Below are 57,671 nucleotides of genomic sequence, written 5' to 3' on the forward strand. Positions count from 1 at the left end.
AGCCCGCACAGAGGAAGCCAGCCACGCGGATTTAGCCTGGGCAACCATGCACGCACTTTATAACGAACCACTGGCAGGAGCTTCCGCCAGTACCAGCAACATCGTGGAGATTTTTTAATGGCTAACCGCAAAAACCGCAGCAAGGCACCGCGCGGCAAGACCGCCGCCGATACGGCCAACATGGTCAGTAATGCACATGCGGAGGCGTTTACGTTTGGCGATCCGATCCCCGTGATGGACCGCCGGGAGTTATTTGATTACCTGGAGTGCGTGCAGGTGGACCGCTGGTACGAACCACCGATCAGCATGGATGGCCTGGCGCGAACTTACCGCGCCGCCGTACATCACTCCAGCGCCATTCAGGTAAAACGCAATATTCTTACCAGTACCTACATCCCTCACCGCTGGCTGTCTAAACAAGCCTTTTCCCGGTTCGCCCAGGACTTTCTGGTATTTGGTAACGCGTATCTTGAAAAACGCTTGAACCGGTTAGGCCAGATCATGGAGCTGCACGCTTCGCTTGCGAAATACACCCGCCGCGGCATTGACCAGGACACCTACTGGTTTGCACAGTATGGTCACAACTCACAGCCATATCAGTTCGATGAGGGAAGCGTGTTCCATCTGATGGAACCTGATGTTAACCAGGAGCTATACGGAATGCCGGAATACCTCTCTGCCATTCCTTCCGCACTGCTGAATGAATCGGCCACACTGTTTCGCCGTAAGTATTACCTCAACGGTAGCCATGCTGGTTTTATCATGTACATGAGCGACCCCGCCGCCGATCAGAAAGACGTGGACAACATACGCGAAGCACTTAAAAAATCGAAAGGACCAGGCAACTTCCGCAACCTGTTTATGTACAGCCCGAACGGTAAGAAAGACGGTATCCAGATCATCCCGCTGTCAGAAGTCGCAGCGAAAGATGAGTTTCTTAACATCAAAAACGTGAGCCGTGATGACATGCTGGCAGCTCACCGCGTACCGCCGCAGCTGATGGGGATTCTTCCAACGAATACCGGCGGGTTCGGCGATGTTGAAAAAGCAGCACGTGTTTTTGTACGAAATGAACTCATCCCCCTCCAAAAGCGCCTCGAAGAGATCAACGAATGGTTGGGTAATGATGTGATCAGATTCAGTCCGTACGCTCTGGAGGCTGATTAGCAGGCTTAAAAAAGCTCGGCTTGCCCGGGCTTGATGCAAAACGCACTTTGGAATTAAGCAGCTTTCTGCTTCTCTTCGAGTCTGCCTTGCAGCACATTACCTTCAACCTTGCATTCCTGCATCATATGTGGGGCCGCCTGAAGTAGTTCTTCCATTATGTTTTTGTACGTAACGAGCTGATGCCTCTACAAAAACAACTCGCGGGGCACAATGATTGGTTAGGGAGAAAAAATTATGCGTTTTGAATGATACGAACTAACTCTTTGATTTTTATGAAAAAATAGAGGCGGCGGTATGAATACCGCCAACTATTAAATTTCCCGTTCCAGAATATGAGAAACTATTGTCTCAGTTAAATATTTAACCATACCCTCGTTAGCACAGACAGAACCGTTCTTTGATATCTCAAATTCACAACGATGCCCTAAAACATATCCTGCAGCCCTAACCTTATCAAGAGTATATGCTTTATCCCCAATAATATCCTTCACATCATCAAATGCATTTTTCTTAGATGTAACCTCTACAGTTGCCTTAGAGTTATCATTAACTATCAAATTGCTAACCTTAACCTTCTTGATGCTAATAAGGTCTAAATCATATCTTTCACGCAGCGAACCCAAATACTCAGACAGTTTAATATCAACGATACCAAACCCTATTTTATAACCAGAATCCGCACTAAGCCGCTCTGTCAAGGACTTTATTGATTTTGGAGGATTGTAAACTGATAATAAATATAGCCTACCTATGAGCTTTGATATAGAGAACTGAATTGACTCATAAGTAATGAACTCTTGTTCATTTTCGTTACCCAACGGATCTACTGAGGTCTGTTTATTCAATTTAGCTTCAGTATACGTAGCTGATAGTGCTTCAGACGAAAGTTCAAAATCAGAATAACCATAGCCAAGCTCTTCAGAGTACTTGTTACTCTTTATATAAAAAGCAATCTCACTTAACGTAAGATTAGATTTCAATCTATTCCATTTAACTCTGATCAGATTTTCCATCTTTCTTCCCCTGAGCCTGTTTATTTAATTCAATTATAATGGAACGGGCTGCCTTTTCAATCATACGACTAAAAAATAACTTCTGACCATCTTTCAATTGAACCGTTGACTTATTATACTCACCGCCCCCTTTGTATTTTTTAATACCTTTTGCTATATATGAAAATCCTTTGAAGTTTTGAGCATCATTAAACTGCGCTTCAAACTCAAAAATATTTGGATCAGCACCTTTCTCCTTAACCCGCCATTTGATTTTACATATATAAAAACCACGTTCATAAAGTGAGTTGATTTCTTCAGATTTGAGTACTCCTTCCCCTTTCAACGATGCCTTACTAACATGTACTCCTAAATCAATTTCGCCGCTTTCCTCTTCAATCTCTTCTGGTTTTGGGTGATAAACGTAAGCATCTGTTACATCATCAAGCTCATAGCCCTCAAGCCCGTTTATTAATTTCGTAAAGAAATCAGTTCTGGACTGAGGAGAATCAATATTCTCTAGACTTATTTCTTGGATATCTAGAGTAGCGTCCGAAATTGGTTTCCCTTCCTCGATTGCTCTTTCCTTTGATAATCTTTCAACGATAGCAAGTAACTGACTCTCATAAACCTCAGTTTGCTCATTATCTGGGCGACGAATCACATATCCAGCATCTGTTGGTTCGACTTCAATGACAGCTTGTTTTTTAACGACTTGTTTGAAATCACTTTTTGAAAAATTGGTTGACATATAAGTTATATGTATATTTATTATACCACTTTTATCAGCAACTACATGGCACAGGTCTTTTTGGTCTGATAGTTCTTTTTTCAGCGAATCCGCCGCTTTTAGTAAAATTGTTTTTTCAGGCATATTAGAAACTAGTCTCGAAGTAGAACGTTCCCTCCGAGGCTCACTTCCTAATATCTCTGCTATTTTTTGATGATCATAGTAATCATGAGTAAACTTTGAGAAGTTTTTAGCTAATAATTTTCTATCAGTGTTTTTTGAAATGATTATACCTCTTGAAAGAAAAAGCTCTCTCATCTCATTTTGAGTTACTTGTGACTGGTTAAGAGCATCACATAAAACCTTATCCGTCACACTATAAATATTGCTCATATTAATAATCCCATGATGTTGATTCAGTACTATAAAACTCTTTAACTGTAGGAACTAAATATATATCCATAGAAAGCAACTTTTCCTTTGCACTATCATCATAATTCCAATCAAATGCATATTTCTGAAGTGCTCGCTTGAAATGCGATCTTATTGAATCGTTCCGATCCTTTGTCGCGATACGTATTCTTATGTTGTTCTTTCCATTCAGAATCTGGTAGTTAGTTAAAAGATCAAAGAGGTAATAAAATTCCATATCCGTGGAGCCCGGACGATTATAATACACAACATACCCAGCGGGATAAACTTCAACTTCTTTCTGTAGCTCGCGGTCATACGAGTAAACTGCATCATGTTTAATAATTAAAAATGGAGCAGTCAAAGATTCTATCGTTGCAGGTAAATAATCATCGGTAACAATTACCTTATGATACGTAAGTTGAGGGTAATAAAAACCATACTCCTCTCTCGGAAATTGATTATCTCTGATTAATTCATTCATGTCTGCGATTATAGATAACATATAGCTAATCGACTTAGGCTCAATTATATGGATTTGTTGCCCATCAGAAACCTTTATATTATCTAATTTAACTGCTTTCGGCTTTCTTTTTCTTCCCGCAGGTTTAGGAGGATCGAAGAAATCATAAAAGTCATGATCAAAATCATTGTCATGGTTATAAACAAACAATAGCCCTCTAACCTCACTATCCCCAACGCATATATTATATTTATCTCGCCACTCTGGACTATATTGAGCACAGGAAATTGTATATCCAAGCGATGTGAGCGCTTTTTCTATCATGTCAGGATTGATAGAACCCTTAGAGTAACTTTTTAAGTCAGTATTCAATAAAATAGTTTTATTTAAATAAGGGTCTTTATAGCTAAAAACCACATCGACAGGGTGTGTATGAGCCTGCTTTTTATCGAGTGGTTTATGGTTTTCTTCGTCAATACATCCAAAGTCCTGATCACACGGCCCTGATATGCTCCATTTAAAGCGCTCGAAAATCTTCGACGATACTATCTTTGCTAACTCTTCTATCGGTCCGTTCTCAGCCACAACACATCTCCTTAACTTAACCTTTCTCGGCAAAATCCTATGGACAAGATAAGTAAATCATTATTGCTTTGCAAGAATGTAGGTGCATTATGCCATTATGCTTAGTGGTGAAATATGACATCAAGCGCGCGCTCGTAGCCCCGCCACGCCTGCCCGCTTTATGGAGCGGTTTTCATGCAGGTGCATGACATAAGCAAAAGCCCGCCAGAACTGGCGGGCCTGCATCAAAACGATCCTCAAACGATCATGCGATCTCATGCGGCATAGTCATGCACTGACGAGAGAAGTGGATGCGCTCATCTAAATCACGGTTTTAAAACGCAGATGAATTGAAAAGGTTTAAGGTCTGCTATGAGCGAAGAGCAGATGTTTGCATTTTCGCTCATACATCGATAAATGAAATATGGCTTACGGATTACATAAAAAGAGCCCGGTGTAATCGAACAATATAATCTGCAGTCGGATTGGATTGCTTATCGCCCATTCGCTCCTGAATTGCCTGAACAGCAATATCCCGACGCGCAGGCAGCCGTGTTTTTTCCGTTGCGGCGATCGCTGACATCATTTCATCAAATGTGAGGTCAGTACAGTAGCAAGGTGCACCCGGTTGTTGACGCCATGACTCCTCAACTGTACCTGCATCGAAGGCGTCAAACCCCGTATCACTGACAAGACGCATAATCAATTTTTTGTGCTCTACGATATTCCCTGCCACCGGAATTGAAATACGTCCTGCTGTACCCTCTGCTTTACCTTTTGTAGCGAGAGAATCTGAACCTATTGCATTCCAGGCCTTCACCAGTGGACGGTTCAGGAGATGCGCTACCCACGCGCTTTCGACCTGACCATCTGAGAACCCATCGATGATTCCGTCGCGATGTGGGTAATAGTTCGACGTGTCAGCAACGATAACATGACTGGGTAATGTCCGGATCAGAGGCGCGATATCCGCAACCTTTGCCATAGGTATGGACAGGATGACAACCTGTGCATCCTGTACTGCACTGGCTGCATCGGCTGCTTCAGCGCCCGTTTCAAGCACGTCGGGGGCTATCGTTTCAGGCCCACGTGAATTTGCAACCTTAACGGAGTGACCGGCAGAGGCGAGACTGCGAGCAAGCGTTTTACCGATATGGCCGGTTCCCAGAACAGCAATCCGGTACTTTTCATAATTAATCATAACATCCCCTTTTTGGCTCAGGCCGTTACTGCACGGTTACGTTTAACGATGGCATCATGAGTGAGTTGTTCGCCTGCAGACATAAACTCCTTGATCAACGCATCTCTGTTTAGTGGAGCGCGAGTTTTATCCGCTGCCTTAAGGGCTGCTTCAAGCTCTCCGGTTTTTAGCTCAGTACAGTAGGCTGGCGTGCCGGGCTGTTGCCGCCATGATTCGCTAAGCGTACCGGCATCAACTGCATCGAAACCGGTCTGACTGACCAGTTCAAGTGCAACAGATTTTGCTACCGTACTGTCGCCGGCAACCGGAATAGCGATACGTGAGGGTGAACCGGCAACCAGCCCTTTATCTTTAAGCGTCTCGGCCAGAACAGCGTTCCAGGCTTTGACAAGAGGGCGTTTGACTATTTCACTGGCGTACACGCTTTCAGGTTTGCCTTCACGGATCTCTTCAATGTCCCCGTCGCGGAAGGGATAGTAGTTAGACGTATCAATGACGATCACGCTCTCCGGAACATCACGCAAGAGTTCAGCCAGTTCAGCATGCTTATCAAAGGGCGTAGAGAGGATGATGACATCCACATCTCGTACGGCTTCCTGACGCTCAACCGCCAGTGCCCCAGCTCTTCGCGCAATCTCTGCAATTGTTTCCGGTCCCCTTGAGTTAGCCAGTTTGACCTCATGGCCCTGCACAGAGAGCTTATGTGCCAGAGTCGCACCAATGTTTCCAGCGCCAATAATGCCTATTTTCATACCAGTACCTTTTGTCTGAGTGGAGGATGATCAGTTATCAGCGGGATGGGCAAAGTTATTGAGGGTATCTCGTAACTCCTCGAGCTTCGCATCCGATAACTGACAGGCTGATTTGATTTTTTCGGTTACGTGCCACAGCTCGCTTTGCAAAGCGAGCCCGTCATCCGTAAGAGTAATGAGGACTCGCCTTTCGTCAGCGCGATCCCGCATGCGAACTATGCGTCCGGCAGCCTCAAGCCGTTTGAGAAGGGGGGTAATGGTGCCGGTATCCATGCCGAGCTTATTCCCGATATCACCCACGGTGCGTGGGGTTCCGTTAAACAACTCCAGCATGACCAGATACTGGGGAAAGGTTAGCCCCAGCGGGTCCAGCAACGGCTTATGTAACCGGTTCATGCGGCTCGCCGCACCATAGAGGGCAAACGAAAGTTGTGTCCCTATTTCCTGTCGTGACTGCATGCTCATATGCCAATCCGTTATCTTGTAGATGATTATATAGTGCACTAGATAAAACCATATAACAAACTTTTAATCAGTTAAAGAGTGATGAATGAGTAATTCGTGCGGTATGACAATGACAACAAAGCAGGCTGAGAAGTCTCCAGACTGACGGGTACTATCGTTCCAGGCTATTCAAACAGGTCCGCTTCTGGCACAAAGCGGACGACCATTTTCAAGTGGCCGTCGCCCCTAACGCCTCGTTTCACTCGTTGTTCAACCTTACCCCCATCAGAATGAATTCTTTCGGGGGCAACGTTTCAGTGTAACCAGCTGTCGTCTTCCCAGACCTGCTGCAGAATTTCCATTACACGTTCTTTATCTTCAGCCTGTCTTATCCCGCTAAGTTCAATACCGTTGGCGCTGCCCTTGCGGATTCGGATAGCTGTTTTTGGGTAGAGGGGGCGCAAATATCGGTAAAGCTCGGATTCAAGTGCTTCTAACAGCGCCTGACTAATTTTCTGCTCTTTATCGATCATTATTTCTATGCGCATAGATTCCCCCTAACTGGTAGCGTCCATTGTGCGGCTGTACTCATGGTTACGTATTTTTGCCATCAGCTCGTCAGTCAGCTCAGAAACCCACTGAATTGCCAACCGCTTTTCTTCGTCGCTGCAATCGCTTGCCGCCACCAGTTTTAAGAAAAAATCAATGCGCTGAAGTTTCAATGACTCCAAAAGATAATCCTGCATTTTCCCTCCTTTTACGGCCACCTACACAATCTAACTGTATGTATATACACTGTTTATATATACAGTATAGTACCAATTTCTAAATGTAAAACGCTTTTTGGCCTTCAATAAGAAAGACCTGATATGAGTCAAAAACAGAAAAAAATTCCGATGTGTCAGTAATACTGACGCCATTTGTCATCCTCACGCAGCCGCCCGTTCTGGTAAAAGATGCGCAGCCCTCCCCCAGACGGAAGGCTGCCGCCGCGTAGGAGTAAATTCACCTCATACTCGCTGCCATTGAAGCCTCTGGAATGCAGCTCATACTCCAGTTGCAGGCGCTGCTGCTCAGAAATATCCTGCTTGTAAGCCTTTCTTCGCTTCGGTTTTACCAGCCTGAGCCGGGCAACCAACTCCCGCCTCTCCTTTTTTCCCATTCCATGCAGGTAATCCTGCAGCGCCTTTTCCTCCATGTAAGTAATATCCGGTACTTCACCCCCTGTCTGGTTCAAATTTTCAACAGGGGGACAGTTATTGCCACGAGTCCAAGGGGCGCAAGCGCCCTGGTCGGCTCTCGCCTCCTGAAGGTCAACGGCTTTACGAACCATTTTCCACTTCACTGCATGAGTGCAGATCCGACCCTCAATGATCGGGGACCAGATGCCATAAATACGAACACCGTGATCGCCGTAGGCGCTCGGCTCGTCGTTCAGCTCATAGGCAGTTCTGACCAGGTGATGCTTGCGGGAAACAAGAACGCCGCCCTGCTTCATGATGTAGGTGGCAAAACAGCCAGCATCAGCTGCGGCCAGCACAGCATCCAGACGCGGGTTTTCCAGTACCGGCGCGCCAGCCTTCTTGTCACCCTGCACCCTGGCAGCCTGTCCGGCCAGAAGGCGCAGCTCGCGGTACGCCTGGCGGCCAGGGATACCAAAGAAGCGAAATTGCTGGACACGGTGCAGCGAAGCCCAAGCGTTTACGTTCTCAGCGTTATCGCGCAGTGATCTGCCCGTTTCTTTACTGATTTCCTGCGCCAGCCCGCGCCCGTCGATGTTTTTACTGATGTATTTAGCGATATAGCTGGTCGGGGTGCCCTTGCGCGGGTTGATAAGCTCAGACTTGAATCGCGGCCCGGTATTTGCGCCCAGCTCCTCCCGATCCTCACGAATGGCGAATTTACGCAGCAGCGCGGTGATGGCTTTGTGGTCTTTTTTGCGCATGAAGCACAGCAGGTGCCAGTGCACGGTGCCGTCATGGTGTGGTTCAGCAACGCGGACGCCATACCAGCGCAGCCCGGCTTTGTGCATCGCCTTACGGAAGGCGGCGAACATATTCACCAGGTAATCACTGCTCTGCCGGACCGTGGCACTGGTCCATTTCGGGTTTGGCCTGCCGTTGTTAAGCGTTGCGTGAAAGCGTGACGGGCAGGTGATGGTATAGAACACGGCGCATTCACCACGCATTTCCGCGATCAGCTCCAACCCCTTAACGCAGGCCATCATTTCGTTGCGCCGGTGCGCCGGATTGCTGCTGCTAGCGTTTACCACTTCCTCCAGATCCAGCGTGTCACCTTCGGCGTTAACCAGCTCATGCGAGCGGAAAAACTCCAGGGATTTGCGGCGCTGTTCGCGTTTGTGGATCACGGCCTCATAGCTGACATATGGGGAGGCCTTTTTGTTGACCAGGCAGACGGCGCGCAACTGCTCCTCCCGCCATTCACAGCGCATCTGCCACAGCTTGCGATACCACCAGTCCGCGCAAAGCATACGGGCAAGCGAGCCCGGAATAAGCTCGTAGGGGACCGGGTTACGGCGGTGCTTTTTACGGCGCAGTTGCTCGAAAGCAGGCGGGATAACATCGAGGCGCATGGCCTCAGCGGCCACCCCTTCCCATGACCGGCGGATCTCTTCCGGCGTAACGTCTTCATCCGTAAACAGTTCACCGCAGGCAGCATCCAGACACATGCTCATGTGCGCCGCCACCAGGGTAGATAACCGCTTAACCTGCTCCTGGTTCATTTCGGGTAGGACCAGTAAGCCCTCCAGCCCGTCATGGCTCGCCATAAAACGGAATGAAGCAGAAATCTGGCTGGTACGCACGCGCTCCAGGCGTTCAAGGCACGGCCTGATGGTTTCACGCAGATAGCGGGAATATGCCTTCGGTTTGCCCAGGCCCTCGAAATATTTAATCCGCTCAAGCAGCGGCTTACTGATATGCGCTGGCTGGGTGCTCACATCTGCAACGATGACCAGATCGCGATTAAATTTCTGCTGTTCGCGGGCCATTTTGGCGCGGCTTATCAGCTGGTCCTGCTCCATTTCTCGCTGAACAGGATCACGGGATTCATTGTAGAAATAGCGTTCCCAGACCTCATTACTCAGGGCCTCGCGACGCAGCTGCTCCTGCTCGTTATCTGCAGCATAGAGAGAAATCAGGTTTGAAAGCGCAGACTCCGGCGCTACTTCCGCCGGTTCCAGATAGGGGTTAATTGCCTTTTTAGGCGCGGTCCAGGGATACGCCCCGGCAGCTTTACCTCCACTACCGGGGACTTCTGATACAAGAGGCGCGACGGGACGGCCTGAGCTGATATCCGTCACTCGCAAACTCCTGCGTAAACGCTGCTGCAAACCGCGCTGTCATTTGCACTCGCCAGTAAATCAAACTGCGCGCCGCCTCGTGTCGTCAGAGCCCAGTCGCGATAGGTTTCAATGCCGTAAGCATCAACAGTGATGACCTCAATACGCTTTTCAGCCCTGCGGGGATCATGTGTGGAGGGAAAGAAAGTCGAATTACCGCGGCGCGAACAGTCCGCAACCATTCTTTCCCACTCTGCAACCCGGCGAACCTCTTCTGGCCAGCGCTGGAAAATTTCAGCAAGTTCAGATTTACGGGCGTGGATGCAGGGCATACAACCGACACGACTGCAGCCCTGCAGATATAACGGGTTAGGCTTGATGCCATGACGCTTTGCAATGGCAAAAACATCCTCATGCAGCCAGTTAAGGATCGGACGATAGACATGCAGGCCCGGCGTATCGTCTGCATCTTCCTCCCAGTCCGGCAGCAATGCGCGTGCAGGTGATTCCTGCGCCCTGACCCCCTGCCAGCTGATAACCTCGTCATACTCTTCCAGGGCAGGAACGATAACCTGAGTCCTGACAGGTTCATGCTTGAGGTCAAAGGTGCAGAAACGGGCTTTTGTTGAGGGGAACCGGCCTTTCCACATGCACAAATCCAGAAAAGGGATGCCAGTGGGTTTCAGTATTTCCAGGGCACGGTGTACACGTTCTGCCGCTTCATCCGGAGACATGCCGCATTCCTGAACCAGAGAAACAGGCCATTTCTCTGCAATGAATTTCCGTTTGCCTTCGATTTGGCGTGTGAAAGCAGCTTTAACACGGATAACCTTGCCCAGCTTTAATTCGAGATAGTCCAGATATTCCATCGTCTGGGGGTGCTCATGGCCCGTATCAGCGAAGACAGAAATATGAGGAACATCGTTTTCAATGGCCCGAAGCCACTGGGCAAGGCTATCCTTTCCGCCTGAAATACTGATGGTATTGATGGTGCTGGAAGCAAAGCAGCGCGGATCGATAGAATTCATACGCGCACCACTCAAAGGGTGATGTTTGATATTCATACAGCACCACCGTTGTAGTGTTTGCCTTTAAGCTCTGCGATTTCCTGACAGGTGACGCAGCACTGCGCCCCCGGAATGGCACGACGGCGCGCTGAAGGGATCGGTGCATCGCATTCGATGCAGAGCACACGTGAAACGCCCGGGGCTCTATTGCGGGCAGTGTGGATGTGGCGCTGGCGTTCTTCTTCAACGCGCTGTTGTACGAGGTCCATAGAGTCAGCCATTAGTGGAGCTCCTGAGATTCGTTTTCGTAGCGGGTTGCTTCGCTGCGCAGTAGTTCAGCTGCTTCAACACCGTTTAACCCTTTGTTGGTGATGTGGGTTGCCAGCGCCTCAAGGCGGATTGAAACTGCGAGCGCGCGGCCTTTGCGCTCCTCACGCTTGGCAATATCGATCACCGCCATAAGCGAATCGGTTTCGGCTACAAACATTTTTCGTAATTCTTTCTGCATTGTTCTCTCTCCTGAATTTGGGCAAAAGAATGCCCGGCGGGTTTACGCCATTAATTTCTGTTGTGGGTTAATTCGGCATGGTTAGCCGTTTGGGAAATAAGCTCACCACTGCACGAAAATGATTCATTGCTTTAACCAGTTCCCGCTTTTCGTCAGTAGTCAGATCACTAATATTGACGCCGTGACGTTCTGCCGGAATTTTTGCCATAAAGAATATGGCAGCCAGTGCGCGCTCATTTTGTTTATGGTTTATATCGCGACGGTCACGCATATCTTTAATGAACCTTTCAAGCTCTGGCTCAATATTCAGACCAAACACACTCGCCCTTAATTCAGCTATATGGTTCAGTCCTTCAAGCCGTTGACCCGGGCTTAGTGGAACAGTCGCAAAAGTACCTTCAATAGCCATGGTTTCACCTGTTTGGTAGTGGTCAGCCCTGCCAGTAGTTCTCCCTGAGAGCGGGACGGGTGCCAGCGCTTGCCATCTTTCCCGATAATCCAGCCATGGCCGCAGTGCATACCCTGGCTTTGTTTAACCAAAAGCGATGCGAATGAGGGTTCTTTATTAAGCATGAGCACCTCAGATCAGACCAAAAGACGCGCTGAGGCCCGTCACTGTATCAACAGTACTTGCCATTGCCGGGTTGTACTGCAGGCGCGCATGCATGGAAACAGCTGTAAGTGCCATTAAGCGAGTGACAGAATTGATGCTTTCGATAACTTGCCGACGTTCCGTTGTTGTCTGGTGTTCGCCAGAAACAGCGCTTGCTGCAACACGACCAATCTCTGCTGTAGCATTCAACACGTAATGAGGCATTTTCTCGCTGGCAACTTCGTTCAGCGGCACGCATGGCAAGCAATGGATTTGCGCCAGAAACCCATCAACCAGCGTGGAGTCCTCGGTGATATCCGTCAGCAGCCAAATTTCCGGCGCCGTGAGTTGATGCGGTTGCTCCGGGTTCAGTTTGTTGCGCAGCGTCTGGACGTTCATGCCTGCGCGGTCGGCCAGCTTCACCATATTGTGACGCAGTGCGAAAGCGCGGCATGCTTCATCAAAGTGTGGATGTTTGGAAATCTTATAATCAAACATGCGAGCCTCTTGGAAAGTTCTCATAATTGAACTTACTGACCAACAACAACGCGGAAGTTGGAATGACCTAGGGACTCACGAACCTGATCGGTTTTGTACATCAAGTAACGAAGACATACGCGCCCCTTATTTTTCTCCTTTTTGACCATGTACTTAGCCAATTGGCCATGGTGGATTTTTTGATAAACAGAGCCGCGAGAAATGCCTTCCCATTCCGCGAACTCTGCAGGTGTAGCCATCTCTTTTGGTACTCGAATTGAAATATCTGTGCTCATAGTGCAGTATCTCTTAGTTTGTTTTCGTTTCATCTCGTTTTATGTGGTTTGGTTTTGCTTTTCAAACCATGAGAGGATATTAAGATCACTTTTTATATGCGTCAAGAGGTTTGATTATGAGTTTAATCAAGGCAGGGAATGACAGTGGTGGACGTGATGCAATCAACAGGCTTATTAAGGCTTACAATTTCAGCTCACGTCAGCAGCTCTGCGAACATTTGGACGTATCTAAAAGCACTATGGCTAACAGATACTTAAGAGATAGCTTTCCCGCTGAGTGGGTAATACAATGCGCCCTAGAAACAGGAATTTCCCTTCTATGGCTGGCTACCGGCCAGGGGGATATGTATGCAAGTGAGAACGAAGAAAAGAATCTCAAAAACGAAACCCCCGTCACGGTAAGACCACTTTCTAAAATCGTTGCTCCCAGTATCAAACATGCTGAGCTGAAGAACGGCGAGCTGCAGCCGTGTGATGAAATCCTTCTCGATAGCAGACTGCTGGATAGTGAATCTTCCAACTCTCTTTTTGTAAAAACAGCTAGTGATAGTTTCGTTGTGGATACGTCAGTGAAACAAATCAGCAATGGTTATTGGCTGGTAGACATCGACGGCGTTAAAAGTTTCGTTAAGATAGCCCGTATTCCTGGCAATAAAATTGTGGTTCATCAGGATGAAGCATCCTTTGAGTGCGCTGTAGATGATGTAGAGGTAGTTGGCCGCGCAGTAAAAGTCATTAAGAGCATCTAACCATGACGATTAGAAAGCAGCCGAACGGAAAATGGTTGTGCGAATGTTACCCAAACGGGCGTGATGGCAAGCGCGTGCGCAAGCAATTTGCGACGAAGGGAGAGGCTGTAGCATTCGAAAACTTCACCATGGATGAAGTGAACAAAAAGCCGTGGCTGGGTGAAAAGGAAGATCGGCGGCATTTGTCAGAATTGATTGAGCAGTGGCACTCCCTTTATGGCCAGACGCTCGCAGACCCCAAGCGCCTCATGGCCAAATTGAACATTATTTGTAATGGACTGGGAGATCCCATCGCTTCTGAGTTAACAGCCGGTGATTTTACCAAATATCGTGAAGCACGATTAAAAGGTGAGGTGCGTAACGAAGACGGAGCGCTGATGTCGCCAGTAAAGCCCCGCACGGTAAACTTGGAACAGCGTAATTTATCATCTGTTTTTGGCACCCTGAAAAAGCTAGGCCACTGGTCACCGCCTAACCCACTTTCCGGGCTACCAACATTCAAAATCGCAGAGGGGGAACTGGCGTTCTTGGCCCGGGACGAAATCAAACGCCTGCTTGATGCCTGCGCTGATTCTCAAAGCCCCAGTCTGTTGATGATCGTAAAAGTATGTCTAGCCACTGGCGCGCGATGGAGTGAAGCAGAAAACCTGCAAGGCCATCAGTTATCTAAATACCGCGTCACCTATACGAAAACCAAAGGCAAGAAAAACCGAACAGTACCGATATCGCAGGATCTGTACGAAGAACTCCCCAAAAACAGAGGGAAGCTATTCACACCATGCAGAAAAGCTTTTGAGCGTGCAGTAAAAAGAGCCGGTATTGACTTACCTGAGGGCCAGTGCACACATGTGCTGCGCCATACGTTCGCCAGTCACTTTATGATGAACGGCGGAAACATATTGGTACTGCGTGATATTCTAGGCCATGCCGATATTAAAATGACGATGATTTACGCGCATTTTGCCCCAGAGCATTTAGAAGATGCAGTAACCAAAAATCCCTTAACCAATTTAGAGTTATGAAATGGACACAACCTCAGAACGAAAAGAAATATTTGCAATGCTGGATAGGTATGAGCTACTTAGCCCTCCATATGAGTCAGGTTCAAATTTAATAGCAGATTTCGAAGAAAGAGTTAAATGTTATTTAGAAGCAATTGACACAATAGCAACCATACATCCAAATAGTCTCATAATCAAAGAGGTGAGAAAGAGAAAGGTTACTATTACTTCATTTGCTGAAAAAATTGTTGAAACTCTCACTCTGTACTTACAAGGAAACATAAGAGAAGCGTACTCTACGTTTGACTATGCTTTAACGCGAACAAAAATGAATAAACATGTATTCAACATGACAAGGCCACTTTCTAAAATATGCAATAGTGAAACCCCGTTATTTAGGGTTAGAAGAAGTGATAACGTCTTAAAGGAACGTAAGGAATTATTCCACATACCTTTCGAAAACAGACATCTTGTTGGGGCAATGCGTTTCTCTGTCTCAGGTTTACCTTGTTTGTACCTTGGCTCTTCAATATTTGTTTGTTGGCAAGAAATGGGAAAACCTGACTTTGATAAACTATATATTTCTTCCTTCAAAACAGATGACGAATCCCCTGACTTAAAGATTTTAGACCTAGGTTATAGCTTAACTTCAGCAGTTCGCACAACTCCAATGGATTACTCTTTCCTTTGGGAAGAAGAGGATCTTGAATTCGAAGAAGAAGACGAGATTGAAAATAACTCGAATACTCCGCTTTTAAATAAAATCATATCCAAATTAATTGCTTGGCCTTTGGTTTTAGCTTGTAACTATTCAAAGACACATATCAACGCAAACTTTCACAAAGAATATATTATACCAAACTTATTAATGCAGTGGATTAGTAGCAATAGAAACAAAAATATATCCGGAATATCTTATCGTTCTACTAAGATTCTAAATCAAAAAAACAAAGGCATAGGATTAAACATCATAATCCCACCAAAAATGGAAAAAATCCCACCCGATTTTGCTGGTCATTGCCCTATATTAAAAGATACGTTCACTATGACAAATCCTGTTTCATGGACAGTATTTAGTACATTAGAAATTCAACCAAACGGATTTAAAGGTAGTAGATCAAACATCCCAAGCCCGAATTTACATTCAAAAATCGAAAACTTTGATGAGTCCTTGGTTGAACTGTATGAGGGCTCTACATTCAAGAAGGTTGAGCTGTTAGTGGATCAGATGATGGATTACAAACGCATGAGCTAATGGCGGCACTTTGGCGGCAGGACATTAAAAACGCATAAAACGGACAAACACCAAATAATACTAAAGCGCTGTTTTTAAACGCAATATACTGTTTTCATTATAGTAAAAATGGTATGTAGGAATTTCGGACGGGGGTTCAAATCCCCCCAGCTCCACCAAAATCCTTCGAAGATGATTCCAGAGTCATCCGTAGAAGTCCTGAAAGCCCGCACGGTGCAAGCCCTGCGGGTTTTTTTGTGTCTGTAATCGTCCGAGACGATCCGCCTGAATCCAGTAAAAATTGGTACACGTTTAGGTACACGCTATACTGTGGTCCATGAAACGTGTACCAATTATGGAAGGGATCCAGATATGGCGCGCATCACACGCCCCCTCACTAACAACGAAATTCTTAAAGCTAAGCCCCGCGAAAAAGACTTTACCCTTCACGATGGGGACGGCCTGTTCTTACTCGTCAAAACCTCTGGTAAAAAACTTTGGCGTTTTCGCTATCAGCGTCCAAACAGTACGAGCCGGACAAATCTCAGCCTTGGCGCATATCCTGCCCTTACGCTTGCAGCGGCACGTCAGATACGCGATCAGCATTTGTCCCTATTGGCACGAGGTATAGATCCTCAGCAGCAACAAGAAATGGTTTCAGAACAGCGCCAAATAGAGCTGGACAGCATTTTCTCTATTGTTGCTACCAATTGGTTCCAGCTAAAGAGCAAGACCGTCACACCGGATTATGCAAAAGACATTTGGCGCTCCTTAGATAAGGATGTGTTCCCTGCTATTGGCGAGATACCAGTTCAGGAGATCAAAGCTAGAACGATAATTGAAGCACTCGAGCCAATCAAAGCACGCGGTGCACTGGAGACAGTACGTCGTTTGGTACAGCGTATTAACGAAATTATGATTTACGCTGTAAATATAGGCTTGCTTGATGCAAATCCTTCATCAGGGGTAGGAATGGCATTTGAGCGGCCGAAAAGCAAAATATGCCTACGCTTCGACCAGAAGAATTGCCCAAGCTGATGCGTTCTATAGGCATGTCAAATCTGTCTGTTCCAACTCGCTGCCTTATTGAATGGCAACTCCTGACGCTTGTGCGCCCTTCTGAGGCCTCTGGTGCTCGTTGGGCAGAAATCGATCTAGATGCAAAGCTTTGGACTATTCCAGCCGAACGGATGAAGGCGAAACGTGAGCACATAGTTCCTCTCTCAACTCAGGCATTAGAGATTCTCGAAGTGATGAAACCTATTAGTGCCAATCGAGAGCACGTTTTTCCGAGCAGGAATGACCCAAAGCAACCAATGAATAGCCAGACGGCTAATGCTGCTTTAAAAAGGATCGGTTATGGAGGTAAGCTAGTGGCTCATGGGTTAAGATCCATAGCTAGTACTGCTATGAATGAAGCTTGCTTTAATTCTGATGTCATTGAAGCTGCATTGGCTCATACCGACAAGAACGAGGTAAGAAGAGCTTACAATCGTTCAACTTACCTTTCCCAGAGAAGAGATCTCATGGAATGGTGGGGCAAGGTTGTTCTTAATAACATTTAGCTTTGTAGAGGAAACATGGACGCACAGCAAAAGCAACAAATCAATAATGCTTTCAACTCAATACTTCGAGCAGACTATATTACCTTAGAAAAAATATCTGAGCTTGATCAATTAGAGGGCTACTTCATTGATTCATTTGGAATATTGAACAACCTTCTTCATAAACAAGATAGTTTTATATCTGGCAGGCGAGGCACGGGGAAAACAACAAATTTACTTCGTGGTTACTATGAATGCCTTAAAACAATAATACCTAAACCTAAATCTGAATCCTTACTCGGAAACGTAAAAACCCTACCTATATATATAGATCTTAGTACTTGCAATGATATATTCGACTCTGAGAACGAACTTTCCTTACTCGAAATTCATTTTATTAGACAAATTATTTCCGCTCTTAAAAACCAGCTTTCTTTAATGTTTGACGACAATTTTCTAAGTAACTTCAGAAAACAGCATCAAACTTTAAATGAACTTGACTATATAGAGAAAGTACTTGTTCAGGGAATAACATTAAGTAAATCAAAGGTTATTGACAGCTCCTTAGCAATTAAAAAAACCGGCTCACATGAACTTTCCGGCGAACTAAGCCCAACCAGCGCAAAAATATCAGCAAAAGTAGGTGGCGCTACTGAAAACAATGAAAGCATTAAATTCACAACAGTAAAAGGATTAAATGCCCAGGACTTCCTCAATAAAATAAATGAAATTAAGACAAAAGCTGGCATTGATGCTATCTATGTTTTTATAGATGAATATTCTGACCTAAGCCTAGATTCACAATTGAAATTCAGTGCGCTTTTGAAATTATTTCTTGGTTCAAAAGTAGGTATGTTCTTTAAACTTGGTGTAATTACAGACCGTTTTAACTTTGGAGAAAAAGTTATCATTGGGAGGGATATTTTCCCTATACCTCTTGATTTTAACGAATATTCTGAGCGATTTAATGGTGCTATAGCAGCCATGAATAAAATGCAAATCTTCGTTACTGAACTGATACAAAAGAGAATTGAAAAATTCTGTTCTTCAATGACAATAGGTTCAATATTCAAAGGTGACACAACCGAAATAATGACTCGTTTAACACGAGAAACCATCGGCGTATCAAGGACACTTGGAATAATTTTACAAAACGCTTTTTCCCAAGCTCAAACCAATTCAACTGATTATCGAATTGGTCTCGCAGAAATAAACTATGGCATCACCTGTGCAAGAAAAACATATCAAAAACAATTCATTGGTGGTGTAAAGCAAAAACTCATACCTGGATTCTACATGGATCTATGGAATAAAATATTAGAAAAAGCAATTACAGAAAAAAACAAATTTCCTAACAGAGCCGCCAGCCACTTAATGATAGACCCCACTAGAAAAGAGTACTTAAATATTTTATGCGAGAACTTTTTGCTACATTTCATTTCCGAAAACATCGCTTCAAAACATGGTGGTAGTTATAACCTCTACTCTCTTGACTATGATGTCTGCACTGAGTACAACATTAAGTACGCAAATAAAAAAGATGATTACACACCAATAAGATTTATTTACGACCCGGTCTTATCTGGCTTTGATGCCTATTTTCTAAAAACCAAGCAAAAAAGTTACAGATGTTCTGCCTGTAATAAAATTTATGATGAGAATGATGTTATAAGATCAAAAGTCAAACGCTGCTTTGATGATGACACAGTTCTAATCGAGATTATTCATCAAGATGCACCGATGACCGAAGGAAATTTCGCTGAAGTAGAGATTAAAATCTTAGGATTAATATCTCAATTAAGTGAGCATGAAGCTATGACAGCAAGAGATATTGCAGACTCTGTAGGCTGTACGGTGCAGAAGGTTGCAATTTGGGGGAGCCGAGTCCTTGAAAAATCGGGAAAAATAAATATTAACAAAACCCACAAACCTCACAAATACTATTCAAGTGATCTTGAGCATTAATTCACAAACTGATGCAGGGGTCACGCCCTGCATTAACTTCTAAAACTTTTTTATTAACATAGATGCACACTATTACACCTCAAAAAACTCCCACTAAAAAAATTAATATTAATTCAACTCCGCGGCTCTGCGCGCAATGCTCTCCCCGCCACGCCTGCCCGCTTAAAGGGTCGCTTTTAATGCAGGTGCATGACCCGTCTCAGGGCGCGCCTGTGCTGGCGCTGGCGGGGGATTCAGTGCTGGTAAAACACATGCAAAACCACGCATCCTATGATGCATGGCTTTTTTACGGAAAAATGGCGGGATTTTCGGGAATTTTTGAGCGGCCTACTGTGAGGCCAGTTCCGCGCGTTTTCGGACATAATTCTTGTTTTGTGCAGGCGTGAATTTTTCACGATTATCATCCCGCGAAGCCGCGTCAGGCCTGAATCCGATGGCCGTTAAAATGTCATTATCCCGTGCGCAATAATTAATTTTTTCACCTGCGGCCAGCCACACCGCCAGCGCTTCACGCAGGTAATCGACGGAGTGCTGCATTACGCAGTGCGTGACTGCGGGATTCTGGCTGTTATATCCCATTAATTCAGGCGCAAGCGCGGCGGCCAGCTCTGCGCCGTGCGCCTGCATAAAATTCCTTAGCCGGTCACGGATACTGATGCGCTGCATGTTTCATGTGAGTGAACATATCGAACGGCCCCCTGATTAATTTCCCACCTTTTCATGTTGATAACATCGCGCAGGCTTTACAGACTCCGGCCGCAGCTGTCATCAATGGTGGCAATGAGTGCGTGGTGTTCCTGCTCGGCTTAACTAACACACCCAAATCTTCAATCGGTGATTACCAGAGTCATCCGATGAAGTCCTAAGAGCCCGCACGGCGCAAGCCTTGTGGGCTTTTTTGTACCTGCAATTTGTCCCGTGAAGTCCGAAGACAACTTATTAAATCCAAACCTTTTAGGCCCAATAAGCCCTGTCGTAAAACACCCCAATCTCCAATGCTTCCTTCTCCCCCATCGCGCAAAAAGACAAATCCTGCGATCCCCATAAACGCCCCCGCCTCACTCCATCCTTAATATCCAGATTGGTGTTAATCAAGATCCAAACTAAACAGTCGACTCAGAGCGGTCTTGCCGCTGCGGGTTACGGTCACTTCGCGATAGCCCTGCGTATGGGTGATCCACTTTTTCTGCAGCAACAGTGTCATGAGTGCCTGCCCCGCATCGCCGCCCAGATGAAAACGTCTTTCGCTCCAGTCGAGGCACGGGCAGCAAGGCTTGCGGCGCTGACGCGGAGCAAGCACTGCGCCAATACGATGAAAATGCGCTTTCCCGGCGGGCGTCAGCGCATTGCCGTCAGCCTCAATCCAGCGGTCATGGAGCATAAAATCATAGATATTTACCGCCAGTTCGCCGGCCAAATGGTCATAACAGGTTCGGGCGTAACGCAAAACGACCGGCGTAGTCGGGGTGAAAGCAGTCTGGCTGCGCATGGAAACGCTCATGAGGTTCTCCAGCAGCCCGGCGATGTGAAGGCCCGCCAGACTGTAATAGCGGTGGCGTCCCTGCGTCAGGCAAATCACCAGCCCGTTGCTGAGAAGCCGGGCAAGATGTCCGCTGGTAGTGGAGGCAGCGATGCCCGCCACCGCACTGAGTTCAGTGGCTGTCCACGCGCGCCCGTCCATCAGGGCGCACAAAATACTGACCCGTGACGGGTCAGAGATGGCGGAAGCGACCAGTGACATGGATTGTTCAAGAGACGCATCCGGTTCACTGTCGTGTTCGTTGTGAAGAACTTTCATGCAGCGTGTATTGCCCATTTTTGGGTGACCTCAGCCGCCCGGATATCGTCATCCGTGAGCAGAATAAGCCGGTTATCGTGATCGCTATACTGTACCAGAATGCGAATGCCATTCTGTGCCAAAGTATCCGCGATTTCTCCCAGCTCGCCCGGCTGCTTCTGGGGTAATTTCCTTATCAGCGGACGCGACAACTTTCTCACGTCAAAGCCTGCGTCAGTCAGAACCTTGCGGGCTTTCTCGCCGTCTTCTATGAGAAAATGCGCGTGCCCGCCGTCCGGAGTGGTAAATACCCCACCCCCTTCCAGCCCGACACCGTTAAGACCGAGCACGCGTCCGAAGGAAGCCAGCGAATACGAAGTATTATCGAGCACAATGTGAATGTCATACATGTTGTTGCGCTCCTTTGCTCGAAGATGTCTCAGACGAGTAATCACGAAATACCCGGGCCAAGCGTATTCTGTAGTATGAAAAAATCGACTGTTTGCCCTCTTTCTGGGCTGCCAGATGCATCATATTCTGCTTCCATCCGGCGACCGCCTCCTCATCTTCCCACCATGATAACGAGAGAATTTTTCCGGGCGTGCTCAGGCTCTGGAACCGTTCAATGGAGATGAATCCCGGAGTGTCCGACAACAACGGCTTCAGTTCTGCTGCCAGTTCAAGATAGCGCTCACGCGCTTCGGGGAGTGCGTCTGCCTCAAAAAGTACTGCGATCATCTTGCTGCCCTCTCATGAATTTCACTCAGCATATTGCCGGTAAAAAGGGGATGCTTCGGCCTACGCCGAAGTATCCCGGTGATGCGCAGGCAGGATCATGAATTTGTCTCATGTTTGGTGAATTTAAATCACTGTTTTTCACTCAATGACTCAGGCATAAAAGATACATCGCGATGTATCCATAAAAATTCGAAGACTACTGAAATATCATTAATTTTCAGCAGCCAGGACACCTGATAAAAATGAAAAAAGACATTACATTCACGCTTAAGACAATTCGTTTTGACGAAAATTATAACCCTTCAAAAAATACGCGTATTACCACTAACTTTGCCAATCTGGCCAGGGGTGAGAAACGTCAGGAAAACCTGCGCAATACCCTGGCGATGATCGATAACCGCTTTAATTCTCTGGCACAATGGGACAACCCCACAAGTGACCGCTACACCGTTGAGCTGGACATCATTACGGCTCAGCTGAATATCAAGGGCGAGGGAGTGTCCGACGCCTTCCCGGTGATTGAAATTTTAAAAACCAGTATCCTTGATAAAAAAACCAATCAGCGCTTTGAAGGCATTTTAGGAAATAATTTTTCCTCGTATGTGCGCGATTATGATTTCAGCGTGGTATTGCCAGAACATAATAAAGACAAAGCAGGATTTAGCCTGCCGGATAACTTTGGCGTATTACACGGTGATATATTTAAACGTTTTATTAGTTCAGATACTTACAAAGCGCACTTCAGTAAAACACCGGTTATTTGCCTGAGTGTGTCGAGCAAAAACACCTATTATCGCACCGGTACTCAGCACCCGGTTTTGGGCATCGAATATCAGCAGGATGCCCCTTCCCTGACGGATGACTACTTCGCCAAAATGGGATTGCGCGCCCGCTACTTCATGCCTGAAAACAGCGTTGCGCCATTGGCATTTTACTTCAGTGGCGATTTACTCAACGATTACACCGATCTTGAGCTGATCAGCACCATCAGTACGATGGAGACTTTCCAGAAGATTTATCGCCCTGAAATTTACAATGCTAATTCCCGGGCGGGAAAACAGTATCAGCCAAGTTTGAATTTCCAGGATTATTCATTAACCCGCATTGTTTATGACCGGGAAGAGCGTAGCCAACTGGCTATTGAGCAAGGGAAATTTACCGAAGAACAATTTATTAAACCTTATCAAAACGTTCTTAAACAATGGTCTGCTGAACCCGTTATCTGATTTATCCATAAAAATATAAGGTCACCTGTGATGAAAAAATTATTACCCACATCGACTGCGGGCAGTTTGCCTAAGCCCTCCTGGATTGCGCAGCCAGAGACACTCTGGTCGCCGTGGAAGCTGGAAGGTCAGGAATTGGTTGACGGCAAACTCGATGCCCTGCGTTTATGTCTGGAAGATCAGCAGCAGGCAGGTATTGATATCGTCAGTGACGGCGAGCAAACGCGCCAGCACTTCGTCACGACATTTATCGAGCATCTCGAGGGCGTGGATTTTGAGAAGCGTGAGATCGTGAAAATTCGCAACCGCTATGATGCGAGTGTGCCGACCGTCGTGGGCCCGGTGAGCCGCAAGAAATCCGTTTTCGTTGAAGATGCGAAGTTCCTGCGCAAGCAAACCACCCAACCGATCAAATGGGCCCTGCCGGGACCGATGACCATGATCGACACGCTGTATGACAATCACTATAAAAGCCGCGAAAAGCTCGCCTGGGAATTCGCTAAAATTCTCAATGAAGAAGCGAAAGAATTAGAAGCGGTGGGCATCGATATTATCCAGTTTGATGAGCCGGCCTTTAACGTATTTTTCGATGAAGTGAACGACTGGGGTATCGCCACATTAGAAAGAGCCATTGAAGGGCTGAAGTGTGAAACAGCTGTCCATATCTGCTACGGCTACGGCATTAAAGCCAACACAGACTGGAAAAAAACGCTGGGCACTGAGTGGAGACAGTACGAAGAGATTTTCCCGAAACTGCAAAAATCGAATATCGATATTATTTCTCTGGAGTGCCATCACTCACATGTTCCGATGGAGCTGATGGAGCTTATTCGCGGCAAAAAGGTGATGGTCGGTGCCATCGACGTGGCCACCAATACAATTGAGACACCGGAAGAAGTCGCTGCTACGCTTCGAAAAGCGCTGCAGTATGTTGATGCCGACAAACTTTATCCGTGCACCAACTGCGGCATGATCCCGCTGCCGCGTGGCGTCGCACGAGGCAAGCTGGACGCATTAAGCGCCGGTGCAGAAATCGTGCGCAGAGAATTGCAGGCGAAATAACGTCGCCGGAGAGCACAAAGCATAAGAAAACCCTCTCTCTATTCTCTGATTCTCTCGGCGTCAGCCTTCCACGATAATGGTGAGGCCTGACGCTCTGTTCTGAGAAGACGTAAACAGGTCTCAAGGGCAGTTGAACCGATATTCATCACTCCACTGCCTTATTGATTTGAGCAGCCCTTATCAATCCTTCGCAATGCACATTCCAGCCTGATCGCAGGAGCGAGCGTAAGCCTTTATAGCGCAACGCCCCTGATGATGAAGGCATGAAATTGTGAGCAACGAAAACGGTATTTCCAACCCCCTTGATCCACTTACAGTTTTTTCCTAGAGCCATGCCGCTTCGCTCGTGCCATTCTTAATCACGCTCATAACATGAATAACGTGAATTGAGGATATTATGAAAAAGACAATTATTGCATTATCTGCACTTCTGCTGGCTTCACCAGTTTTTGCCGCAACCACACACGCAACCGACGACACCGTTGCCGCCGCGAAAGCGAACGCCAATGACGCGAAACAAAAACTGCATGAAGAGCAGAACAAAGGTGAAGAGCTGAAGCTCAAATCCAAACACGCCGCTGAAGGTAAAAGCGAAAGCTTCGGCAGCAAAGTGAGTGAAGACTCCCAGAAAGCCTGGCATAAAACCAAAGAAGGCACCGAGAAGGGCTGGGATGCCACTAAAGAAGGGACGGAGAAAGGCTGGAACAAAACTAAAGAAGGCGCTTCGTCGCTGGAAAAGAAAGTCACTGAATAAGTTTTCTCCCCCCTATAAAGGCCGCCCTCGCGGCCTTTTTTATTTCTGATTCCTGCGAATAAATCTCCCTCCCTGCGCGTTTACACCTTGCCCGCCTACTGGAGATCGCCTCATGATTCGCTCTGTCACCCTGCTCATGGTTATGCTGCTGTGCCCTGCCCTCTACGCAATGCCGGTTTCTTATGCCATTAACAGCGAAAAAACGCCCATCACCCTGTCGTGGCATGCCTTTGGCGGCATCCTTTCCTGGGCGAATCTCAATGGCGTGACGGGAAACGTCACGCTGGACCCGACCAATGAATTTGCCGATCGCATTGATGTGACCATTCCCGTCGCCACGCTGGTGGCCTCTAACCGTCTGCTCACCTGGCAGCTCAAGAGCGATATGTTTTTCGATGCCGCGCGCTACCCTACGATCAGGTTCAGCAGCACCCGGGTGGTGGCGCTGGGTGATGGCCATTACAGAGTGTTTGGCTCGCTAAAGGTCAAAGATATTCAGCGCCCGGTGATCCTGGAAGCGACTCTGGACGAAAACAAAGCGGCAGAGGCAATCTCCCTTAATGCCACCACCGCCATCTCACGCTCCGCCTATCACATGGATAAATTCGCGATGGTGGTAGATGACCGCATCGCGATAAAAATTGCGATCGACGCCCACGCGTCATAAAAGTCTTAACTGCAGCTGGCGTGCGCTGGCGGTGAGCGCCTTCGACGGGGTGCGGCCAATCAGCACATACTGATAGTCACTGTCGTTCCACCAGGCAATATTCATGCTGTGCCGCTGCTCGTTTTTGATATCCGTGACAACGGCCTTCTCAAGGGGCGAAATGCACAGCGCCAGCGGGCCGAAATCCGCGTGCAGCCAGACGATCTGCGCGATAGCGGTGCTGTCGTAGCGCAGCATCCGCACCATCTTCAGCTCGGCGCCCGCAAGTGCCAGTTGCTGCTCATTCACTTTCAGGCCGATATCCTGAGCGGTTCGCTGGATCCCCTGGGCAATCACCGACGGCGAGCTGTCCACATCCAGCAGGGTTTCAGCGCTGTAAAGCGACATATACTGAGCCTCAAGATCGCGAATCTGCTCGTTCTCACTCATTATCACCGCCATAGGGCGCGCCAGATACCCCAGCCCGGAACCGATCGCCAGGAAACTCAGTGATGCGGCAATCAGCGCACGTCGGCTGACGCCTGCGCGCGCGCCTGCAAGATAGTTATCGAGCCGCTGCTGCATCTGCACTTCGGGTGCCTCTTTCAGCAACGGGGCAAACGCCTGCTGATAGTCCTGATGGCTGTTTTTCAGCGTCTCCATGCGCTGTGCCAGGGAGGTATCCACACACAGTTGTGCTTCAAAAACACGGGCGTCGGCGCTCTCCATCTCACCATCCAGCCAGGCGATAATCGCATCGTCGTGATAAGGGGGCGTAAAACGTAACGAGTTCATGAGCGTTTCTCCTTCGCCACCGGACGGACATCCACCGTTTTGGCGAGCCGCGCCCGCGCCGTTGCCAGTCGGCTCATGATGGTGCCGATGGGAACCGACAGCGTATCCGCCGCCTCCTGGTAGGTAAATCCTTCGACATAGACTAAAAACAGCGTGTTGCGCTGGGCTTCCGGGAGGTCATTCACCCGCTGCATGATTTGCTGATAATGCAGACGATCGTCATCCTGCCCGTGAGTATCCGGGGCGATCAGATCTTCGCCTGGGACAAACCCCTGCCCCTGGCGGACGTGGCGCGCGCGCAGTTCGGAGATCCAGATCGAGTGTAAAATCGAGAACAGCCAACGGTCGATCCGCGTGCCCGGCGTATATTGCGCGCTCCTTTCGAGCGCGCGGACGCAGGTCGACTGAACCAACTCTTCAGCCAGATCCCGGTTGCGCGACAGCACCAGTCCGTAGCGCCAGAGACGCGTCAGATGTGCCGCCAGCTGTTGGCGAACGTCACTGGTTGTGATTTTCTACCCCTCCCGCAGAGATCAGGACTCCGGATGCCCGTCGATTGCCGCCTGCAGATCGCGGTACTCTTCGCAATCCTGGCCGCAGATCCCGGCAATGACTTTTAGCTGCTCTTTCGCCAGATCCGGGCGACCTTTTACCATCCATGCTTCCCCCAGATACTCCCGCGCTTTGGCATAGTTGGGCTGCAGGGCGAGCGATCGCTGGTAATAGCCAATGCCTTCATCCGTGCGCCCCAGTTTGCGGGTCGCATAGCCACGGTAGTTCCACGCCTCGGCCGTGTTGGCGTTTTTTAACGTATCCAGCAGGTTCAATGCCGCCTGATACTCGCCTTTTTTCGCGAGGTGGTACGCATAATTGGTTTTGTCCTCATCGCTGAGGCTGCTGGTTTTCTCCGGGACACACTTCTTGCTCACACTGTCGTAGACCTGCCCTGAGGGGCAGTCCGGCGTTTTGCTTTCAGTATCAGTATTGCCCATGGCAAAGCCCTGCGGGGTCTGTAACAAAAATAACAGTACCGGGATAGCCAGAGGACGGGTGAAGGTACGGACTGAGGATGCGTTCATTTTGTACTCCTGGTGAAGGTGGGCAGGTCAACAAGGAGTAAACGCCCGAGCGCCCGATTCTATTCGCAGAAAATGCAGTTGAAATGACAGCCGAAATCATACTTATGGCCTATGCCATTCGTAATCAGTGAACGGTAGATTCAGATAATAATTAACGCAGGCTTAATTCCTGTCTCTAATAGCACACTCTTCACCGCCCGCCATTTTTATTTTTAATTCGGTCGCAAACATAATATATCGTATAAATAATTTCTTAACCCCACCTGAATTAACAATTAAGCCCACCTTAATTAAATACCCATTTACATTCAAAAATATCAAATATATTCAAATAAATGCTTTGGTATTATATTTAACAAATGACAGGCGAAAAACGACAAAGCCTTATGCCGCAAGGCTCAGCACCCTCGCGCAAGCTGTACAAACCGGCAGAAAACTATTCAATTCAGAAGGGGTTAACTTGTCCATAATTGGCGCTTCATTTGCATATTCCGTTATTTATAGCTATATCATTTTCAGACCATTCAAATAATATCTTTATAAATCACAGGGCTTTATATAACACAAAAAACGCCGAATACAAGTTAACCCAAAGCAAATAAATCGATTCATCTGATGTTGCCACTAATTGCTGGCGGGCATCGGCCGCTCTGAAGATAACAACGGTGAGCACTATTTTAAAAATAGCGACTCCGCCGGGGGCGCTCTGTACCCGCAGAAAGATGATGGCTTCGTCTTGCACGCCATATCAATAAAAATCTGTTGGGAGTCATCAATATGAGCCAAATCTCTGTCATTTCGAAACTTACTGGCGTGGAAACCACCACCGAAGGCACTCAGGTTACTCTGGATCACTCCTCTATTGTGAAGCTCCACGTTGGGCGAGGTGACATTTCACACTACACGCGCAGTGGCGAAGACCTGATCGTGACCCTGAATTCGGGCGAAACCATCACCCTCAAAAACTTCTACGTCGGAGACGCTCAGGGCGCCAGCCAGCTGGTGCTGGAAGAGGGCAACGGCGCGCTGTGGTGGATTGAAGATCCCACCGCCGCCACAGAACACTATGAAGCGATTTCTTCGATTGATGCGCTGATGGCCTCCTCCGGTGATACGGGCGGCGCGGCGATCTGGCCGTGGGTGCTCGGTGGCGTCGCTGTCGCAGGTGGGATCGCGCTTGCCGCTGGCGGCGGTGGCGGTGGCGGAGGTGGTGGCGGAGACGATGATAACGGCAACGGCAACCCAGGCAATCCGGGGAACCCGTCTGACCCGGATACCACGCCGCCTGACGCGCCGACCAATCTGCAGTTCTCGGCAGACGGCAATATCGTCACCGGGACGGCAGAACCGAACAGCACCATCACCCTGAAAGATGCGAACGGAAATCTGGTCGGCACCGGCAAAACTGGCAGCGACGGTAAATTCACTATTGAACTGGGCACCCCGCTCAACAACGGCGAGCAGATTACCGCCACCGCGACCGACTCCTCCGGCAACGTCAGTAAAGAGGCCCATGCCACCGCCCCGGATCTGGTCACGCCCGACGCACCGGATATTTTAATCGTTAACGACGATGTCGGCAGCGAAACCGGCCCGCTGGATAACGGGCAGCGAACCGATGATGCGCGCCCTACCCTGAGCGGTATCGGCGAAGCCGGAACCACCATCACTGTCTTCGATAACGGCACCAAAATCGGCACCACCAAAGTAGATGCCAACGGCAACTGGAGTTTCACGCCGCCTAACGCGCTGGCTAACGGCAGCCACACCCTGACCACCACCGCGACCGATGCGGCAGGCCACACCAGCCCGCCTTCTGCGGGGATCACCATTGTGGTGGATACGGTCGCGCCAACGGCACCTGTGATCTCCAGCGTCACGGATGACGTCAATCCTGTCACCGGGCCGGTGAACAATGGCGGCAGCACCAACGATCAGCGCCCGCAGCTCACGGGTACCGCCGAAGCGAATTCAACGGTCACGATCTACGATAACGGCATTGCGATTGGCACCGTCACCGCTGCCGCAAACGGCAGCTGGAGCTTTACCCCGTCGGTCAATCTGAGTGAAGGCAGCCATGTGCTGACGGTGCGCGCCACGGATGTGGCGGGTAATACCGGCCCCGCCTCACCGGGCTTTACGATTAATGTCGATGTGACCGCGCCCGCCGCGCCATCGGCCTTTGTGGTGAACGATGAAGTCGGCTCCATACGCGGTGCGGTTACAGCAGGCCAGACAACCGACGCCAGCCAGCCGAGGCTCACGGGCCGTGGCGATCCGGGCAGCACGATTATTATTTACGATAACGGCGTGGAAGTGGGCAGAGTCACCGTCGGCCCGAACGGGCTGTGGAGCGTAGCGCCTGACGGCCCGCTGGCGGAAGGCCCCCACTCCGTCACCGTGCGTGAAATTGACGCCGCCGGTAACCAGAGCGGATTGTCTCAGCAGATTAACTTTATCGTCGACACGATCGCGCCAGGCCAGCCGACCGTCACCCTCAATCCTGCCGGGAACCAGGTCACCGGTACGGCTGAACCGAACAGCACGATCACCATCAGCAACGGCACCGGCGTGATCGGCACCGGCGTTGCGGATGGCAACGGCAACTACACCATCACCCTGAATACCGTACAAAATAACGGGCAAACCCTCTCGGTCGTCGCTTCCGACGCCGCCGGGAATGCCAGTATCCCGGGCACGGTCACCGCCAGTGACAGCATCGCACCTAACCCGCCAACAGGGCTGACGGTCTCAGGTGACGGGACCAGCGTTAGCGGAAACGCCGAGCCAAACAGCACCGTCACCATCAAAGACACCGGCGGCGGCGTGATTGGCACCGGCACCACCGATGCTAACGGCCATTTCACCGTGCCGGTCTCCCCGCCGCAAACCAATGGCGAAGTGCTGGATGTGATCGCAAGCGACGCCGCGGGCAATGACAGCCAGCCAGGGCACGCCGACGCGCCGGATACAACCGATCCGCTGGCCCCAACGAATCTGGTGGTTTCTGACGATGGCACGACCGTCACCGGCCAGGCCGAACCGGGCAGTACGGTGAGCATTAAAGGGCCGGATGGCGTGGAAATCGGCAGCGGCAAAACGGGCGATAACGGCGATTTTTCCGTTATCCTTTCGCCGCCGCAAGTTAACGGCGAAAAGCTGACGGCTGACGCCACGGACCTTGCCAACAACACCGGCCCCACGGCTCCGGTAACGGCACCGGATACCACCCCGGCGCAAACGCCGGAGATCACCTCGGTCTACGATGACGCCGTTAATGTGGTGGGTGATGTCGCCAACGGCGGCCTGACTAACGACCCGACGCCGACCATTCGCGGCACCGGAGAGCCGGGCACCACGCTCTATCTGTTCAGCGGTTCCGATCAAATCGGCACCCTCGTCATTCCCCAAAGCGGTAACTGGGAATTTACGCCATCGGTGCACCTGCGCGAGGGCGGCCACGTCCTGACGGCCACCGCGATCGACGACGCCGGAAATGCCAGCGGCACGTCGAACAGCTGGAGCATTACGGTTGATAGCGTGATCCCTGCCGCACCGGTGATCACCTCCGTCGTTGACGATGTCCCGGGCAGAACCGGGCCGCTGGATACGGGTGAAATCACAAACGACTCCCGTCCGACGCTCAACGGTACGGGCGAACCGGGCGCCACCATCAGCATTCGTCTGGACGGCGTGCAGATCGGCACCGCGCTGGTCAGCAACGGCGGGGCATGGACCTTTACCCCGACGCTGGCGCTCCCTCAGGGCGGGCCGCATACGCTGACCGCCGTCGCGATCGATCAGGCCGGGAACGTCGGCACGGTTTCAAACGGTTTCCAGATCATCGTAGACACTACGCCACCACCGGCGCCGTCGATCGGTACGGTCACCGATAACTCTGGCGCTGTCACCGGCCCGCTCACCAGCGGTACACCGACGGACGAAACCCTTCCTGCGATGACGGGGACCGCCCCGCCGGATACGATTATTACCGTTTACGACGGCACAACTCTGCTCGGCACTGCCACGCTTGACGGTAACGGTGGCTGGAGCTTTACCCCCACCACTCCGCTCACCAACGGCACTCACTCCCTGACGGTGGTCGCGACCGACTCCGCAGGCAACGCCACCGCCTCACCGCCGTTTAGTTTGGTGGTGGATACCGTGGCCCCTGCGACGCCAGATTCTCCGGACGTCACCGTGAACCCGGACGGCCTGCCGACCGGCACACCGCTCAATCCGGGCGAAGCCACCCGCGACACCACGCCGACCTTAAGCGGCACCGGTACGCCGGGCGATACGGTCACGATCTACATTGATGGCGTCAAACAGCCCGATGTGGTCACCGTTCAGCAGGACGGAACATGGAGTTGGACGCCGACTCAGGCGCTGCCAAACGGCTCTTACGATGTCGCCCTGACGGTCACCAATCAAGACGGCGCGGGCAACGAAAGTGCGCCATCCCAGCCGGTCACCATCGTGATTGATACGGACCCGCCTGCCACGCCAACCGCACCGGTCGTCACCGATAACGTCAGCCAAATCACCGGGCCGGTCGATAACGGCGACAGCACCAACGATTCGCGTCCGGTGCTGAGCGGCACCGGTGTGGCGAACGACGTGATTATTATTTACGACAGCGTCGGCGGTGCGCCGAAGCAGGAGGTCGGGCGCGTCACCGTTGGCGCGGACGGCAGCTGGAGCTGGCGGCCAGACACCCCGCTGACGCAAACCACCCATGCCTTCACCACCACCGCCACGGACGAAGCGGGGAATATCTCGGGCGTCTCCCCGGTGGTGACCATTACCGTGGATACCACGCCTCCGTTGACGCCGGCGATCACCGCAGGCACCGTCGCGAGCGGCGGTTCGACGTCAGACACCACGCCGACCATCAGCGGAACGGGCACCAGCGGCGACACGGTGATTATCTATAACAACGGGGTCGAAGTTGACCGCGTCAACGTCACCAACGGCACCTGGACCTGGACCAGCCCAACCGTCGCTGACGGCGCGCTGAACCTGACTGTCTCCTCCGTCGATGCGGCGGGTAACGTCAGCGGCACCAGCCCGGTGTACACCATCACGGTGGATACGATCGCCCCGACGACGCCGCAGATTGATACGATCTCCAGCAGCACGCTGGCGAACGGCGTGCTGTACACCAATGACAACACGCCAACCATCAGCGGGAAAACCGAGGTCGGGAGTACCATCACCGTCTCTGTTGACGGGGGGGCGCCGCTACAGGCCACCGTGGATGCTAACGGCAACTGGACGCTGACGCTGCCAGACGGCTCGGCGCTGAGCGATGCGCCTCATACCATTATCGTCACGGCCACCGACGCCGCCGGGAACGCCACCCCGAGCGCGCCGGTTACCGTAACCGTTGATACGGATGCGCCAGACGCGCCGGTCGTCAGCAGTCTCGCAATCGAAGGGACACCGTTGACCGGGACCGCAGAAGCCGGTTCCACGGTAATCGTTAAAGGGGAAAATGGCGTTGAACTGGGTCGCGGGGTGGCCGATGCGGGCGGCAATTACTCCATTGCCCTGTCACCGGCGCAGACCAACGAAACCACGCTCACCGTCACGGCCAGCGATGCGGCAGGCAACGTCAGCGGCCCAACGGATTATCAAGTCACAGACACTCCGGAGCTGCCAGCCGTCCCGACCATCACCTCAATCATTGATGACAACGGCACGAATGGCACCGTCGAAGTGAAAGGGGCAAGTTCCAACGACACCACGCCAGTCCTGAGCGGGACCGCCCCACCGAACAGCATTGTGACCATCTACCTTGACGGGGGTCTGGTGCCATACGCCGTTGTCACCGCCAGCCCAACCGGCGAGTGGACGGCCAGCTCGCTGATCCCGCTCGGCGAGGGGCCACACAGCTTTACCGCCACCACCACCGAGGGCGGTTTGACGAGCGGTCTCTCCCCGGCGGCTACCGTCACCATCGATCTCACCGCGCCTGGTACACCGGTGCTCGGCGCAGTGACCGATGATGTCGGTCCTGGTACCGGGCCGCTGACCAGCGGTCAAACCACCAACGACAGTCGCCCAACCCTGAGCGGCACCGCAACGGCGGGCGACACCATTACCATCTACAACAACGGTACCGCCATTGGCACCGTTGTTGTCGGCTCGACGGGCACCTGGAGCTTCACGCCAGGCGGTGCGCTGGGAGAAGGCAACCACGCCCTGACCATTTCCGCCACCGATCCGGCGGGGAATGAAAGCGCACAATCACCGGCATTCAACATCGTGGTCGATACGGTCTCCACCACGCCGGTCATTGTCGGGGCAGACGATAATGTCGGCACCGTGACCGGGAATGTCCAAACCGGTGGCACCACCAACGACACCACGCCGACCCTTTCGGGCACGGCAGAAGCCAACAGCAGCGTGGCGATTTTCGAAGGCAGCACCCAGATTGGCACCGCCACCGCTAACAATCTGGGGAACTGGACCTTCACCCCCACCACGCCGCTCACCGAAGGCTCACACACCTTTACGGTGGTCGCGACCGATCCACAAGGGAACGTCAGCACCAGCTCCAATAGCTATAACGTGATTGTCGATCTGACCCCACCAGCAGTGCCGGTGCTCAGCGCCGTCGCCGATGATATTCCGGGCGGCGTGGTCGGGAATCTGACCGCAGGACAGGTCACTAACGACGCCACGCCAACCTTCACCGGGACGGGCGTCACGGGCAGCACCGTTCATATCCTGAATAACGGCGTAGAAATTGGCACCGCAGAGGTCATTAACGGTTCGTGGACCTTTATGCCGCCAAACGGGCTGACGGATGGCCTGTACAACATCAGGGTCAATGCCACCGATGCAGCGGGTAACGTCTCCGCTAACTCGCCGGTCTTCTCCTTCACCGTCGACACCACGCCGCCAGACGCGCCGGTGCTCACCACGGTGCAGGATGACGTCGGGCCGGTCACCGGCACGATTCCTGAAAATGGCACCACCAATGACAACCGTCCAACCTTCAACGGTACCGGCGAAGTCGGGGCGACCGTCACCCTGCTCAACGATGGACAACCCTTCGGCACCGCAGTGGTGAACGCCCAGGGGAACTGGACCTTCACGCCAACCGCACCGATGGCTGACGGGCCACACACCATCACCCTCAGCACCACCGACGCGGCGGGCAATACCAGCACCACCTCCACCACCTTCGATCTGACGGTGGATACCCAGCCGCCAGCGGCACCGACCATTATTAACGCCACCGATGACGTCGGCAGCGTGCTGAACCCGGTTCTGTCCGGACAGACCACCGACGACACCCGGCCTCAGCTGAACGGCTCGGCGGCGAACAACGCCACGATCATCATCTATGAAAACGGCGTGCAGGTCGGCACCGTGCAGGCTAACGGCTCGGGCGAATGGAGCTTCACCCCGCCGAACCCGCTGAGCAACGGCAGCCACACCTGGACCGCCACCGCGACCGACGCGGCGGGCAACGTCAGCGTGGCCTCGCCGGGCTTCACGGTGATCGTCGATACGGTTGCACCGCTGGCACCGGTTATCACTCAGGCGCTTGACGATGCAGGAACCGTCACTGGCCCGCTCGGCAGCGGCCAGACCACCGACGACACGCTCCCGCGCCTGATCGGGACCAGCGAGCCGAACGCCAGCATCAATATCCTCGAAAATGGTCTGGTGATCGCCACCACCACGGCGGACGCCAGCGGGAACTGGGCGGTGACGCTCACCACCGCACTTGGCGCGGGACCGCATGCCTTTATTGCCCAGGCGACCGACGCAGCGGGCAACAACAGCGATCCGTCGGCAACCTTTACCCTGAATGTCGACCTCACGCCGCCGGCCGTTCCGGTACTGGTTTCCGTGGTGGATGACGTCGGAACCGTGACGAATCTGACCAGCGGCCAGCTCACCAACGATGCACAGCCGACGCTCACCGGGACAGCCGAAGCGGGATCGACGGTGAAAATCTTTGATAACGGCGTGCTGATTGGCACCGTCACAGCCACCGGAGGTGCGTGGTCCTTTACGCCGTCACCGGCGCTGGGCGACGGGCTGCATCCGCTGACCATCACCGCCACCGACGCCGCGGGTAACGCCAGTGGCCCGACAACGGCCTTTGTGGTCAATGTCGATGCCACTGCGCCAACGGCGCCAGTGATCGCCTCGGTCGTGGATGATGTCGGTACTGTCACCGGGCCGGTGATTAACGGCAACCCGACCAACGACACCCAGCCGACGCTGAGCGGGACCAGTGAGCCTAACGCGGTGGTGCGGATTTATGACGGCACGACGCTGGTCGGCACCGTCACCGCGGACACCAACGGCAACTGGACTCTGCCACAGACCACCACCACGCTGACCAACGGGCAGCACAACTTTACCGCGACCGCCACCGACGCGGCGGGCAATACCAGCGCACCATCGTCCATCACCTCGATTGTGGTGGATACGGTTGCTCCGGGGCTGCCGGGCACGCTGGCCGTAATCAGTAACGGCACCCACGTCACCGGTCTGGCGGAAGCAGGCAGCACTGTCACCATTACCAGCAGCACCGGAACAGTGCTCGGCACGGCGACAGCGGACGGCAGCGGGGCTTTCAACGTCACCATTTCACCGGCGCAGACCAACGGCGAAACGCTGCTGGCCTTTGCCACGGATAAGGCCGGGAACGCAGGCAATACCCAGAGCGTCACCGCGCCATTCACCAACCTGCCGAATGCGCCGCTGATCACCACCGTCAACGACAACGTGGGGACCATTACCGGTAATCTGACCAACGGCAAAGCCACGGATGACACGACGCCAACCCTGAGCGGGACGGCGCAGCCGAACTCCACCATCACGCTGTATAACAACGGCGTGGCGATGGGCACCACGACCACGGATATCAACGGTAACTGGACCTTCACTACGCCTGCACTGAGCGAAGGTTCTCACGCGTTTACCGCCACGGCGACCAACGTCATCGGCGGCACCGGGCCGGTCTCGATCCCGACCACCGTTATCGTTGATACCGTCGCACCGAATGCGCCGAACGGAACCTTTAACGCCGACGGCAGCGTGCTGACGGGCAGCGCAGAAGCGGGCAGCACCGTGACGATTCGCCTGGCGGATGGCACCCTGGTGACCACCACGGCGAACGCCGGAGGCACCTACAGCTACACCTTCCTCAATAAACAGACGGAAGGCCAGACCCTGCAAATCACCGCCACCGATGCGGCAGGCAACACCTCGACGCCAGGCTCTGCGCTGGCGCCGGTTGTGCCGCTGTCGGCAAGTTCTAACGTCGAGGAGCTGGCGCTCACCTCCGACGCCACGGTGACCAACGCCCAGTACAGCGATTACGGATTCCTGCTGGTCGGGGCGCTCGGTAACGTGCTTACCCTGCTCGGCAACGATACGGCGCAGGTCGGCTTTACCGTGGGTGCGGGCGGGAATGCGGATATTTCGATTAACGCCGATGCCACAGGCGTGGTGCTGTCGCTGCTCAACACCCTGGAAGTGGTGGTGCAGCGCTGGGATGCGGTCAACGGCACCTGGACCACGGTGGTGGATACCGGTCTGCCGCAGTTCGCCAACCTGCTGACGCTGGGCGCCAACGGCGTCACCCTTAACATGACCGGGCTGACCGAGGGCCAGTACCGCGTACTCAGCTACAACACCAACCTGCTGGCGACCGGGTCGTACACCAGTCTTGACGTGGATGTCACCGAAACCAGCGCCGGGACGGTAACGGGTGTGACCACCCAGTCCGGTAACGTCATTCTGGACAATGACCCGACCACCGGCAGCGACAACGCCCCGGCAGGCACTCGCATCACCGCCGTCACCGATTCCCAGGGCCACACGGTGAACGTGACGGCGGATGGTACGGTGATCCAGGGCCAGTACGGTACGCTGACGATTAACCTCAACGGGAGCTACACCTACACCCTGACCAACACCAGCGCCGCGATTCTGGGCCGGACCGAGAGCTTCACCTACACCATCGGGCATAACGGTTCCACCGCCTCGGCGCAGCTGGTGATCTCCCTCGGGGCCAACACCGTCACCAACAGCGTCACGGCGGTCGATGACGCCGCGAGTTTCACCTTCGACACCAGCGTTCACGCCATCAACAACGGCACGTCGTCCCAGGGCGGCTTCACCGTGGTGGGCGTCAATCTGGGCAACACGCTGAGCCTCAATCTGCTCGATGATTTGAGCAATCCGATCATCTATAACGTGGCGGAAGGCACCACCCGCACCATGACCATCCAGGCCTCCGTCGGCGGCGTGGCGCTGGCTTCGGTGTTCGATCTTTACGTCTATAAATTCAACGACGCGACGCAAACCTTCGAGCAGATGCGCGTTCAGCCAGGCTGGCTGCGCGCGCCGCTGCTGGGCGGTACGTCGGGCACCCTGACGCTCAACCTGCCGGCCGGGGAGTACCTGTTCCTGCTGAACACCGCAGCCGGGATCACGGCGCTGACGGCCTACACCCTTAACGTACTGGAAGACCATGTCTACACCGTTTCGAGCGTCGGCGGCAGCACCACCGGCGACGTGCTGGCGGATGATATTATTCCGGCGGGTACCCACGTCACGGCGGTGAACGGCGTGGCGGTCAACGGTACGGGCGTCACCACCATTCAGGGGGAATATGGCACCCTGACCATCAATGCGGACGGTAAATACACCTATACCCTGAACAGCGGCGTCGGGGCCGATCACATCAAGACGCCGGACACCTTCGTCTATACGGTGACCGCGCCAAACGGCGATAAAGACACGGCGTCCCTCAACATCACCCCAACTCCACGGGCGATGGATGCGGTCAACGACGTGAGCGCGGTGATGGATGTGACGTCGGTGCACCATACGGCGGCCTACTCGGACACCACCGTCGGCAACGCCACCTGGACGGCTGCTCTGCTGGCGGCAACCCAGGGCAGCGGCAGCGGTACCTTCGTGGTCGACGCCAACACCGCCCTGCATAACGTGGTGCTGCACTTTAACGTCGCCTCGCTGCTCTCGCTCGGCGGCCTGACGGTGGACTGGGTGCTGTCGAACGGTGCCACCACCGTGCGCAGCGGTTCGTTCAACGGCGGATTACTGCTGGGCGGCACCGCAACCATCAACCTGAACGGGCTGGATCTGGAGGCGGGCACCTACACCCTCTCCTACACCGGGAAGATGGGCGCGCTGGCGGTGGGGCAAATCACCATCACCCCGGACGTGGTGGGGACCACCTACTCGCTCAATCAGTTCGATTCCACCAGCGGGCACACCGTTAACGGCAACATCTTTGACGGCACCGATTCGCAGGGGGCAATGGATCAGCTGCACTCGGTGGATACCCGTCTGAGCATCACCGGTTACAACGGCGTGACCACCACCCTCGACCCGTACACCACCAGCGCCGCGAATGTGACCATTCAGGGACACTACGGCACGCTCTCCATCGGCGCTGACGGTCATTACACCTACACGCTTAATACCGGCGTGTCGCTCTCCAGCATCACCTCGAAGGAGGTCTTCAACTACACCCTGACGGACACGGCAGGGAAAACGGACAGCGCGTCGCTGACCATCAACATGGCGCCGCAGTTCATCAGCTCTGAGCATAACGACGTGATCAATGGGACGGCTTACGGCGATACCCTGATTTATCAGGTGCTGAACAACACCGTGGGTAACGCCACGGCGGGCAACAGCACCGGGGATCACTGGACCAACTTCTCCATCAGCCAGGGGGACAAAATTGATATCGGCGATCTGCTGGTGGGCTGGAACGGACAGGCATCCACGCTTGGCAACTACGTGCATGTCACCACCAGCGGTAACAACACTGTGATCTCCATCGATCGTGACGGTACGGGGAGCACCTACACTAATACGACGCTGGTCACTCTGGACAACGTACAGAGTAGCTACGACGAACTGGTTAATCAGCACCACAACATCATTACCTGATAGCACAACACAACTGACCCGGGCGTTCAGCGCCCGGGCATCAAGAATAAAAAGTACAAATTTATTAGGGACATGACATGGGAAAGAAGATGCCTTACTGGTGGCTCTCGTGCTGCCTGATATCTGTGCCCGTTCTCGCGGCTAACCCTGCGGGCGTAATCAACACCGGCCTGCTGAGTGAAGAACAGGAGCTGCCGTCCCTGAATGGCCGCGTTGCGCCCGTCGCCAACAAAGCCGCTCCGGGTACGCTGCTGCTGGGCGATGCCGTAAACCGCGCCGTCAGCTGGCATCCGACCATCAGCGAAGCGGTCGGTAAACTCTACGAACAATCAGAACAGGTCGACGTCGCCAAATCGAAATACTATCCGCAGGTCAACGCGGGAATGGACGGCGGCTATACCCACGACGGCAGCGATAACGGCTTTACCCCGTCGCTGGTGCTCTCCGTTTCACAAATGCTTTACGACTTTGGCAAAGTGGCAAGCCAGGTGCGAGCCGAAAGCGCGGGCGTGGCGCAGCAGCAGGCCAACGTGCTGGTGAGCATTGATACCATCGCCCACGACACCGCCCTGGCAATGGTGCAGGTGCAGACCTGGCAGCAAATGGTGGAAACCGCCAAAGAGCAGTTGGATGCGCTGTCGTCCATCGGCTCGCTGGCGCGTCAGCGCAACGACGAAGGGGCAAGTTCCCTTTCGGACGTGGTGCAGACCGATGCCCGCATCGAAGGCGCGCGGGCGCAGCTCATGCAGTATCAGGCCAGCCTCGACAGCTCCCGCGCCACGCTGATGAGCTTTCTCGGCTGGAACAGCCTGAACACCATCAGCAACGATTTCCCGGCAAAACTGGCCCGCAGCTGCGACGTCGCCGAGCCGGACGACCGTCTGGTGCCCGCCGTGCTCTCCGCGTGGGCGCAGGCCAACGTCGCGCAGGCCAATCTCGACTATGCTAACGCGCAAATGACGCCGACCGTCTCGCTGGAGCCGGAAGTGCGCCACTACCTCAACGACCGCTATGCGGGCAACGATTCGCTGGATCGTACCCAGTATTCCGCGTGGGTAAAAGTGCAGATGCCGCTCTATCAGGGCGGTGGTCTTACCGCCCGGCGTAACGCCGCCGGACATGCCGTCGAAGCCGCGCAGTCGACCATTCAACGCACCCGCCTCGACGTGCGCCAGAAGCTGCTTGAATCACGCAGCCAGGTGATGAGCCTGCTGAGCACCCTGCAAATCCAGGCCCGGCAGGAGGCGCTCAGCGTCCGCACCCGCGAACTCTATCAACAGCAATATCTCGATCTCGGCTCACGGCCGCTGCTCGACGTGCTTAACGCCGAGCAGGAGGTGTATCAGGCGCGTTTCACCCAGCAGCAAACCGCCGGACAGCTCCACCAGCTGGAGCTGAGCTGCCTGTACAACACGGGCCTTTTGCGTCATTCGTTCGATCTTGAGAACCGCACCATTCAGACTGTGGAGATCCAGCCATGAAGCAAACCGATAATCCGCAGATCGAAAGTATTCCCGAAGAGACGCTGGAGCACTGGGCGCAGGCGTTTGGCTACGTCGCCAGCCGCTATCGCGTGGCCTGCTCCCCAGGCGCACTGGTCGCCGGGGCGCCATGGCTGAAGGGCAAACCCATGGTACCGGCGCTGACTCAACTGGCGCGCGAAGCAGGACTTTCCTTTCAGCTGCTGACCGCCACGGAGCAGTCCATCAACAGCTGGAAACTGCCGGTAGTGGTGGAGCTTAACGAGGGAAAAATCGGCGTCATTGAACATTTCGACGGCGACGACACCCTTGATATCAACTTTATCGACACCACACCGCACAACAACCGCGTGTCGATGACCGCTCTGCTGCCCGCCATACGTCACGTGGTCGCCCTGCGCCCGCTGGCGGCGCTAAAAGACAGCCGCGTGGATGCCTATATTTCCAAATACCGCCCCGACTGGCTCTACCGGCTGGTGATGCGCGACATGCGTCCCTATACCTGGGTGATGCTGGCGGCGCTGTTCATCAACGTGCTCTCCCTCTCCGGGATCGTGTTTTCAATGCAGGTTTACGACCGGGTGATCCCCGCCCAGTCCTATCCGACGCTTTACGTGCTGACCATCGGCGTGCTGATCGCCACCCTGTTTGGCTTTGTGCTGCGTGTCGCGCGCGGCCACATCATGGATCTGCTGGGAAAACGCGCCGATCTGCGGGTGTCGGATCGGGTGTTTGGCCACGCCCTGCGCCTGCGTAACAGCGCGATCCCGCGCTCAACCGGGAGCTTTATTTCGCAGCTGCGCGAGCTGGAGCAGATCCGCGAGATGGTCACCTCCTCCACCATTTCCACCATCGTCGATCTGCCGTTTTTCTTCCTGTTCGTGGTGGTGCTGGCGATCATCGCGCCGCAATTAGCCTGGATCGCCCCCGTCGCTGCCGTGCTGATGGTGCTGCCCGGCCTGCTGCTGCAGAAAAAACTCGCGGCGCTGGCGAAGCAGTCAGCCCATGAATCGACCCTGCGCAACGCGGTGCTGGTCGAGAGCGTACAGGGGCTGGAGGACATCAAGCTGATGCAGGCGGAAAACCGCTTTTTACAGCAGTGGAACAGCTATATCCAGATCACCGCCGAGTCCGGCCTGCGCACCCGCGAGCTGACGCAAAACCTGATCAGCTGGGGGATGACCATTCAAAGCCTGGTGTACGCCGGGGTGATCGTGGTCGGCGCGCCGATGGTGATCGACGGCACCTTAACCACCGGTTCGGTGGTGGCGGCCTCGATGCTGGCGTCGCGGATGATCGCCCCGATGGCGACCCTGTGCGGCGTGCTGGCGCGCTGGCAGCAGGTGAAAGCCGCCAAAGAGGGGCTGGACAGCATCATGCAGCTGCCGACGGAAAACCAGCGCGAAGAGACGCCGATCCGCCAGGACGTGCTGCGCGGGCACTACCTGTTCGATCAGGCGCAGTTTCGCTATCACCCGGAAGATCCGCGTATGGCCCTGCGCATTAACCGCCTGGAGATCAAACCCGGCGAGAAAGTGGCGATCCTCGGGCGTAACGGCGCAGGGAAATCCACCCTGTTACAGGCGCTGTCGGGCGGAATGGATCTGGCAGGCGGCGAGCTGCGGCTCGACAACCTTAGCCTGCCGCATCTGGACGTCGCGGACCTGCGGCGCAACGTCGGCTTTATGACCCAGAACGCACGGCTGTTCTACGGCACTCTGCGGGAGAACATCACGCTTGGGATGCCGCGCGCCACGGATGAAGAGATCTTCGCCGTGCTGGAGATGTGCGGCGCGGCGAGCTTTGTGCAAAAGCTGCCGAAAGGTCTCGACTATCCGATCATGGAGAACGGCGTGGGACTGTCTGGCGGGCAGCGTCAGTCGATTTTGCTGGCGCGCATGTTCCTGCGCGATCCCAATATCGTGCTGCTCGATGAACCGACCGCATCGCTGGATGAGCACACAGAGCGCGAGTTTCTTCAGCATCTCGGCGCGTGGCTCGGCAACCGGACGCTGATCGTCGCCACCCACCGCGTGCCGGTGCTGGAGCTGGTGGAGCGCGTGGTGGTGCTGAAAGAGGGCATGCTGGTGATGGACGCGCCAAAAGCGCAGGCCCTGAGCAACAGCCGCATGCAGCAACAGGCAAACGGACGGGAGTGGAAAAATGAAAATCAGTCAGCGTGATGTCGCGGCGATGGACGATCTCGATAACGCTCTCGACTCCGAAAGCGGTTATTCCGGCGCGCGGCGCATCGTGATCCTCTCCCTGCTGCTGTTTATTATCGTCGGCGTGTGGGCGTGGTTTGGCATTCTCGACGAGGTTTCAACCGGGACGGGGAAAGTGATCCCCAGCTCGCGCGAGCAGGTGCTGCAGTCCCTCGACGGCGGGATCCTGACTGAACTGAACGTGCGCGAAGGCAATGTGGTGCAGGCGGGCCAGGTGCTGGCGCGACTCGATCCCACGCGTTCAGAATCTAACGTCGGTGAAAGCGCGGCGCGCTATCGTGCATCGCTGGCCTCCAGCGTGCGCCTCACCGCCGAAGTGAACGATCTGCCGCTGGTTTTTCCCCCTTCCCTGAAACAGTGGCCGGAGCTGATCGCCGCCGAAACCCGGCTCTACACCTCGCGCCGCGCACAGCTTGAGGACACTCAGCGCGAGCTGAAAGCTGCCCTGAGCCTCGCGAATAAAGAGCTGGCTATCACCCAGCGGCTGATCAAAACCGGAGCGGCCAGCCACGTGGAGGAGTTACGCCTGCAGCGGCAAAAAAGCGATCTGGAACTGAAGCTGACGGACGTGCGTTCGCAATACTACGTGCAGGCGCGCGAGGCGCTGTCGAAAGCCAACGCGGAAGTCGATATGGTCTCGGCGGTGCTGAAAGGCCGCGAGGATTCCGTGACGCGCCTGACCGTGCGATCGCCGGTGCGTGGGATCGTGAAAAACATCAAGGTGACGACCATCGGCGGGGTTATCCCCCCGAACGGCGAGCTGATGGAGATTGTGCCGGTCGACGATCACCTGCTGATCGAAACCCGCCTGTCACCGCGCGATATCGCCTTTATCCACCCGGAGCAAAAAGCGCTGGTTAAAATCACCGCCTACGATTACGCCATCTACGGCGGGCTGCACGGCGTGGTCGAAACCATTTCACCAGACACCATTCAGGACGAAGCCAAACCCGAAGTGTTCTATTACCGGGTGTTTATCCGCACCAGCCAGGATTATCTGGTCAATAAAGCGGGCCGCAAATTCTCGATTGTGCCAGGGATGATTGCCACGGTGGATATCAAAACCGGAGAGAAATCGGTGATGGATTATATGATTAAGCCGTTTAACCGGGCGAAAGAGGCGCTGCGGGAGCGGTAATGGGGATGCGTCGCCAGTAAAAAAGCCCGGTAGTGCTGATGCTTACCGGGCCTACAAGCTGTCAGGTCGGGTAAGTACCGCACCACCCGATCTTTTTTTTCGACTTTTGCACCGGTGCAGCCTGCCATCCCGTATTTTCTGAATCCGCTTCGCAGTATGACATTTCTCCCTCTGTCTCCCCTTTCCAGCGCCTCTCTACCAGGCGTATGTTTCTCTGGCCTTGCAGGCATAAGGCAACACGGGTCTAATTCCGATAAATTAGAAAACAGCAGGATCGCACTTGTGCACAGTGCGGCTGTGCAATAATATCACCACAGCTTCACAGGGATCGGAGCTAACATGCATTATGTTGAAGAACATTAAAAACTTTCGCGATCAGTGGCTTGAAGATTTTTTTCTGTATGGGAAATCTCACAAAATATTCCCGTCGAGCATTGAAGCCGCCCTGGCGAGAAAACTGGACATCATCAATGCCGCCACGTCACACAGAGATCTGCGCTCTCCACCGGGCAATATGTACGAAGAATTGAATCCTCCGATGACGGGCTTTTCTTCAATACGGGTTAACAAACAGTACAGGCTGATATTCAAATGGGTGGCGGGGAAAGCCGAAGATATCTACCTCGCCCCGCATAAATATAAGCCTTATAAATAGTGAGGTAACACTCCATGACTCTCCCGCAGGCAACCCGCAAACCCACCACGCCGGGCGATGTGTTGCAGTACGAATACCTTGAACCGCTAGATTTTAAAATCGCAGATTTGGCCGACATGCTTAACGTGCACCGTAATACCATCAGTGCGCTGGTCAATAACAACCGCAAGCTGACCGCCGACATGGCGCTACGCCTTGCCAGAGTGTTTGATACCTCCATCGAGTTCTGGCTCAACTTGCAGCAAAATGTGGATATCTGGGAGGTGCAGAACAATACGCGCACTCAGGAAGAGCTGAGCCGAATCAAAACAGTTGCAGAGGTTCTGGCAAAACGAAAATCTCACCAGCAGGACATCGCCTGAACTCTGCTACAGTAGCGCCAACATAAAAAATTCAGGGAGTGAACATGCGCCAGAGAACGATTGTTTGTCCGATTATCCAGAACGACGGGGCTTATCTGCTGTGCAAAATGGCGGCGGATCGCGGTGTGTTTCCCGGCCAGTGGGCGCTGTCGGGCGGCGGTATGGAACCGGGTGAAACCATGGAGCAGGCGCTGCGGCGCGAAATTCGCGAAGAGCTGGGCGATGCACTTGAGATCACCGCCGTCAAACCCTGGGCGTTTCGCGATGATACCCGGGTGAAAACCTATGCCGACGGCAGCACCGAAGAGATCTATATGATTTACCTTATCTTCGACTGCGTCAGCGCCAATCGCGATGTGACCTTTAACGAAGAGTTTCAGCAGATCGCGTGGATGCAGCCGGAGGCCTTAAAAACGCTGGATCTCAACGAGGCCACCCGTTTTACGTTTGCGCAGAAGGGTTTGTTGTAGCCCCCCACTGTCCCGGCGTTTTGCCGGTGTAGGTGCGAAAGACCTCAGTGAATGCGCTGACGCTGTTGTAGCCGCACGACAGCGCAATCCATCCCACCGGTTTTCCCTCCTCCAGCCACTCCATCGCCCTGATCACACGGGCCAGCTGCCGCCAGTTCACAAAATTCATGCCCGTTGCGGCGCTGAACTGCCGGTGAAACGTGCGCACGCTCATCCCGGACTGGCGTGCATACTCTTCCACCGGGAGCACATCGTCCACGGCGTTCAGCAGCGTGCGCGCGATTTTCAGTAAACGCGGGTGAGCGGGCATCGGCAGCCGAAAGCGATCCTGCCGGGACAGAGCCAGCTCGCGGGTGAGCATGGAGATCATCTGCGGATCTGCGCCCTCGCCCGCCTGGCACAGCCGCAGGAACAGCGCCTCGCACAGCCTTTCCGGTTCGAAAACCGCCGGTTGCTCGGACAGGGCTGAACAACAGGCTGAATCCAGATACAGAGACTGGCCCTCAATGGCGCTTTCCGACAGCGCGGCATGACGCAGCCCAGCCGGGATCCAGCCGATATGCTCTCGCGGCACCACCCAGCGCCCCTTTTCGGTCTCGATAATCAGCAGGCCCGACGTCATACGGCAGAGCTGGCCGGTGGCGTGAGCATGCCAGTCGGTTCGATAGCCCGATGGATGGCGAAGAGGTTCAGTGGTCATCAACATAGTTTGGCCGAAAATCGTTATTGATTGCCTGATTACAGAAACTACGCCAGATTCTGTCAAGGATAATGTGCTCTCACCCTCTTTAAAGGAGCACAACAATGTCCCTCATCACTGACCTGCAGGCTGCCTCTGACGAATCGTCCTGCCGCGCCCTCACCCAACGGCTGTTAACCGATCTTTTCGCGGGAACGCTGGCTCCGGCAGCGATTTTCTCGAATGACTACCAGCAGCATACGGACGGTAACGTGCTCAATTTCGCTGAATTTGTACGGCACTTAGATCACGTCCGCACGCAAACTAACGGGATCACCTTCAGGGTCGAGCAGGCATGCTGCACGCCGCATATGCTGGCAGACCGCCATATCGTCACCGTAAGCAAAACGGACGGACATACGTCAGAAATTGAGGTGTACCTGTTTGCCCGCCTGCGCGAGGGGAAAATCTGGCGGATAGATGAAGTGACCCGAGTGATAAAAGGCGACCACGCCGACAAATCCCTTGCCAGCGCGACGTCGTAGTTAACTCACTTGCTGCTGTGAAGCGAAGCGATACACGCGCACATAGCGGGTAAATTTTCCGACAAACACGCCCGCAAAAACGCCCCCGGAGATAATCGCAAATGCGCTCATTCCGGGCTGCTGCAGCGTGGCGGGGGAGACGGCAGTCATCACCCCGAGCACATATTTCACGCCAAACGCCAGCATCATCAGCGGCAGCGCCGAGTAGTCGGCCTGCCGGTACAGACTGCGCGGGAGTTCCGCGCGCGTTACCGCCGTCTGTCTGATGAGCAAATAGCCCAGCGCTGCGCCTGCCAGCAAACCGGCGATCCACAGGGCGCTGCTGGCGACGGTGAGTTTGCGGAACACCACCAGATCGTAGATATCCCAGAAAAGAAAAATGGCGGGGATAATCGCGAGCTTTTCCAGCGTCACGATGGCGGGTTTGCGTGCTTTGATGCCGCGAGTGATGAGAAAGACAAACAGCACCCACACCCAGACGGGCGTATGGGTAACCACACCGGTGAGGAATTCAGTCATGGGTTTTACCGTCAGTGATATTTCGCACCGGGTAATTATTACGCATGATAGCGGCTACGCCATCATGCGTAAGGCTGTTCAGAGCGAAATTTTCAGGCGGCGAACCGCCTCTTTCAGCTGCTCATCCGTGGCCGTGACAAACGACATGCGCAGCGTCGCGCGGTCGGGTTCGCTGCAATAGAAGAACTCACCGGGTACGAACACCACGCCATTCGCCAGCGTCTTCGCCAGCCATTCGGTGGTATTAAGACCGTTGTTGAATTTCGCCCACAGGAACATCCCGCCCTTCGGTTTATGGAAGGTCAGCACATCACCCAGCTCTTTTTCCAGCTCATTCGCAAAGGTCTGATATTTCTGGCGATAGGCATCGCGAATCAGCGCAATCTGCCCGGCCAGACGCCCGGTTTGCAGATACTCGTAAGTCATCAGCTGCGACAAGGTGCTGGTATGCAAGTCGGTGGTTTGCTTGAGATTCACCACCGCCCGTTTCAGCCACTCAGGCACCACCAGCCAGCCGACGCGCGTGCCGGGTACGAGGATTTTGGAGAACGTCGAGGTATAGACGACGTTATCTTCGTTGCCTATCGCTTTGGCATGAGCCATCAGCGGGCGGAACACGTCAGAGGTGTAGTTAATTTCGCTGTAGGGGTCGTCTTCGATAATCACGAAATCATAACGTTTTGATAGCTCGACCAGCTGTTTGCGGCGGTTTTCAGAGAGCGTCACGCCGCCTGGGTTACCAAACGTCGGCACGATGTAGACGGCTTTGATGGTTTTGCGGCTGACCAGGGCTTCCAGTTCATCAACTTTCATCCCTTCCCCATCGGTGCCGACAGATTCAAGTTGAGCCTGCGCCAGACTAAAGACCTGCAGCGCGGCGAGATAGGTCGGACGCTCCACAACCACGGTATCGCCGGGATTGATCAGCGCGCGGGCCAGAATATCCAGCGACTGCTGGGAGCCTGAGGTGACCACCACGTCATCGGCCTGACAGGCGATCCCACGGTCGGCGCAGATCTGCCCGATCGCGTCGCGCAGTCCCGGATAGCCTTCGCTCAGACCGTACTGGAATGCTTCACCAAAATGGCGGGATAACACGGCATCTGCCGCAATCTGTAACCCTTCATGATCGAAAAGATCGGGATTGGGAATGCCGCCGCCGAGGGAGATCACACCCGGCATTTTGCTGTGTTTTAATAATTCACGGATGGCGGAGGATTGCAGGCTCTGCACGCTGCTGGCGAGTTTGTTTTTAGACATACTGTCGATACCCTGTTTTTCTGTTTTTTTAGTGACTACATGGTGTTAGTAACACATCTGCGGGGCAGTGATCATCACATTTACTGCTTTTTTGCCCGGATTAATCACGCTCTTGCGGAATGATTGAAATGTGACCGTTGCGCTCCAGAATGGCGTATTTGATTTTGCTGAACTCGGTGATGCCCTGGTTCTGCCGCGCTGCGACCAGAATATCATCGCAGGAGACATCCACTTTCCGCAGCTTGTCCGCCAGGGGCATCCCATTTTCCACCAGGATCACCGGAGAACCATCAAGCACGTCCTCCGCCCCGGCAAAGGTTTTCTTCATCAGGCCAAAGAGAATATCCACCACCACCAGCGTCACGATGGTGATCATCGCGCCGGTCACCGAAAAATCATTCCCCAGCAGCGCCTGCTGTGTGGCTTCGCTGATAATCAGCAATAAGATCAGATCAAAGCTGGTCATCTGCAATAACGCCCGACGCCCCGCCACTTTAAACACCACCAGCAAAATCAGGTAGATCGCCAATGCCCGAAAGACCATCTCCATATTGCGCTCCTAGGGATAAATAAACTGCCAGAAAGCGATTTCCGGCTCATCGTTAACGGTTATCCGGTTCACCGCTTTTCCGGGCGTCGTTGGCGTGAGGTACAGGGTCACAGAGAAATCACGCTGACTTTTGATTGTGTTGTAAACCAGGACGAGGGCTTTTCCCTGGCTGTACATCCGATCGGGCTGGGGTGAAAGGGTGCCGGGCTGGAAATTATCTCTGATATCGCCGTCGATACGAAAAATATAGTGTCCGATATTTGATGGGGGGACTGTTGCCCTGAGTTTAAATTCTGTTTGCAGCCGCCCAAAACGCTCGTAATAGATGTGTAATGTCTGGTTATTATTTGTTTTTTCTGCCGAACTGAAATATCCCGTAGAAAAGAAACCGCCCAGCGCCAGCAGTAAAATAAGTAATAAAACCGCAAATCCCACCTGGCGAAATCGCTCCTCCAGGGTGAGGGCAAAACGATTTTCCTTCACGCCAGGCAATGCCTCTTGTTCGTCTTTCAGACTCGACATTTATCACCTCAACCGTTTCGCCTGTCTTTTATAGGCCATTGAGTATTAAGCCTAATCCTCTGTGCCCCTCGTCTTCTATGCCGGAAGAACGCACGGAAATCTGCCTTAATAGTAAGTCAGATCCGCCGTTTCGGGAGGTCAGCCTGCATTTATCTCTTTTGCCTGCCCGCTATGTGTGTTGCAGGTATTCAGAATAAAGGGATTTATTTCACTTAATGTGACCAGGGGTATATAGCGATATCGTTCTTCTGAATCCTTTTTATTCCCGCGCGCAGACTCACCTACCAGAATTAGGGATAACGCACACCGGTATATCCCGTCCTTTAGGATTAATCCCCCTTTTATTCACTCTTCAATATTTAAACAATCTTACACAAATTCACATTGCATCCATTTTGCTTACACAGCACGGAATGTCCGATGATAGCCCGATCCCAATTCGCCATAATAATATCAACCGCCGCAGGGTTGTCTTTCCTGCTTCCTGCTCACGCCGCCGAGCCGGATAATCAATTTATTATTCAGCAGCAACGCCAGAAAGCGCTGGAACAGCAACTCACTCCGCCCGTGCCCGATGTGCGTCTCTCCGAGCCGTCATCCAGCTTTGGCAAAATCGCTTTTCCTGTCGAAACGCCCTGCTTTCCCATTCGCAATGTGACCCTCACCGGGCAGGACGCGCTTCCCCGCTGGCTACCGCTGCAGCGCATTGCCGACCAGGCGCAGGGCCGTTGTCTGGGCGGAAAAGGCATCAACCTGCTCATGAGCACGATGCAAAACCGCCTCGTCGACCACGGCTGGATCACCACCCGCGTGCTGGCGCCCACTCAGGATCTTAAGAGCGGCACGCTGAAGCTGGCGATTGTGCCGGGCTATATCCGCCACGTCCGGCTCACGGAGGACAGCGACGATTATATTCAGCTCTACAGCAGCTTCCCGGCGCACGAGGGTAACCTGCTGGATCTGCGCGATATCGAACAGGGGCTGGAGAACCTTCAGCGCTTGCCGACCGTAGAAGCCAGCATGGAAATTGTTCCCGGCGAACAGCCCGGCGAAAGCGACGTGGTGATCACCCGCAAGCAGTCAAAAATGTGGCGTCTGGGCTTGTCATTGGATGACGCGGGCACCGAGACCACCGGGCGCTATCAGGGCGGCGTGACGCTGTCGCTGGATAATCCTTTCTCACTCAGCGATCTGCTGTACGTCTCCGCCAGCCACGACCTCAACGATCACGGCGGCAAAGGCAGTAAGAACTACACCGGCCACTATTCTGTGCCGTTTGGCTACTGGACGCTAGGCGTGACCGGCAGTGATTACGATTATCACCAGACCGTTGCAGGCCAGAATCAGGATTACCGCTACAGCGGTAAAAGCAAAAACCTGGACGTACAGCTCAGCCGCGTGCTGCACCGCAGCGGTTCACAGAAAACGACCGTGACGGCGGACGTGCTGGCGCGAGAAACGCGCAACTATGTGGATGACACGGAAGTGGGCGTCCAGCGCAGGCAGACGGCGGGCTGGCGTCTGGGGTTACAACACCGCCACTATATCGGCCAGGCCAGCGTGGATGCGGGGGTGAGCTATCAGCGCGGCACCCGCTGGTTCGGCGCTCAGCCGGCACCCGAGGAGGCGTTTGGCGAGGCCACGGCGCTCAGCAAAATCCTCCAGCTCAACGCTCAGCTCGATTTACCGTTTGAAATTGGCACGCAGCAGTTCCGTTACAACGTTCAGTACCTGCGCCAGATAAGCAACACTCCGCTGACGCCGCAGGATCAATTCGCCATCGGCAACCGCTGGACGGTGCGAGGCTTTGACGGTGAGCGCACCCTGAACGCCAGCCACGGCTGGTATGTGCGTAACGATCTGGGCTGGAGCACGCCGCTGCCCAATCAGGAGCTTTACCTGGGTGCCGACTACGGTGAAGTCGGCGGCTACAGCTCAGACCCGCTGATCGGCAAGCATCTGGCCGGGGGCGTTGTGGGCCTGCGTGGAAGCGCCTTCAACACCGGCTATGACCTGTTTGCAGGCACGCCATTCTCAAAACCTGACGGGTTCCACACCAGTTCCCTCACCCTGGGGTTCAACCTCAACTGGAGCTGGTAATGCGCATAGGCAATCTGGATATCAAAGCCCCGCTGCTCCTCGGGGGTGAACAAAACGAAGCCGAAGTGTTGGGGGCCACCGTCTGGCTGTGGATGCACTCGCCCATGCACCGGGATGCGCCGCTGCATGCCCTGCCGACGCTCCTGCTGCCCATCATCAAACGCCAGCAGTACGTGCTGGTGGTGGAGAACGAACGCCCGGTGTTCTTTCTCAGCTGGGCGTGGCTGAACGAAGAGGCGGAAGCCCGCTTCCTCACGCGTCCGTCCATTGAGATGAAAGAAGAGGACTGGGATAGCGGCGACCGCATCTGGTTTTGCGACTGGATTGCCCCCTTCGGTCACACCCGCGCCATGCAAACCTTGATTCGCCACGACCTCTTTGCCGAACACTGCTGGCGGGCGCTTTATCACCGTGGTGCCGAGCGCGGTAAGCGCGTCGTGATGTTCCACGGCAAACACGTCACCCGAGAAGCCGCACAACGCTGGCAACTGAACCACCCGCTCGCCGCCCCGCTGCCGCAAGCGTTTAAAGGAACGACCCATGAATAAGAATCTGTATCGTATCGTCTTCAACAAAGCGCGCGGCATGCTGATGGTGGTGGCGGATATTGCCCGTTCGGGTCGCGCCGGGACCACGCGTGCCGCCGGGATTGGCCATACCCACAGCCAGCTTATCGGTAAAATCAGTGCCATGAGTCTGAGTCTCTGGCTGGCGATGGGTGCGATACAGACGGCGCAGGCCAATATTGTGGCCAACGCGGGGGCGCCAAAAAACCAGCAGCCGACGGTGATCAGCAGCGCCAACGGTACGCCGCAGGTGAATATCCAGACCCCTTCCAAAGCCGGGGTGTCGCGCAATAATTACACCCAGTTTGACGTCAGCCAGAAAGGCGCAATCCTCAATAACTCGCATAAAAATACCCAGACGCAGCTGGGCGGCATGGTGTCGGGCAACCCGTGGCTCGCCAAGGGCGAAGCGAAAGTGATTCTGAACGAAGTCAGCTCCCGCGACCCGAGCAAACTGAACGGCATGATTGAAGTCGCAGGGAAAAAAGCGCAGGTGGTGATCGCCAACCCGTCGGGTATTACCTGTAGCGGATGCGGTTTTATCAACGCCAACCGCGCGACGCTCACCACCGGCCAGGCGCAGATGACCAACGGCAATCTCACCGGGTATAACGTGGAACGCGGTGAAGTGGTGGTGGACGGTGCCGGGATGGACACCTCCGGCGCGGATTACACCGATATCATCGCCCGCTCGGTTAAGGTGAATGCCGGGCTGTGGGCCAAGGATCTGAAAGTCACCACCGGGCGCAACAACGTCGATGCCGCGCATGAACGCATTGAAAAAGGCGCCGATGACATCGCCACGCGACCGCAGCTGGCGGTGGATGTCGCCAGTCTCGGCGGGATGTATGCCGGTAAAATCCGCATGGTCGGGACGGAAAAAGGGGTCGGCGTGCGTAACGCCGGGGCGATGGGTGCCCAGGCCGGTAGCGTGACCCTCACCGCCGACGGGCGCATCGAAAACAGCGGCGTCATTCGGGGCAGTGAAAACGTAACGGTGCAGACCGCTAGCGAATTCGCTAACCGGGGCGCGCTCACGGCGGGCAATAACGCCCAGGTGAAAGCCGCTACGCTCACCAGTGAGAAAAACAGCGTGCTGGCCGCCGGGGTGAAAAACGACGGCAAACTGGCGAGCGCAGGGAATTTAACCCTGAGCAGCAACGGTCAACTGAACGCCCACGGCCAGATGCTGGCAGGCGGCGATATCAGCGTCACAGGTCAGGGGGTAGATATCAGCGGCAGCCAGACCCAGGGCAAACGCGTGTTGCTCGACGGCGGCGCAGGCGATCTCAGCACCGCCAGCGCACAGGTCAGTGCCAATGAACTCACGGCCCGGACCGGAAAACGCCTTAACAACAGCGGCGGTTCCCTCAGCGCCGAGACGGTTACTCTCAGTGCACATGACCTCTCCAACCAACAGGGAAAAGTGATTCAGAGCGGGAAAAACGCGCTGGCGATGGATCTCAAGGGCGAGATCGATAACCAGCAGGGGCAGATCGCCGCGACGCAGGGTGTGTCGCTACACGCGCAATCGCTGAACAACACGGGCGGCCAGGTGGTTGCTGTGGCGGGGAAAACCCGCATCGATACCGGCTCCCTGAATAATGAGCGGGGGCTTATCTCCGCCGCCGCAGGCGACGGTGAGATCCACAGCGCGCAGACGCTTCGCAACGCCGGAGGGCGCATCGAAGCGGCGAAAAGCCAGCACATCGACGCCGCCGGTGTCGATAACCAGCAGGGGGTGATTGTGGCCGATGGCGCGACAATCGCGCTGAACGACGGCCGCCTGAACAACCAGTCCGGCGCCCTGCTCTCCCACGGAGCGCTCAGTATCACCAGCGGCGCGCTGGATAATCAGAACGGTTTTCTCGCCAGTCAGGGCGCCTTAACTCTGGACGGCAGCGACATGGATAACCGCTCTGGTCAGATCGGTTCTAACCAGAGTGTCACCGCCCGCTTTAACACGCTGGTGAATCAGGGCGGTGCGATAAAAGCCGTCGATGCGATGACGCTCACCGGCGGAGTGCTGGATAACAGCCACGGCGAGACTTTCGCCGGGAAAAGCCTCGCCTTCAGCGGCGAAACGCTCAACAACGCTGGCGGGCAGCTGGCGGCAGGTGAAAGCCTGACGCTCGCCCCTGCCAGCCAGTTACTCAATCAGGCCGGACTGTTGCAGGGCGATGGCGTTCAGATCACCACGGCCAGCCTGAGTAATAACAGCGGGACGCTCAACAGCCTGGGATCGCTGGATCTCTCCGCCGGTACGCTCGATAACCAGGCGGGCACGCTGGCGGCGAAAGGTGCGGCAGACATCGCCACCCTTCAGATGGACAACCGCAGCGGCGGGCGCGTGATTGGCGAATCCACCACTGCGCTTCACTCGGATAACCTGCAAAACAGCGGCGGGCAGATCCAGTCGGTGGGCGATCTGCTGATCGACAGCGCGCGCGGCGTGGTGGATAACGTCTCCGGTTTGATTCGCGGCGGGCAGAGCGTGACGCTAAATGCGATCACCTTCGTCAATCAGAACACGCTGGCTGAAAACCAGGGCCTTGAAGGCCAACAGGTGACGCTGAACACCGATGCGATCGCCAACCAGAACGGCAGCCTGCTGGCCGACACGACCCTGATTATTCGCAATACCGGTACGCTGGACAACAGTTCCGGCGCGCTGGCGTCATCCGGCTTGCTGGATATCGCCGGGAGCGGGCTGAACCTCATCAACCAGGGGGGAACGGCGAAAGCGGGTCAAACGCTGAATCTGCATGCGCAAACTATCGACGGCAGCGGTCAGTTACTCTCGCTCGGGAATATGGATCTGAGCAGCGAAAACGGCCTGAACAACAGCGGCGCGGTCATCGCTAACGGCAATCTAACCTTCACGACTCCGGGCGCTCTGACCAACAGCGGGAAACTGCTGGCGGGCAGCGCGCTCAACGTGCAGAGCGCCAGTCTCACCAATAGCGCCAGCGGTGAAATCAACGCCGGCACCAATACCCTGACCACCACCGGCACGCTGGTGAACTACGGCCTGATCGATGGCATCCACACCCGCATTAATGCCGAAACGCTGAATAATATCGGCACCGGGCGTCTCTATGGCGATGCCGTGGGCGTTAACGCCATCACCTTTAACAATCTGGCGGAAAACGGTACGGCGGCAACGCTTGCCGGACGCGAGCGCGTGGACCTCGGCGTGCAGACCCTCAACAACCAGGCGCACGCCCTGATCTATAGCGCAGGCACCCTGTGGGTCGGCGGCGCGCTGGACGAGAGCGGCGCCGCGATCGGACGCGCGGCGGCAATCAATAACCACAGCGCCACCATCGAGTCCGCCGGGGATATGTCGCTCGCCGCCGGGCAGATCAACAACATCAATGACGATTTCGCGACCGAGATCGTGCTGGTTTCCCAGGAGCCGTTAACCGAGTACCAGCACTCAGGCTCCACCAACCGCTGGAAAGCGGGCGACGAGGGAGTCTGGATAGATGGCAACTCCTCAGACGGCCTGCGCAACCTCAATACGCCGGAGCTGAGCGGCCACGGGCACGACGATTTCAACGAGTATAACTACACCCGCACTATCGAAGAGACCCGCATCAAACAGAGCGATCCGGCGAAAATTCTCTCGGGCGGCAACATGACGCTGACGGGCGATCGGCTGTTTAACGATAAGAGCCAGGTGGTTGCAGGCGGAACACTCTCGACCGACGCCATGGGCACGGTGCTCAACGACGATGTCGCGGGCGAGCGGCACACCACCGACGCGGGTTACGTGACGCATTACTACCGCATCCGCCACAAAGGTGACGACGAACAGGGGCGTCGCAGCACTCTCTACACCCCGCCGACCGCGATCCAGAGCATTGCCTTAAAGCCAGGCCAACTGGTGAGTAACGGCAGCGTCGAGGGCAGCAACCTGAGCATCACGCCGCTGGTATTGCAGGGCACGGATACGGCGATCGGCCAGGCGGGAGGCGTCAGCGCGTCGCCGCAGCAGACCGTATCCCCCGGCGAGCCGGTCACGCCACCGGCGGGTCAGCAGTTTGAAGTGACGCCTGCCGACGGTGCCATTCGCATTATCGGTCCAAACACTACCCTGCCGGATAACAGCCTGTTTAAGGTCAATCCGTCATCGGACGTGCCTTATCTGGTGGAAACAGACCCGCGCTTCACTAACGAAAAGCAGTGGCTCGGCAGCGACTATATGCAAAACGCCTTAACCGGTGACAGCGATAACACCCTGAAGCGCCTGGGCGATGGGTATTACGAGCAGCGTCTGGTGCGCGAACAGGTGATTGGCATCACCGGCCAGCGCTATCTGGACGGGTTTAGCAACGACGAAGAGCAGTTTAAATCCCTGATGGATAAAGGGATCACCTTCGGGAAACAGTACTCGCTTAAGCTCGGCGTAGCGCTGACACCAGAACAGATGGCGCTCCTCACGGGCGATATCGTCTGGCTGGTAAATACCCGGGTGAAAATGCCGGACGGCTCGATGCAAAACGTGCTGGTGCCGCAGGTCTACGCCAAAGTGAAACAGGGCGATATTGACGGCTCTGGCGCGCTGATTGCCGGGAACAACGTGTCGATGAAGCTCAATGGCGATCTGTTTAACAGCGGTACCATTGCCGGACGCAAAGTGCTTCAGCTCGATGCGAATAACATCACCAACCAGACCGGCACCCTGCAGGCGGCAGACGTTAACCTCAACGCCCGTACGGATATCAATAACATTGGCGGGGCCATCGTGGGCAGCAGCAGCCTGCAGGCCACGGCGGGCCGGGATATCAACGTCACCAGCACCGTGAACAGCGCGGAAAGTGTTAACGGCGAAAACCGATTTACGCGCACCACCATCGACAGCGTATCCGGCATCTACGTTCAGGACGATGACGGCAAACTGGCGCTGCAGTCCGGGCGCGATATTACCCTGACAGGCGCGCAGGTGATCGCCAGCGGCGAGAACGGCAAAGCGCAGCTGGTGGCCGGGCGGGATCTGAATCTCAACACGGTCACCACCGCCCGCAGCGATAGCCTGATCTGGGATGCGGATAATACCCTCAACCAGCGCAGCGTCGATCAGACCGGTAGCAGCATCAGCGGTACCGGCGGCGTGACGCTGGCGGCAGGAAATGACATCAACGCGCGCGGAGCCTC

Annotated in this window: 49 protein-coding genes, 1 tRNA gene and 2 pseudogenes (2 of these 52 cut by a window edge); 23 read left to right on the forward strand and 29 right to left on the reverse strand. The window is 53.9% G+C overall.

What is annotated here, in order from left to right:
* Nucleotides 1-118 carry the 3' portion of a terminase ATPase subunit family protein gene (locus ACB496_RS16775; RefSeq protein ID WP_017382378.1) on the forward strand. 1,646 nt of this gene lie to the left of the window's left edge, so the window shows 118 of its 1,764 coding nt (coding positions 1,647-1,764); its start codon lies off the left edge, out of view; it ends in the stop codon at nt 116-118.
* Nucleotides 118-1,167 (forward strand): phage portal protein, encoded by a 1,050-nt coding sequence (locus ACB496_RS16780; protein WP_371973100.1) that lies wholly within the window; start codon nt 118-120, stop codon nt 1,165-1,167. The genes ACB496_RS16775 and ACB496_RS16780 overlap by 1 nt, the downstream gene beginning before the upstream one ends.
* A 311-nt stretch (nt 1,168-1,478) precedes the next feature.
* Here ACB496_RS16780 and ACB496_RS16785 read toward each other — a convergent pair whose 3' ends face one another.
* From ACB496_RS16785 to ACB496_RS16860, 16 genes are all read right to left on the reverse strand, one after another.
* A complete protein-coding gene (locus ACB496_RS16785) occupies nt 1,479-2,180 on the reverse strand; it encodes a hypothetical protein (protein WP_044704123.1) in 702 nt (233 codons plus the stop codon).
* The gene (locus tag ACB496_RS16790; RefSeq protein ID WP_044704121.1) at nt 2,158-3,282 is read right to left on the reverse strand and encodes a hypothetical protein; all 1,125 of its coding nucleotides are present in this window, start codon (nt 3,280-3,282) and stop codon (nt 2,158-2,160) included. The genes ACB496_RS16785 and ACB496_RS16790 overlap by 23 nt, the downstream gene beginning before the upstream one ends.
* 1 nt (nt 3,283) lies before the next feature.
* On the reverse strand, nt 3,284-4,348 hold the full coding sequence (locus tag ACB496_RS16795; protein WP_044704120.1) for a hypothetical protein: 1,065 nt from the start codon (nt 4,346-4,348) through the stop codon (nt 3,284-3,286).
* Nucleotides 4,349-4,763: 415 nt separating this feature from the next.
* The gene (locus ACB496_RS16800) at nt 4,764-5,528 is read right to left on the reverse strand and encodes an NADPH-dependent F420 reductase (protein WP_131634506.1); all 765 of its coding nucleotides are present in this window, start codon (nt 5,526-5,528) and stop codon (nt 4,764-4,766) included.
* A gap of 17 nt (nt 5,529-5,545) precedes the next feature.
* Nucleotides 5,546-6,280, reverse strand: a complete 735-nt coding sequence (locus ACB496_RS16805; RefSeq protein ID WP_049137951.1) for an NADPH-dependent F420 reductase — start codon at nt 6,278-6,280, stop codon at nt 5,546-5,548.
* 30 nt (nt 6,281-6,310) lie between these two features.
* Nucleotides 6,311-6,745, reverse strand: a complete 435-nt coding sequence (locus ACB496_RS16810) for a MarR family winged helix-turn-helix transcriptional regulator (protein WP_174592426.1) — start codon at nt 6,743-6,745, stop codon at nt 6,311-6,313.
* Between the two features lie 293 nt (nt 6,746-7,038).
* Nucleotides 7,039-7,272, reverse strand: coding sequence for a DinI-like family protein (locus ACB496_RS16815; protein ID WP_126344995.1), 234 nt, complete (start codon nt 7,270-7,272; stop codon nt 7,039-7,041).
* A 9-nt stretch (nt 7,273-7,281) separates the two neighbouring features.
* The gene (locus ACB496_RS16820; RefSeq protein WP_063849403.1) at nt 7,282-7,470 is read right to left on the reverse strand and encodes a hypothetical protein; all 189 of its coding nucleotides are present in this window, start codon (nt 7,468-7,470) and stop codon (nt 7,282-7,284) included.
* Nucleotides 7,471-7,625: 155 nt separating this feature from the next.
* Nucleotides 7,626-10,037, reverse strand: a complete 2,412-nt coding sequence (locus tag ACB496_RS16825; protein WP_371975251.1) for a replication endonuclease — start codon at nt 10,035-10,037, stop codon at nt 7,626-7,628.
* 5 nt (nt 10,038-10,042) lie between these two features.
* A complete protein-coding gene (locus tag ACB496_RS16830; RefSeq protein WP_371975252.1) occupies nt 10,043-11,053 on the reverse strand; it encodes a phosphoadenosine phosphosulfate reductase family protein in 1,011 nt (336 codons plus the stop codon).
* Between the two features lie 32 nt (nt 11,054-11,085).
* A complete protein-coding gene (locus ACB496_RS16835; protein ID WP_174340961.1) occupies nt 11,086-11,313 on the reverse strand; it encodes a TraR/DksA family transcriptional regulator in 228 nt (75 codons plus the stop codon).
* On the reverse strand, nt 11,313-11,519 hold the full coding sequence (locus ACB496_RS16840) for a DUF2732 family protein (RefSeq protein ID WP_371975253.1): 207 nt from the start codon (nt 11,517-11,519) through the stop codon (nt 11,313-11,315). Before ACB496_RS16840 ends, ACB496_RS16835 begins: the two co-directional genes overlap by 1 nt.
* An 88-nt stretch (nt 11,520-11,607) precedes the next feature.
* Nucleotides 11,608-11,949: a DUF5347 domain-containing protein gene (locus tag ACB496_RS16845; RefSeq protein WP_371973101.1), complete on the reverse strand. Its 342-nt coding sequence runs from the start codon at nt 11,947-11,949 to the stop codon at nt 11,608-11,610.
* Nucleotides 11,913-12,113 carry a phage filamentation protein Fil family protein gene (locus ACB496_RS16850; RefSeq protein ID WP_371973102.1) on the reverse strand — a complete coding sequence of 67 codons (201 nt, stop codon included), beginning with the start codon at nt 12,111-12,113 and terminating at the stop codon, nt 11,913-11,915. The genes ACB496_RS16845 and ACB496_RS16850 overlap by 37 nt, the downstream gene beginning before the upstream one ends.
* 7 nt (nt 12,114-12,120) lie before the next feature.
* Entirely contained in the window at nt 12,121-12,630 is a 510-nt protein-coding gene (locus ACB496_RS16855) for a phage regulatory CII family protein (protein ID WP_371973103.1), read from the reverse strand.
* A gap of 32 nt (nt 12,631-12,662) precedes the next feature.
* Nucleotides 12,663-12,905, reverse strand: a complete 243-nt coding sequence (locus ACB496_RS16860) for a hypothetical protein (RefSeq protein WP_029463825.1) — start codon at nt 12,903-12,905, stop codon at nt 12,663-12,665.
* 116 nt (nt 12,906-13,021) lie between these two features.
* Here ACB496_RS16860 and ACB496_RS16865 point away from each other — a divergent pair, with 116 nt between their 5' ends.
* The 6 genes and pseudogenes from ACB496_RS16865 to ACB496_RS16890 all read left to right on the forward strand — a co-directional run bounded on the left by ACB496_RS16865 (nt 13,022) and on the right by ACB496_RS16890 (nt 19,398).
* The gene (locus tag ACB496_RS16865; RefSeq protein ID WP_371973104.1) at nt 13,022-13,654 is read left to right on the forward strand and encodes a phage repressor protein CI; all 633 of its coding nucleotides are present in this window, start codon (nt 13,022-13,024) and stop codon (nt 13,652-13,654) included.
* A 2-nt stretch (nt 13,655-13,656) separates the two neighbouring features.
* The gene (locus tag ACB496_RS16870) at nt 13,657-14,676 is read left to right on the forward strand and encodes a site-specific integrase (RefSeq protein WP_371973105.1); all 1,020 of its coding nucleotides are present in this window, start codon (nt 13,657-13,659) and stop codon (nt 14,674-14,676) included.
* Between the two features lies 1 nt (nt 14,677).
* On the forward strand, nt 14,678-15,910 hold the full coding sequence (locus ACB496_RS16875; RefSeq protein WP_371973106.1) for a hypothetical protein: 1,233 nt from the start codon (nt 14,678-14,680) through the stop codon (nt 15,908-15,910).
* Nucleotides 15,911-15,977: 67 nt separating this feature from the next.
* A tRNA-OTHER gene (locus tag ACB496_RS16880) sits at nt 15,978-16,068 on the forward strand.
* Between the two features lie 193 nt (nt 16,069-16,261).
* Nucleotides 16,262-17,454 (forward strand): annotated as a pseudogene (locus ACB496_RS16885) (integrase domain-containing protein).
* Between the two features lie 15 nt (nt 17,455-17,469).
* The gene (locus ACB496_RS16890; protein ID WP_371973107.1) at nt 17,470-19,398 is read left to right on the forward strand and encodes a hypothetical protein; all 1,929 of its coding nucleotides are present in this window, start codon (nt 17,470-17,472) and stop codon (nt 19,396-19,398) included.
* A gap of 327 nt (nt 19,399-19,725) precedes the next feature.
* Here the strand turns inward: ACB496_RS16890 and ACB496_RS16895 are convergent.
* The 4 genes and pseudogenes from ACB496_RS16895 to ACB496_RS16910 form a co-directional block, all read right to left on the reverse strand.
* Nucleotides 19,726-20,138: pseudogene (locus ACB496_RS16895) on the reverse strand (phage polarity suppression protein); the annotation flags it as partial.
* A gap of 347 nt (nt 20,139-20,485) precedes the next feature.
* A complete protein-coding gene (locus tag ACB496_RS16900; RefSeq protein WP_371973108.1) occupies nt 20,486-21,196 on the reverse strand; it encodes an ArsR/SmtB family transcription factor in 711 nt (236 codons plus the stop codon).
* Complete coding sequence (locus ACB496_RS16905) at nt 21,193-21,585, reverse strand: amino acid-binding protein (protein WP_371973109.1); 393 nt, start codon at nt 21,583-21,585, stop codon at nt 21,193-21,195. The genes ACB496_RS16900 and ACB496_RS16905 overlap by 4 nt, the downstream gene beginning before the upstream one ends.
* Nucleotides 21,578-21,913 (reverse strand): antibiotic biosynthesis monooxygenase, encoded by a 336-nt coding sequence (locus ACB496_RS16910; RefSeq protein WP_371973110.1) that lies wholly within the window; start codon nt 21,911-21,913, stop codon nt 21,578-21,580. The genes ACB496_RS16905 and ACB496_RS16910 overlap by 8 nt, the downstream gene beginning before the upstream one ends.
* Before the next feature lie 242 nt (nt 21,914-22,155).
* On the opposite strand from ACB496_RS16910, the gene ACB496_RS16915 reads away from it, so the two are divergent.
* The 4 genes from ACB496_RS16915 to ACB496_RS16930 all read left to right on the forward strand — a co-directional run bounded on the left by ACB496_RS16915 (nt 22,156) and on the right by ACB496_RS16930 (nt 25,622).
* Complete coding sequence (locus tag ACB496_RS16915) at nt 22,156-23,139, forward strand: DUF1852 domain-containing protein (RefSeq protein ID WP_371973111.1); 984 nt, start codon at nt 22,156-22,158, stop codon at nt 23,137-23,139.
* Nucleotides 23,140-23,169: 30 nt separating this feature from the next.
* Complete coding sequence (locus tag ACB496_RS16920) at nt 23,170-24,201, forward strand: methionine synthase (RefSeq protein WP_100779234.1); 1,032 nt, start codon at nt 23,170-23,172, stop codon at nt 24,199-24,201.
* Between the two features lie 397 nt (nt 24,202-24,598).
* Nucleotides 24,599-24,955: a hypothetical protein gene (locus tag ACB496_RS16925; RefSeq protein WP_102105384.1), complete on the forward strand. Its 357-nt coding sequence runs from the start codon at nt 24,599-24,601 to the stop codon at nt 24,953-24,955.
* Nucleotides 24,956-25,067: 112 nt separating this feature from the next.
* A complete protein-coding gene (locus ACB496_RS16930; protein WP_371973112.1) occupies nt 25,068-25,622 on the forward strand; it encodes a YceI family protein in 555 nt (184 codons plus the stop codon).
* Here the strand turns inward: ACB496_RS16930 and ACB496_RS16935 are convergent.
* The 4 genes from ACB496_RS16935 to ACB496_RS16950 all read right to left on the reverse strand — a co-directional run bounded on the left by ACB496_RS16935 (nt 25,617) and on the right by ACB496_RS16950 (nt 28,217).
* Nucleotides 25,617-26,396, reverse strand: coding sequence for an anti-sigma factor (locus ACB496_RS16935; RefSeq protein WP_100779231.1), 780 nt, complete (start codon nt 26,394-26,396; stop codon nt 25,617-25,619). The two genes, ACB496_RS16930 and ACB496_RS16935, sit on opposite strands and share 6 nt — an antisense overlap.
* Complete coding sequence (locus tag ACB496_RS16940) at nt 26,393-26,869, reverse strand: sigma-70 family RNA polymerase sigma factor (RefSeq protein WP_231276845.1); 477 nt, start codon at nt 26,867-26,869, stop codon at nt 26,393-26,395. Before ACB496_RS16940 ends, ACB496_RS16935 begins: the two co-directional genes overlap by 4 nt.
* A gap of 60 nt (nt 26,870-26,929) precedes the next feature.
* On the reverse strand, nt 26,930-27,475 hold the full coding sequence (locus ACB496_RS16945) for a tetratricopeptide repeat protein (protein ID WP_102105388.1): 546 nt from the start codon (nt 27,473-27,475) through the stop codon (nt 26,930-26,932).
* A 544-nt stretch (nt 27,476-28,019) separates the two neighbouring features.
* A complete protein-coding gene (locus tag ACB496_RS16950; protein ID WP_100779228.1) occupies nt 28,020-28,217 on the reverse strand; it encodes a hypothetical protein in 198 nt (65 codons plus the stop codon).
* A 35-nt stretch (nt 28,218-28,252) separates the two neighbouring features.
* Here ACB496_RS16950 and ACB496_RS16955 point away from each other — a divergent pair, with 35 nt between their 5' ends.
* The 7 genes from ACB496_RS16955 (at nt 28,253) to nudI (ending at nt 45,770) form a co-directional block, all read left to right on the forward strand.
* Nucleotides 28,253-39,439 carry a BapA/Bap/LapF family large adhesin gene (locus ACB496_RS16955; RefSeq protein WP_371973113.1) on the forward strand — a complete coding sequence of 3,729 codons (11,187 nt, stop codon included), beginning with the start codon at nt 28,253-28,255 and terminating at the stop codon, nt 39,437-39,439.
* A 77-nt stretch (nt 39,440-39,516) separates the two neighbouring features.
* Nucleotides 39,517-40,920: a TolC family outer membrane protein gene (locus ACB496_RS16960; RefSeq protein ID WP_100779226.1), complete on the forward strand. Its 1,404-nt coding sequence runs from the start codon at nt 39,517-39,519 to the stop codon at nt 40,918-40,920.
* Entirely contained in the window at nt 40,917-43,103 is a 2,187-nt protein-coding gene (locus tag ACB496_RS16965) for a type I secretion system permease/ATPase (protein WP_371973114.1), read from the forward strand. Before ACB496_RS16960 ends, ACB496_RS16965 begins: the two co-directional genes overlap by 4 nt.
* 10 nt (nt 43,104-43,113) lie before the next feature.
* Nucleotides 43,114-44,283 (forward strand): HlyD family efflux transporter periplasmic adaptor subunit, encoded by a 1,170-nt coding sequence (locus tag ACB496_RS16970; protein ID WP_100780833.1) that lies wholly within the window; start codon nt 43,114-43,116, stop codon nt 44,281-44,283.
* Between the two features lie 346 nt (nt 44,284-44,629).
* Nucleotides 44,630-44,938, forward strand: coding sequence for a type II toxin-antitoxin system RelE/ParE family toxin (locus ACB496_RS16975; RefSeq protein WP_231275152.1), 309 nt, complete (start codon nt 44,630-44,632; stop codon nt 44,936-44,938).
* Nucleotides 44,939-44,952: 14 nt separating this feature from the next.
* Nucleotides 44,953-45,300 (forward strand): HigA family addiction module antitoxin, encoded by a 348-nt coding sequence (locus ACB496_RS16980; protein ID WP_371973115.1) that lies wholly within the window; start codon nt 44,953-44,955, stop codon nt 45,298-45,300.
* A 44-nt stretch (nt 45,301-45,344) separates the two neighbouring features.
* Nucleotides 45,345-45,770, forward strand: coding sequence for a nucleoside triphosphatase NudI (gene nudI / locus ACB496_RS16985; protein WP_371973116.1), 426 nt, complete (start codon nt 45,345-45,347; stop codon nt 45,768-45,770).
* Here the strand turns inward: nudI and ACB496_RS16990 are convergent.
* Nucleotides 45,742-46,476: a helix-turn-helix domain-containing protein gene (locus ACB496_RS16990; RefSeq protein WP_371973117.1), complete on the reverse strand. Its 735-nt coding sequence runs from the start codon at nt 46,474-46,476 to the stop codon at nt 45,742-45,744. The two genes, nudI and ACB496_RS16990, sit on opposite strands and share 29 nt — an antisense overlap.
* A 98-nt stretch (nt 46,477-46,574) precedes the next feature.
* On the opposite strand from ACB496_RS16990, the gene ACB496_RS16995 reads away from it, so the two are divergent.
* Entirely contained in the window at nt 46,575-46,994 is a 420-nt protein-coding gene (locus tag ACB496_RS16995; protein WP_371973118.1) for a nuclear transport factor 2 family protein, read from the forward strand.
* On the opposite strand, the gene ACB496_RS17000 is transcribed toward ACB496_RS16995, so the two are convergent.
* From ACB496_RS17000 to ACB496_RS17015, 4 genes are all read right to left on the reverse strand, one after another.
* Nucleotides 46,995-47,513 carry a DUF6622 family protein gene (locus tag ACB496_RS17000; protein ID WP_371973119.1) on the reverse strand — a complete coding sequence of 173 codons (519 nt, stop codon included), beginning with the start codon at nt 47,511-47,513 and terminating at the stop codon, nt 46,995-46,997.
* Between the two features lie 78 nt (nt 47,514-47,591).
* Nucleotides 47,592-48,773, reverse strand: a complete 1,182-nt coding sequence (locus ACB496_RS17005; RefSeq protein WP_371973120.1) for a PLP-dependent aminotransferase family protein — start codon at nt 48,771-48,773, stop codon at nt 47,592-47,594.
* Nucleotides 48,774-48,873: 100 nt separating this feature from the next.
* Nucleotides 48,874-49,323, reverse strand: a complete 450-nt coding sequence (locus tag ACB496_RS17010) for a DUF421 domain-containing protein (protein ID WP_100779218.1) — start codon at nt 49,321-49,323, stop codon at nt 48,874-48,876.
* 9 nt (nt 49,324-49,332) lie between these two features.
* On the reverse strand, nt 49,333-49,845 hold the full coding sequence (locus ACB496_RS17015; RefSeq protein WP_371973121.1) for a hypothetical protein: 513 nt from the start codon (nt 49,843-49,845) through the stop codon (nt 49,333-49,335).
* Nucleotides 49,846-50,265: 420 nt separating this feature from the next.
* Here ACB496_RS17015 and ACB496_RS17020 point away from each other — a divergent pair, with 420 nt between their 5' ends.
* The 3 genes in view from ACB496_RS17020 to ACB496_RS17030 are tightly spaced (each overlapping or abutting the next) and all read left to right on the forward strand, a layout consistent with a single transcriptional unit that may run on beyond the window.
* Complete coding sequence (locus tag ACB496_RS17020; RefSeq protein ID WP_371973122.1) at nt 50,266-51,945, forward strand: ShlB/FhaC/HecB family hemolysin secretion/activation protein; 1,680 nt, start codon at nt 50,266-50,268, stop codon at nt 51,943-51,945.
* On the forward strand, nt 51,945-52,493 hold the full coding sequence (locus ACB496_RS17025; RefSeq protein ID WP_100779216.1) for a toxin-activating lysine-acyltransferase: 549 nt from the start codon (nt 51,945-51,947) through the stop codon (nt 52,491-52,493). The genes ACB496_RS17020 and ACB496_RS17025 overlap by 1 nt, the downstream gene beginning before the upstream one ends.
* Nucleotides 52,486-57,671: the 5' portion of a hemagglutinin repeat-containing protein gene (locus ACB496_RS17030; RefSeq protein WP_371973123.1), read on the forward strand. The gene runs 2,839 nt beyond the window's last position; the window shows 5,186 of its 8,025 coding nt (coding positions 1-5,186); the start codon lies at nt 52,486-52,488; the stop codon falls past the right edge of the window. The genes ACB496_RS17025 and ACB496_RS17030 overlap by 8 nt, the downstream gene beginning before the upstream one ends.

Origin of the sequence: Lelliottia nimipressuralis (assembly GCF_041464075.1) — a bacterium.
Taxonomy (GTDB): domain Bacteria; phylum Pseudomonadota; class Gammaproteobacteria; order Enterobacterales; family Enterobacteriaceae; genus Enterobacter; species Enterobacter nimipressuralis.

Excerpts from the sequence above, each read along its gene's own strand:
- ACB496_RS16780 (WP_371973100.1), top strand. The coding sequence starts at position 118 with ATGGCTAACCGCAAAAACCGCAGCAAGGCACCGCGCGGCAAGACCGCC.
- ACB496_RS16785 (WP_044704123.1), bottom strand. The coding sequence starts at position 2,180 with ATGGAAAATCTGATCAGAGTTAAATGGAATAGATTGAAATCTAATCTT.
- ACB496_RS16790 (WP_044704121.1), bottom strand. The coding sequence starts at position 3,282 with ATGAGCAATATTTATAGTGTGACGGATAAGGTTTTATGTGATGCTCTT.
- ACB496_RS16800 (WP_131634506.1), bottom strand. The coding sequence starts at position 5,528 with ATGATTAATTATGAAAAGTACCGGATTGCTGTTCTGGGAACCGGCCAT.
- ACB496_RS16805 (WP_049137951.1), bottom strand. The coding sequence starts at position 6,280 with ATGAAAATAGGCATTATTGGCGCTGGAAACATTGGTGCGACTCTGGCA.
- ACB496_RS16810 (WP_174592426.1), bottom strand. The coding sequence starts at position 6,745 with ATGAGCATGCAGTCACGACAGGAAATAGGGACACAACTTTCGTTTGCC.
- ACB496_RS16815 (WP_126344995.1), bottom strand. The coding sequence starts at position 7,272 with ATGCGCATAGAAATAATGATCGATAAAGAGCAGAAAATTAGTCAGGCG.
- ACB496_RS16820 (WP_063849403.1), bottom strand. The coding sequence starts at position 7,470 with ATGCAGGATTATCTTTTGGAGTCATTGAAACTTCAGCGCATTGATTTT.
- ACB496_RS16830 (WP_371975252.1), bottom strand. The coding sequence starts at position 11,053 with ATGAATTCTATCGATCCGCGCTGCTTTGCTTCCAGCACCATCAATACC.
- ACB496_RS16835 (WP_174340961.1), bottom strand. The coding sequence starts at position 11,313 with ATGGCTGACTCTATGGACCTCGTACAACAGCGCGTTGAAGAAGAACGC.
- ACB496_RS16840 (WP_371975253.1), bottom strand. The coding sequence starts at position 11,519 with ATGTTTGTAGCCGAAACCGATTCGCTTATGGCGGTGATCGATATTGCC.
- ACB496_RS16845 (WP_371973101.1), bottom strand. The coding sequence starts at position 11,949 with ATGGCTATTGAAGGTACTTTTGCGACTGTTCCACTAAGCCCGGGTCAA.
- ACB496_RS16850 (WP_371973102.1), bottom strand. The coding sequence starts at position 12,113 with ATGCTTAATAAAGAACCCTCATTCGCATCGCTTTTGGTTAAACAAAGC.
- ACB496_RS16855 (WP_371973103.1), bottom strand. The coding sequence starts at position 12,630 with ATGTTTGATTATAAGATTTCCAAACATCCACACTTTGATGAAGCATGC.
- ACB496_RS16860 (WP_029463825.1), bottom strand. The coding sequence starts at position 12,905 with ATGAGCACAGATATTTCAATTCGAGTACCAAAAGAGATGGCTACACCT.
- ACB496_RS16865 (WP_371973104.1), top strand. The coding sequence starts at position 13,022 with ATGAGTTTAATCAAGGCAGGGAATGACAGTGGTGGACGTGATGCAATC.
- ACB496_RS16870 (WP_371973105.1), top strand. The coding sequence starts at position 13,657 with ATGACGATTAGAAAGCAGCCGAACGGAAAATGGTTGTGCGAATGTTAC.
- ACB496_RS16875 (WP_371973106.1), top strand. The coding sequence starts at position 14,678 with ATGGACACAACCTCAGAACGAAAAGAAATATTTGCAATGCTGGATAGG.
- ACB496_RS16890 (WP_371973107.1), top strand. The coding sequence starts at position 17,470 with ATGGACGCACAGCAAAAGCAACAAATCAATAATGCTTTCAACTCAATA.
- ACB496_RS16900 (WP_371973108.1), bottom strand. The coding sequence starts at position 21,196 with ATGAAAGTTCTTCACAACGAACACGACAGTGAACCGGATGCGTCTCTT.
- ACB496_RS16905 (WP_371973109.1), bottom strand. The coding sequence starts at position 21,585 with ATGTATGACATTCACATTGTGCTCGATAATACTTCGTATTCGCTGGCT.
- ACB496_RS16910 (WP_371973110.1), bottom strand. The coding sequence starts at position 21,913 with ATGATCGCAGTACTTTTTGAGGCAGACGCACTCCCCGAAGCGCGTGAG.
- ACB496_RS16915 (WP_371973111.1), top strand. The coding sequence starts at position 22,156 with ATGAAAAAAGACATTACATTCACGCTTAAGACAATTCGTTTTGACGAA.
- ACB496_RS16920 (WP_100779234.1), top strand. The coding sequence starts at position 23,170 with ATGAAAAAATTATTACCCACATCGACTGCGGGCAGTTTGCCTAAGCCC.
- ACB496_RS16925 (WP_102105384.1), top strand. The coding sequence starts at position 24,599 with ATGAAAAAGACAATTATTGCATTATCTGCACTTCTGCTGGCTTCACCA.
- ACB496_RS16930 (WP_371973112.1), top strand. The coding sequence starts at position 25,068 with ATGATTCGCTCTGTCACCCTGCTCATGGTTATGCTGCTGTGCCCTGCC.
- ACB496_RS16935 (WP_100779231.1), bottom strand. The coding sequence starts at position 26,396 with ATGAACTCGTTACGTTTTACGCCCCCTTATCACGACGATGCGATTATC.
- ACB496_RS16945 (WP_102105388.1), bottom strand. The coding sequence starts at position 27,475 with ATGAACGCATCCTCAGTCCGTACCTTCACCCGTCCTCTGGCTATCCCG.
- ACB496_RS16955 (WP_371973113.1), top strand. The coding sequence starts at position 28,253 with ATGAGCCAAATCTCTGTCATTTCGAAACTTACTGGCGTGGAAACCACC.
- ACB496_RS16960 (WP_100779226.1), top strand. The coding sequence starts at position 39,517 with ATGGGAAAGAAGATGCCTTACTGGTGGCTCTCGTGCTGCCTGATATCT.
- ACB496_RS16965 (WP_371973114.1), top strand. The coding sequence starts at position 40,917 with ATGAAGCAAACCGATAATCCGCAGATCGAAAGTATTCCCGAAGAGACG.
- ACB496_RS16970 (WP_100780833.1), top strand. The coding sequence starts at position 43,114 with ATGGACGATCTCGATAACGCTCTCGACTCCGAAAGCGGTTATTCCGGC.
- ACB496_RS16975 (WP_231275152.1), top strand. The coding sequence starts at position 44,630 with ATGTTGAAGAACATTAAAAACTTTCGCGATCAGTGGCTTGAAGATTTT.
- ACB496_RS16980 (WP_371973115.1), top strand. The coding sequence starts at position 44,953 with ATGACTCTCCCGCAGGCAACCCGCAAACCCACCACGCCGGGCGATGTG.
- nudI (WP_371973116.1), top strand. The coding sequence starts at position 45,345 with ATGCGCCAGAGAACGATTGTTTGTCCGATTATCCAGAACGACGGGGCT.
- ACB496_RS16990 (WP_371973117.1), bottom strand. The coding sequence starts at position 46,476 with ATGTTGATGACCACTGAACCTCTTCGCCATCCATCGGGCTATCGAACC.
- ACB496_RS16995 (WP_371973118.1), top strand. The coding sequence starts at position 46,575 with ATGTCCCTCATCACTGACCTGCAGGCTGCCTCTGACGAATCGTCCTGC.
- ACB496_RS17000 (WP_371973119.1), bottom strand. The coding sequence starts at position 47,513 with ATGACTGAATTCCTCACCGGTGTGGTTACCCATACGCCCGTCTGGGTG.
- ACB496_RS17005 (WP_371973120.1), bottom strand. The coding sequence starts at position 48,773 with ATGTCTAAAAACAAACTCGCCAGCAGCGTGCAGAGCCTGCAATCCTCC.
- ACB496_RS17010 (WP_100779218.1), bottom strand. The coding sequence starts at position 49,323 with ATGGAGATGGTCTTTCGGGCATTGGCGATCTACCTGATTTTGCTGGTG.
- ACB496_RS17015 (WP_371973121.1), bottom strand. The coding sequence starts at position 49,845 with ATGTCGAGTCTGAAAGACGAACAAGAGGCATTGCCTGGCGTGAAGGAA.
- ACB496_RS17020 (WP_371973122.1), top strand. The coding sequence starts at position 50,266 with ATGATAGCCCGATCCCAATTCGCCATAATAATATCAACCGCCGCAGGG.
- ACB496_RS17025 (WP_100779216.1), top strand. The coding sequence starts at position 51,945 with ATGCGCATAGGCAATCTGGATATCAAAGCCCCGCTGCTCCTCGGGGGT.